Source organism: Pseudomonas sp., from assembly GCF_030147005.1.
In the GTDB taxonomy this organism is placed as follows: Bacteria; Pseudomonadota; Gammaproteobacteria; order Pseudomonadales; family Pseudomonadaceae; genus Aquipseudomonas.
The window spans coordinates 1-56,414 of record NZ_JASLAW010000053.1 but is presented as its reverse complement, the minus strand read 5'-3'; the positions used below and the strand labels follow the sequence as shown (position 1 = coordinate 56,414).

The 56,414-nt window shown below is 60.3% G+C and carries 53 protein-coding genes (1 of these 53 running past the window's edge); 25 read left to right on the top strand and 28 right to left on the bottom strand.

The genetic code is table 11. The features are described 5' to 3' along the window. Both Q1V60_RS04945 and Q1V60_RS04940 read right to left on the bottom strand, forming a co-directional pair. Positions 1-365: the 5' portion of a DedA family protein gene (locus Q1V60_RS04945; protein ID WP_300627979.1), read on the bottom strand. Its footprint begins 292 nt before the window's first position; 365 of the gene's 657 nt are visible here — the first part of the coding sequence; it begins with the start codon at positions 363-365; the stop codon falls past the left edge of the window. Between the two features lie 421 nt (positions 366-786). Beyond that, positions 787-1,713, bottom strand: a complete 927-nt coding sequence (locus tag Q1V60_RS04940; RefSeq protein ID WP_300627977.1) for a carbon-nitrogen hydrolase family protein — start codon at positions 1,711-1,713, stop codon at positions 787-789. An 83-nt stretch (positions 1,714-1,796) separates the two neighbouring features. On the opposite strand from Q1V60_RS04940, the gene Q1V60_RS04935 reads away from it, so the two are divergent. After that, positions 1,797-2,705, top strand: a complete 909-nt coding sequence (locus Q1V60_RS04935) for a LysR family transcriptional regulator (RefSeq protein WP_300627975.1) — start codon at positions 1,797-1,799, stop codon at positions 2,703-2,705. Here Q1V60_RS04935 and Q1V60_RS04930 read toward each other — a convergent pair. After that, positions 2,698-2,952 (bottom strand): hypothetical protein, encoded by a 255-nt coding sequence (locus Q1V60_RS04930; protein WP_003190904.1) that lies wholly within the window; start codon positions 2,950-2,952, stop codon positions 2,698-2,700. The two genes, Q1V60_RS04935 and Q1V60_RS04930, sit on opposite strands and share 8 nt — an antisense overlap. 161 nt (positions 2,953-3,113) lie before the next feature. On the opposite strand from Q1V60_RS04930, the gene Q1V60_RS04925 reads away from it, so the two are divergent. Next, positions 3,114-3,434 (top strand): DUF883 family protein, encoded by a 321-nt coding sequence (locus Q1V60_RS04925; protein ID WP_300627961.1) that lies wholly within the window; start codon positions 3,114-3,116, stop codon positions 3,432-3,434. A gap of 33 nt (positions 3,435-3,467) precedes the next feature. On the opposite strand, the gene Q1V60_RS04920 is transcribed toward Q1V60_RS04925, so the two are convergent. Further along, positions 3,468-4,505 carry an Ldh family oxidoreductase gene (locus Q1V60_RS04920; RefSeq protein ID WP_300627959.1) on the bottom strand — a complete coding sequence of 346 codons (1,038 nt, stop codon included), beginning with the start codon at positions 4,503-4,505 and terminating at the stop codon, positions 3,468-3,470. A gap of 168 nt (positions 4,506-4,673) precedes the next feature. Here Q1V60_RS04920 and Q1V60_RS04915 point away from each other — a divergent pair, with 168 nt between their 5' ends. From Q1V60_RS04915 to Q1V60_RS04880, 8 genes are all read left to right on the top strand, one after another. Next, positions 4,674-9,818 (top strand): DUF6543 domain-containing protein, encoded by a 5,145-nt coding sequence (locus tag Q1V60_RS04915; RefSeq protein WP_300627958.1) that lies wholly within the window; start codon positions 4,674-4,676, stop codon positions 9,816-9,818. Positions 9,819-9,985: 167 nt separating this feature from the next. After that, positions 9,986-10,981: a FecR family protein gene (locus Q1V60_RS04910; protein ID WP_300627955.1), complete on the top strand. Its 996-nt coding sequence runs from the start codon at positions 9,986-9,988 to the stop codon at positions 10,979-10,981. Positions 10,982-11,297: 316 nt separating this feature from the next. After that, on the top strand, positions 11,298-11,750 hold the full coding sequence (locus Q1V60_RS04905; protein WP_300627953.1) for a hypothetical protein: 453 nt from the start codon (positions 11,298-11,300) through the stop codon (positions 11,748-11,750). After that, positions 11,750-12,298, top strand: a complete 549-nt coding sequence (locus Q1V60_RS04900; protein ID WP_300627951.1) for an adhesin — start codon at positions 11,750-11,752, stop codon at positions 12,296-12,298. The genes Q1V60_RS04905 and Q1V60_RS04900 overlap by 1 nt, the downstream gene beginning before the upstream one ends. 68 nt (positions 12,299-12,366) lie before the next feature. After that, positions 12,367-13,104, top strand: a complete 738-nt coding sequence (locus Q1V60_RS04895; protein ID WP_300627950.1) for a hypothetical protein — start codon at positions 12,367-12,369, stop codon at positions 13,102-13,104. A 61-nt stretch (positions 13,105-13,165) separates the two neighbouring features. Continuing rightward, positions 13,166-13,846 (top strand): C39 family peptidase, encoded by a 681-nt coding sequence (locus Q1V60_RS04890; RefSeq protein ID WP_300627948.1) that lies wholly within the window; start codon positions 13,166-13,168, stop codon positions 13,844-13,846. A gap of 37 nt (positions 13,847-13,883) precedes the next feature. Next, complete coding sequence (locus Q1V60_RS04885) at positions 13,884-14,630, top strand: hypothetical protein (RefSeq protein WP_300627947.1); 747 nt, start codon at positions 13,884-13,886, stop codon at positions 14,628-14,630. Positions 14,631-14,674: 44 nt separating this feature from the next. Further along, positions 14,675-15,973 (top strand): hypothetical protein, encoded by a 1,299-nt coding sequence (locus Q1V60_RS04880; protein ID WP_300627946.1) that lies wholly within the window; start codon positions 14,675-14,677, stop codon positions 15,971-15,973. Positions 15,974-15,995: 22 nt separating this feature from the next. Here Q1V60_RS04880 and Q1V60_RS04875 read toward each other — a convergent pair whose 3' ends face one another. Further along, complete coding sequence (locus Q1V60_RS04875; RefSeq protein WP_300627945.1) at positions 15,996-17,321, bottom strand: sigma-54 dependent transcriptional regulator; 1,326 nt, start codon at positions 17,319-17,321, stop codon at positions 15,996-15,998. Positions 17,322-17,654: 333 nt separating this feature from the next. On the opposite strand from Q1V60_RS04875, the gene Q1V60_RS04870 reads away from it, so the two are divergent. Next, positions 17,655-17,915: a hypothetical protein gene (locus tag Q1V60_RS04870; RefSeq protein WP_300627944.1), complete on the top strand. Its 261-nt coding sequence runs from the start codon at positions 17,655-17,657 to the stop codon at positions 17,913-17,915. A gap of 54 nt (positions 17,916-17,969) precedes the next feature. Here the strand turns inward: Q1V60_RS04870 and Q1V60_RS04865 are convergent, their stop codons facing one another. The 3 genes from Q1V60_RS04865 to gnd are packed head-to-tail and all read right to left on the bottom strand — an operon-like array spanning position 17,970 to position 21,294. Beyond that, entirely contained in the window at positions 17,970-18,794 is an 825-nt protein-coding gene (locus Q1V60_RS04865; protein ID WP_300627942.1) for an HAD family hydrolase, read from the bottom strand. Continuing rightward, positions 18,791-20,314 (bottom strand): glucose-6-phosphate dehydrogenase, encoded by a 1,524-nt coding sequence (gene zwf / locus Q1V60_RS04860; protein ID WP_300627940.1) that lies wholly within the window; start codon positions 20,312-20,314, stop codon positions 18,791-18,793. The genes Q1V60_RS04865 and zwf overlap by 4 nt, the downstream gene beginning before the upstream one ends. Next, positions 20,311-21,294, bottom strand: a complete 984-nt coding sequence (gene gnd / locus Q1V60_RS04855) for a phosphogluconate dehydrogenase (NAD(+)-dependent, decarboxylating) (protein ID WP_300627938.1) — start codon at positions 21,292-21,294, stop codon at positions 20,311-20,313. Before gnd ends, zwf begins: the two co-directional genes overlap by 4 nt. Before the next feature lie 258 nt (positions 21,295-21,552). On the opposite strand from gnd, the gene Q1V60_RS04850 reads away from it, so the two are divergent. The 4 genes from Q1V60_RS04850 to Q1V60_RS04835 all read left to right on the top strand — a co-directional run bounded on the left by Q1V60_RS04850 (position 21,553) and on the right by Q1V60_RS04835 (position 26,344). Beyond that, positions 21,553-21,729 (top strand): DUF6026 family protein, encoded by a 177-nt coding sequence (locus Q1V60_RS04850; protein ID WP_300627936.1) that lies wholly within the window; start codon positions 21,553-21,555, stop codon positions 21,727-21,729. Positions 21,730-21,883: 154 nt separating this feature from the next. Continuing rightward, positions 21,884-23,626, top strand: coding sequence for a phosphoethanolamine transferase CptA (locus Q1V60_RS04845; RefSeq protein WP_300627934.1), 1,743 nt, complete (start codon positions 21,884-21,886; stop codon positions 23,624-23,626). Positions 23,627-23,751: 125 nt separating this feature from the next. After that, complete coding sequence (locus tag Q1V60_RS04840) at positions 23,752-25,989, top strand: TonB-dependent siderophore receptor (RefSeq protein ID WP_300627932.1); 2,238 nt, start codon at positions 23,752-23,754, stop codon at positions 25,987-25,989. Between the two features lie 142 nt (positions 25,990-26,131). Continuing rightward, positions 26,132-26,344 (top strand): hypothetical protein, encoded by a 213-nt coding sequence (locus Q1V60_RS04835; protein ID WP_300627931.1) that lies wholly within the window; start codon positions 26,132-26,134, stop codon positions 26,342-26,344. Between the two features lie 101 nt (positions 26,345-26,445). On the opposite strand, the gene Q1V60_RS04830 is transcribed toward Q1V60_RS04835, so the two are convergent. The 3 genes from Q1V60_RS04830 to metE all read right to left on the bottom strand — a co-directional run bounded on the left by Q1V60_RS04830 (position 26,446) and on the right by metE (position 30,551). Continuing rightward, entirely contained in the window at positions 26,446-26,937 is a 492-nt protein-coding gene (locus Q1V60_RS04830; RefSeq protein ID WP_300627928.1) for a GNAT family N-acetyltransferase, read from the bottom strand. 162 nt (positions 26,938-27,099) lie between these two features. Continuing rightward, entirely contained in the window at positions 27,100-28,209 is a 1,110-nt protein-coding gene (gene zapE, locus Q1V60_RS04825; RefSeq protein ID WP_300627927.1) for a cell division protein ZapE, read from the bottom strand. 50 nt (positions 28,210-28,259) lie between these two features. Beyond that, positions 28,260-30,551 carry a 5-methyltetrahydropteroyltriglutamate--homocysteine S-methyltransferase gene (metE, locus tag Q1V60_RS04820; RefSeq protein ID WP_300627926.1) on the bottom strand — a complete coding sequence of 764 codons (2,292 nt, stop codon included), beginning with the start codon at positions 30,549-30,551 and terminating at the stop codon, positions 28,260-28,262. A gap of 277 nt (positions 30,552-30,828) precedes the next feature. Between metE and Q1V60_RS04815 the strand changes: the two genes are divergently transcribed. From Q1V60_RS04815 to Q1V60_RS04800, 4 genes are all read left to right on the top strand, one after another. Beyond that, positions 30,829-31,212 carry a GFA family protein gene (locus Q1V60_RS04815; protein ID WP_300627925.1) on the top strand — a complete coding sequence of 128 codons (384 nt, stop codon included), beginning with the start codon at positions 30,829-30,831 and terminating at the stop codon, positions 31,210-31,212. Further along, positions 31,209-31,688, top strand: coding sequence for a GNAT family N-acetyltransferase (locus Q1V60_RS04810; RefSeq protein ID WP_300627922.1), 480 nt, complete (start codon positions 31,209-31,211; stop codon positions 31,686-31,688). Before Q1V60_RS04815 ends, Q1V60_RS04810 begins: the two co-directional genes overlap by 4 nt. 178 nt (positions 31,689-31,866) lie before the next feature. Beyond that, complete coding sequence (locus Q1V60_RS04805) at positions 31,867-32,964, top strand: carboxynorspermidine decarboxylase (protein WP_078733594.1); 1,098 nt, start codon at positions 31,867-31,869, stop codon at positions 32,962-32,964. Positions 32,965-32,992: 28 nt separating this feature from the next. Then, positions 32,993-34,237 carry a saccharopine dehydrogenase family protein gene (locus Q1V60_RS04800; RefSeq protein ID WP_300627918.1) on the top strand — a complete coding sequence of 415 codons (1,245 nt, stop codon included), beginning with the start codon at positions 32,993-32,995 and terminating at the stop codon, positions 34,235-34,237. 89 nt (positions 34,238-34,326) lie between these two features. Here the strand turns inward: Q1V60_RS04800 and Q1V60_RS04795 are convergent, their stop codons facing one another. Together Q1V60_RS04795 and Q1V60_RS04790 are read right to left on the bottom strand one after the other, a co-directional pair. Then, on the bottom strand, positions 34,327-34,620 hold the full coding sequence (locus tag Q1V60_RS04795; protein ID WP_300627915.1) for a hypothetical protein: 294 nt from the start codon (positions 34,618-34,620) through the stop codon (positions 34,327-34,329). Between the two features lie 30 nt (positions 34,621-34,650). Beyond that, positions 34,651-35,901 carry a hypothetical protein gene (locus Q1V60_RS04790; RefSeq protein WP_300627913.1) on the bottom strand — a complete coding sequence of 417 codons (1,251 nt, stop codon included), beginning with the start codon at positions 35,899-35,901 and terminating at the stop codon, positions 34,651-34,653. Between the two features lie 200 nt (positions 35,902-36,101). Between Q1V60_RS04790 and Q1V60_RS04785 the strand changes: the two genes are divergently transcribed. Next, positions 36,102-36,281: a hypothetical protein gene (locus tag Q1V60_RS04785; RefSeq protein WP_300627911.1), complete on the top strand. Its 180-nt coding sequence runs from the start codon at positions 36,102-36,104 to the stop codon at positions 36,279-36,281. Between the two features lie 134 nt (positions 36,282-36,415). Here the strand turns inward: Q1V60_RS04785 and glsB are convergent, their stop codons facing one another. From glsB to Q1V60_RS04740, 9 genes are all read right to left on the bottom strand, one after another. Then, entirely contained in the window at positions 36,416-37,324 is a 909-nt protein-coding gene (glsB, locus tag Q1V60_RS04780; protein WP_300627909.1) for a glutaminase B, read from the bottom strand. Between the two features lie 54 nt (positions 37,325-37,378). Next, positions 37,379-37,723, bottom strand: coding sequence for a hypothetical protein (locus tag Q1V60_RS04775; RefSeq protein WP_300627907.1), 345 nt, complete (start codon positions 37,721-37,723; stop codon positions 37,379-37,381). A gap of 89 nt (positions 37,724-37,812) precedes the next feature. Next, the gene (gene uvrA, locus Q1V60_RS04770; protein ID WP_300627906.1) at positions 37,813-40,332 is read right to left on the bottom strand and encodes an excinuclease ABC subunit UvrA; all 2,520 of its coding nucleotides are present in this window, start codon (positions 40,330-40,332) and stop codon (positions 37,813-37,815) included. Further along, positions 40,329-42,041, bottom strand: a complete 1,713-nt coding sequence (locus Q1V60_RS04765) for an ATP-binding protein (RefSeq protein WP_300627904.1) — start codon at positions 42,039-42,041, stop codon at positions 40,329-40,331. Before Q1V60_RS04765 ends, uvrA begins: the two co-directional genes overlap by 4 nt. A 100-nt stretch (positions 42,042-42,141) precedes the next feature. Beyond that, entirely contained in the window at positions 42,142-45,234 is a 3,093-nt protein-coding gene (locus Q1V60_RS04760) for an error-prone DNA polymerase (RefSeq protein WP_300627901.1), read from the bottom strand. Beyond that, positions 45,210-46,625, bottom strand: a complete 1,416-nt coding sequence (locus Q1V60_RS04755; RefSeq protein WP_300627898.1) for a DNA polymerase Y family protein — start codon at positions 46,623-46,625, stop codon at positions 45,210-45,212. The genes Q1V60_RS04760 and Q1V60_RS04755 overlap by 25 nt, the downstream gene beginning before the upstream one ends. Before the next feature lie 7 nt (positions 46,626-46,632). Then, complete coding sequence (imuA, locus tag Q1V60_RS04750) at positions 46,633-47,247, bottom strand: translesion DNA synthesis-associated protein ImuA (protein ID WP_300627897.1); 615 nt, start codon at positions 47,245-47,247, stop codon at positions 46,633-46,635. Beyond that, the gene (gene lexA / locus Q1V60_RS04745; RefSeq protein ID WP_300627895.1) at positions 47,247-47,864 is read right to left on the bottom strand and encodes a transcriptional repressor LexA; all 618 of its coding nucleotides are present in this window, start codon (positions 47,862-47,864) and stop codon (positions 47,247-47,249) included. The genes imuA and lexA overlap by 1 nt, the downstream gene beginning before the upstream one ends. 141 nt (positions 47,865-48,005) lie before the next feature. Then, positions 48,006-48,593: an NUDIX domain-containing protein gene (locus Q1V60_RS04740; RefSeq protein WP_300627893.1), complete on the bottom strand. Its 588-nt coding sequence runs from the start codon at positions 48,591-48,593 to the stop codon at positions 48,006-48,008. Between the two features lie 181 nt (positions 48,594-48,774). On the opposite strand from Q1V60_RS04740, the gene Q1V60_RS04735 reads away from it, so the two are divergent. Further along, complete coding sequence (locus tag Q1V60_RS04735) at positions 48,775-49,701, top strand: alpha/beta hydrolase (RefSeq protein ID WP_300627890.1); 927 nt, start codon at positions 48,775-48,777, stop codon at positions 49,699-49,701. Between the two features lie 194 nt (positions 49,702-49,895). Here the strand turns inward: Q1V60_RS04735 and Q1V60_RS04730 are convergent, their stop codons facing one another. Next, entirely contained in the window at positions 49,896-51,053 is a 1,158-nt protein-coding gene (locus tag Q1V60_RS04730) for an alpha-hydroxy acid oxidase (protein ID WP_300627888.1), read from the bottom strand. 120 nt (positions 51,054-51,173) lie between these two features. Here Q1V60_RS04730 and Q1V60_RS04725 point away from each other — a divergent pair, with 120 nt between their 5' ends. Continuing rightward, the gene (locus Q1V60_RS04725) at positions 51,174-51,959 is read left to right on the top strand and encodes a DeoR/GlpR family DNA-binding transcription regulator (protein WP_300627887.1); all 786 of its coding nucleotides are present in this window, start codon (positions 51,174-51,176) and stop codon (positions 51,957-51,959) included. Here the strand turns inward: Q1V60_RS04725 and Q1V60_RS04720 are convergent. Genes Q1V60_RS04720 through Q1V60_RS04710 form a run of 3 tightly spaced genes read right to left on the bottom strand, consistent with a single transcriptional unit; the run spans position 51,924 to position 53,292 of the window. After that, a complete protein-coding gene (locus tag Q1V60_RS04720) occupies positions 51,924-52,652 on the bottom strand; it encodes a DUF72 domain-containing protein (protein WP_300627886.1) in 729 nt (242 codons plus the stop codon). The genes Q1V60_RS04725 and Q1V60_RS04720 overlap by 36 nt on opposite strands. Next, positions 52,649-53,080: a DNA methylase gene (locus Q1V60_RS04715; protein WP_300627885.1), complete on the bottom strand. Its 432-nt coding sequence runs from the start codon at positions 53,078-53,080 to the stop codon at positions 52,649-52,651. Before Q1V60_RS04715 ends, Q1V60_RS04720 begins: the two co-directional genes overlap by 4 nt. A gap of 2 nt (positions 53,081-53,082) precedes the next feature. Further along, positions 53,083-53,292, bottom strand: coding sequence for a hypothetical protein (locus tag Q1V60_RS04710; protein WP_300627884.1), 210 nt, complete (start codon positions 53,290-53,292; stop codon positions 53,083-53,085). 197 nt (positions 53,293-53,489) lie between these two features. Between Q1V60_RS04710 and Q1V60_RS04705 the strand changes: the two genes are divergently transcribed. Then, positions 53,490-53,993: a DUF4142 domain-containing protein gene (locus Q1V60_RS04705; protein ID WP_300627881.1), complete on the top strand. Its 504-nt coding sequence runs from the start codon at positions 53,490-53,492 to the stop codon at positions 53,991-53,993. Between the two features lie 30 nt (positions 53,994-54,023). Further along, positions 54,024-54,584, top strand: a complete 561-nt coding sequence (locus tag Q1V60_RS04700; protein ID WP_300627878.1) for a type 1 glutamine amidotransferase domain-containing protein — start codon at positions 54,024-54,026, stop codon at positions 54,582-54,584. 97 nt (positions 54,585-54,681) lie between these two features. Here the strand turns inward: Q1V60_RS04700 and Q1V60_RS04695 are convergent, their stop codons facing one another. Next, the gene (locus tag Q1V60_RS04695) at positions 54,682-54,930 is read right to left on the bottom strand and encodes a hypothetical protein (RefSeq protein WP_300627875.1); all 249 of its coding nucleotides are present in this window, start codon (positions 54,928-54,930) and stop codon (positions 54,682-54,684) included. 416 nt (positions 54,931-55,346) lie between these two features. Further along, positions 55,347-55,553: a hypothetical protein gene (locus Q1V60_RS04690; RefSeq protein ID WP_300627873.1), complete on the bottom strand. Its 207-nt coding sequence runs from the start codon at positions 55,551-55,553 to the stop codon at positions 55,347-55,349. Between the two features lie 289 nt (positions 55,554-55,842). Here Q1V60_RS04690 and Q1V60_RS04685 point away from each other — a divergent pair, with 289 nt between their 5' ends. Beyond that, positions 55,843-56,319, top strand: a complete 477-nt coding sequence (locus Q1V60_RS04685) for a hemerythrin domain-containing protein (protein WP_300627870.1) — start codon at positions 55,843-55,845, stop codon at positions 56,317-56,319. Positions 56,320-56,414 lie beyond the last annotated feature (95 nt).

The window sequence follows — 56,414 nt, the reverse complement described above, 5'->3', positions numbered from 1 at the left end:
CCGCCGTGTTTGTCGTAGAAGTCGTGGGTTTTTTGCAGGTAGTCGCGACGGAAAATTTTCGAGTTCGGGTTGCTGAACAAGCGTTCGCCCGCCGTTCGGCCTATCACATAGTTGGTGCTGTCGCCGAGGATGGCTGCCAGCATCAGCAGGCCGGCGAGTAACACCGGGTCCATGCCGCCGCCCGCGGCAACCGCGCCGGCGATGAACAGCAGCGAATCACCCGGCAGGAACGGCATGACCACCAGGCCGGTCTCGCAAAAAATCACCAGAAACAGAATGCCGTAGATCCACGGACCGTAATTGGTCACCAGCATGTCGAGGTAAACGTCGAGATGCAGGATAAGGTCAAGCGGGTTGAAATCCATGGATGGCACCTGTGTGAATGGCCCGGCTCAGCAGGCCAGTGCGGGGACGATTGTTAATAAGGCTACAAGCGTATGTCGAGATTCTTACAACCCTGAGAGGTCCGCATTATACGGACTGAGAGCTGAAAAGCGTGTGGCTTTTGTAGCGGGGAGTGTCGCGAAAGTGTGAAGCAATTGGACTTCGAGGCCGTCATGGATCCAAATGTGGGATCGGGCAAGCCCTAATGCCGTCAGTTAAGCGCTAAAGCAGAAAAACCTGCGACCTGTGGCGAGGGAGCTTGCTCCCGTTGGGGCGCGAAGCGGCCCCAAAAATGGGACTGCTACGCAGTCCAGCGGGAGCAAGCTCCCTCGCCACAGAGACCGGTTCTGTCTTAACTGACTGGCATTAGGGCAAGCCCGCTCCCACATTTTTTAACGCTGCTTAGTCAGTGATAGAGCGCACGCCCGGCCTGGCGCGCTCGTCCACCACCAATTCGAAGACATCCGGGCGGGCATAATGCCCCACCACGTCGTAGTCATACCTGGCCCGCACCAACTCATCGGTATCGATGCGCGCGGTCAACAGTCCCGCTTCACCCACCAGCGGCCCGGCAAGTATGTCGCCCATCGGCCCGACGATCACGCTGCCACCGGCAATCAATGCTCGATCCGCCGGCCAGTTGGCAACCTCCACGCCCAACGCCTCGGGCGAGTCCTGTACCTGGCAGGCGCTCACCACAAAGCAGCGCCCTTCATGGGCCACGTGGCGCATGCTCACCTGCCACATCTCGCGCTCGTCCACGGTGGGTGCGCACCACACCTGTACACCCTTGGCGTACATTGCGGTACGCAGCAGCGGCATCATGTTTTCCCAGCACACCGCGCCGCCGATCCGCCCTACCGCGCTGTCGACCACCGCTAACGTGGAGCCGTCGCCCTTGCCCCAGATCAGCCGTTCGGTGCCGGTGGGCATCAGCTTGCGGTGCTTGGCCACCAGCCCGCCCTTGGGCTCGAAATACAACACGGTGCAATACAAGGTACTGCCACTGCGCTCGATCACGCCGAGTACCAGGCTCGCGCCGGTGCGGGTGGATAACCCGGCCAACGCATCGGTTTCGCTACCCGGCACATCGATAGCATTGGCAAAGTAGCGGGCGAAGGCTTCACGCCCTTGCGGCAGGCGGTAACCCAGTTGCGTGCCGAAACCTTCGCCTTTGGGATAGCCCCCCAGCAAGGCTTCGGGCATCACCACCAGTTGCGCGCCGCTCAGCCGGATCTGTGCTTCATACGCCAGTATCTGTTCGAGGGTTTCGGCCTTGCCGCCAGGCGCCGAGCCAATTTGTAAAGCAGCCACGGTAGAAACAGGCATCACGGTCACTCCAAGTCAGTGGGGGTTGCCCATTCTCCGGCCAGGCTTGATCATGAATAAAGCCCACTTCAGTGCTAAATGATATGAGCCAGATAGATATCACCCAGGTCGATTTGAACCTGCTGAAAACCTTCGAAGCCCTGCATGACGAGTCCAGCGCCAGCCGCGCGGCGTTGCGCCTGGGGGTGACGCAGTCGGCAATCAGCGCCGGGTTGCGGCGCTTGCGCGAGCTGTACGGTGATCAGTTATTTGTGCGTACGGGCCGTGGACTGGCACCGACCGTTCGCGCCAATCAATTGAAACCGGTGATCAGCGAGGCGCTGGCCCGCTGTCGGCAAAGCCTGGCGATGGTCAATCCGCAGAGCCCGAACTATCAGGGCCGCTCCGTGGTGTTGGGCCTGTCCGATGACTTCGAGATTGCCTACGGCCGCCGACTGATGGACAGCGTCGCACAGCGCCTGCCGAAACTGCGGGTGATTTTCCGCCAGACCCACAGCCAGATCGTCGCCGATGCCCTGCTCGACCGCAGCCTGGATATGGCGATCACCGCTGGTGGGTTTGCCGAACGGCGCCTGAGTCGGCAAGTGCTCGGCGAAGGTGACTACCGCTGCCTGGTGGACCCGAACAGCCTGGCGCCCGGCCAGCAACACATCGACCTGACGGAGTTCGTCGCGCGCGAACATGTGCTGGTGTCGTCGAGCGGGTTTATCGGCATTACCGATGAGGGCTTGGCGGCGCACGGCTTGAGCCGCCAGGTGTGCGCGTCCACCAGCCACTTTGCCGCGTTGGCGTTTCTGCTCAAGGGCAGCGCGGCGGTGGCGACGATCCCCGGGCATGCCGCCGAGGCCATCGCCTGCCTCACCGGCTTGCGCGTTTTGCCTTGCCCGTTGGCGTTGCCGCGTTACCCGGTGGAGCTGGGCTGGCGCACCCAGGCCCAGCTCGACCCCCTGCTGCTGAAAGTGCGCGAGGCAATCGAGGAGTGCTTTATTTAGCCGCCGCCATCAACTTGTTGACTTCGCTGCGCACCATGTTGGAAAACTCCGGCGGCGACATGCCGTCCAGCTCGGCTCGCACCCATTCAGCCCATTTGCCCTTGCGCTTGGCGCGCTCACCGAACAACCGCGCGGCTTCGCCCTTGGCTTTGCCCAGGTTGGTTTGCCACAGGTCGTAAAGACGGGACTTTTCATCTTCCAGCTCGGCGCGTTCGGCGAGGGTCTTGTTGGCGAGATTGAAGCTCATGTTGAATTACCTGCTGCACAAATAGGTGACATCTTACACTGTAGGCCGAAAGGTCCTGATTCCGATTTTGCCGCAAATGGCCAGCGGGCAAAATAACTGCAACTTTTGCCTCCGCCTGATACTCCATTGTTCACTGCCACATCCACTGCAAGGAGTCACACATGGCCCGCAAAACCGCCGCCCAATCCGTCGAAGATCAAATCAAGGATCAAGCTTTCAGCGAACTGACCACGCTGATTGAAGAATCCGACAAACTGCTCAAGAGCAGCGCATCACTGGTGGGCGAGGAAGGTGAAACCCTGCGCGAGCAGGTCGCCATCAAACTCAAGCAAGCCCTGGACTCAGTGTCCAACGTACGTGAGCGCAGCAAGCCGGTAGTGGATGCCACCGAGACCTATATCGGTGGCCATCCATGGCAGACCGTGGCCATTTCCGCAGGCTTTGGCCTGGTGGTAGGCCTGTTGCTCGGTCGCCGCAACTGATGAGTAAGGGCTGCGCCCTGGGCGCAGCCGCTTTCAACCGGCAGCCAACGCTCGCAACTGCCGCAGTTCCTGCACCTCAAGTTCAATCCCTGTTTCCTGCGACTTCGCCCGTGTGCGATGCCGCCGATCCCCCGGCAACCGCCGTAACCCCGCCGCATGCATCTGCCGCACCAGTTCCTGGCTGCGCGCAGCGAAGCTTTGCCCGGCAGTCTTGCTTGGATCGATGACAATCAGCAACTGGCCCGTCCAGGGCGTACGCGCGCCCGGATGGTCCGCCCAATTGAACTCGAACGAAAAATTACCGCCCGTTAACGCGGCCGCCAGCAACTCGACCATCATCGACAGCGCCGAACCCTTGTGCCCGCCGAACGGCAACAGCGCGCCGCCTTCGAGAATGGCCTTCGGGTCCTGGGTCGGCTGGCCGAGGCTGTCCACGCCCATGCCCGGCGGTAGGCGTTCGCCTTTGCGTGCGGCAATCTGCACGTCGCCATGGGCAATGGCGCTGGTGGCCAGGTCGAACACAATCGGGGCGCCGTCGGCGCGCGGCGCGGCGAACGCGATGGGGTTGGTGCCGAACAGCGGGCGGTCGGCACCGTGGGGCACCACGCAGGTCATGCTGTTGACCACGCTGAGCGCCACCAGCCCTTCTTCAGCGAAAGGTTCGACATCCGGCCACAACGCCGCGAAGTGATGGGAATTATGGATTGCCAGCAAGGCGATACCGGCGCTGCGGGCTTTGTCCACCAGTAACGGGCGAGCCGCCGTCAGGGCCGGTTGGGCGAAGCCGTTGCGGGCATCGACCCGCACGAAGCCTGAAGCCACATCCGTGACCGTCGGCACCGCCGTGCCATCCACCCAGCCACTGGCCAGCGTCGACAGGTAACCGGGAATGCGAAAAATACCGTGGCTGTGGGCACCATCACGCTCGGCGCTGGCGCAGTTGTGCGCGAGGATGGCCGCCACCTCTGGCGACGTGCCGTGGCTGACGAACACCTGTTGGAGCAAGGCCACCAACTCGGTAAAGCCGATCAAGGTTGAAGCGGTGTCGACTGTCGGAGACTGCGCAGGCATTTGAAGCTCCGTTTTTATGATTGGAGGGGCAACGAATGAACGTCCGGGTCCTGCTTAAAAACCACGCGCGGCGTCTGCTGTCAACGTGTGCCGAATCTCATTATTTACCCCAGCTTGCAGATTGCGCGTCCTTACCCTGATGCTCCCCAAGCACGATAGAGACCGGCGATGCTCAGCGTAACCCCCCCGTATTTTTTCGATGAATTCCTGAGGCCCGTCAGCAGGAAAACGCCGAGCGAGCGCGAGCGAGCGCTAGGCCTGAGCGTCAAAGATCTTGAGTGGCTGCATAACCTGTATTACGTAAGCGATACCGACCGTCAGAATACGCGCCTGCTCAGCCATCCCATGCGCGTGGAAAAGCTGCTGATTAACGCTCAGGGCCACATCGCGATACCACTCGCCGGGGCCTTTATGATGAGCCCCACGCCGGACGGTGGCAAAGCCCTGCTTTACACGCCTTATGGCGGCATTCAGGTATTTGCCGACCCTGCCTCACTGCTCGTCGAGGTCGGCGAACAGTTGGCGGACTCGGTGCAACGCGTCGACTTGATGAGTTTCCTCTCGATTACCCAGCGCAACGCATTACCCATCGGCACCGCGCTGACGGTGACCAGCGCGGTGATCGAGGGGGCGGTCAGTGAAGACCAGGAGCAAACCCTCATGGCCTGCCAGCAGGCCAATGTCAATTTGATGCTTGAACATCTGAAAAAGATTCCTACCTTGCCCTGGATGCTCGACACCGTACTGATCATCATGGCGCGCAACTACTTCCCGGGCCTGGATCAACGCCACACACGGGTAAACTTTTTTATACGCCACCCCGCCGACGGTGATCGACGCTGGGTCCAATCCCTGCCGTTAAGCGAAGCATTCCTGCAGTTTTATGTGAAACATGCCTGGCCCACGGAGCAAACCCGTGAATTCTTCAACCCCAAGCATGTCACCACTGCCTTTACCCAGGCCCAGCTGGAAGAGGACAACCAGCGCTGGGAAGCGTTGGTCGAAGAAACCTCCGGCGTTCTCTCCAAACTGTTGGACGGCCTGCTGCAAACTTACTGGAACGAAGACATCGGCGATGGCGCCTCACGCGTGGAGCTTTTCGCGCAAATCATGGGTGAAAAGTTTCGCGTCGATGTGCTGCTCAAGCGCCAGACATCGGTGATCAGCGCCGAAGAAAGCCACATGTTCCAGGCAATGTTCCTGCCTGACGAGAGCGCGCGCAGCGCCCACGCCAGCCAACTGAGCGTGGAAAAAGTGCAGGTCTACGCGCCGTATCAGCACTACGTGGAACTGGCCAGCACCCTGATGATCCACGAAAGCCATGCGTACCTGTATACGCAATCGCATGGAGTGCAGGTGCTCAAAGACATGGATGACCTGAGAGATACGTTATTGACCATGCTCAAGACCGCAGGGCATGAAGACGAGTTACTCAACTTTCTGTCCCTGGATGAGCGCAACACCTTTATTGGCCTGGACCAGGTAAACATCGCGGCCCGCCCCGTCACCGGCAGCGTGTTTACCGGTATTGTCGAAGACATTGCCGTCAAGCAAATCAGTAATATGAACCACGCCCTGGCGACCTATCGGCGCAGTGATGGCCAGGTGAACCTGACTGCCCTGCTCGACTACGCCCTGGATGTACGTGCAATGCTTGATGCTCGCCTGGCGCTACTGGATACCAACGGGCGCTGGACTACCCACCCGATTACCAGCGGCAATGGTCGCCCGTCCACGGTGCGGGCAGAGCGCGCCAAGCAGCAATTGCAGCGCCTGCACGCCGTCGAGCAGGCGCTGGACGCGGATCGCAAAAAGCACCCCACCCTGCGTGGCATCGTCGCTCACGCTTTGAACGCGGAACTGAACATACAGCAACTGGACCTCAAGGCAGAAGACGTCTATATCAACACCTACGAGACCCGCGCCGAAGAGATTGAAGAGCGCCCACCGGTGTCGTCCCTGAATATGGTTGAACACTTCATCGAGCGCCTGAGCCTTGAAGCGTCACCGGTGTCCAGCTCACCGCGCACCTGGTTTTACGTAAAGCGTGACCCCCACGTCGCCCTCCAGCTGCATAACCTGACACTCAGTGCCTTCAACAGCATTATTGAGCGCGTCTTGAAGCTTTTCTCCGATCACGACATGCACGAACTCACCCGCGTGTTTCTCGACAGCAACCGCGACAAACATGCGCACTCGATGCTCTTGGGGTTGCGCAGCGAGGCCGAATTGAGGCTACTGGGTAAACTATTAGATCCCACCAGCCATGGGCTTCTCGACACGGTACTCAATCCCGAGAGCCTCTCGCGCATTACCCGCCATGGCATCAACGGCTTTATGCCGGATGCCTATGGATTGACGCTGGGCCTGGGCTCACTCGATCAACCCACGCCCCTCGCCAACGTATTTGTAATCACTGAGCGCGGCGGTATCGACCCCAAGCTCTCCGGCCAGGCGGTGCTCTGGACTCCTCGCAGCGGTTATGAGGTCTTTATCTCGATCATGGAATTGCACCAAGCGCTGACACAGCGCCTGGAACATCCGATCAAGCGCTTGAGCCTGCTGGAAAACCTGCCGGTTTCCTTGCGCATCCCCCATCAGGTTTATCGATTGGGCCCCCTGAAGCTCATTGACGACAACGTGCTGGATAACCGCCTGAAAACCTATCGCGATTTCGTCATGGACGGCGTTGATCACCTGCTTTCCATGAAATTGCGTGCCCGGTCCCTGCAGAACCGCCTGGACATGAGCCTGGAGCAAGCCCCACCGACCAACCTGGCCAGGGCCGTCGCGGTGGCCACCACCATGATCAATCAACAAGCGCTGCCCGTCTGGCTGGGAATGGCACCGCCACGGGAACAGATCCATCAGGCGGAACTGCTTGAGCAATACCACAACAACGCGCCTCAGGAAGAAGACTACCTGCATGGCATCGTACCGCTGCGCGCGCACACATTCGCAGCACTTGCGAAACTGCTTGATGCGCGTTTCCCAGGCCACGCCCTGAGCCCCGATAACATCCTGATTCCGATTCACCAGGCCTTCGAGATCCATGACTACAGCCTGACCGACTATGCCATGCGGCACTTGCCGAACATGGATACCGCGACCATCCGTCCACGTTCGCGTACCGCCACCCCGCTGCCCGCCACCCTGGATGCCACTGCGGTGATTCAAATGGTGCGGCAATTGGACCTGAAAACCGCCTACCAGACGGTGTTGCAAAACCAGCTGAACGACCAGTCGGCTGAAGCCCTGCAACGCCGACGCCTTTTCTGCCAACAGCTGCCCTGGCAAACCTTGCAGCTGGCCCACGAGCAAATGCTGCAGGAGCGACTCTCAGCGCAGGCGCTGAGTCTTGTCCAGCAGGTTTTCGACATGCCCGACGCCCTGGCACGCGCCTCACTCGCCGGGGCATCGGCGAGGGTTCGGCCCATGGAGTTGATTGCCACCGAAGGCGCCACCGCCGTCAAAGTATTGGGCATGTACCTGATCGACCCCACTCCACCCGCCTCCGGCCCTGTGGTGCTGTACGCGCCCTACAGGGAAAACCATGTGTTCAAGGAATATCGGGACGAACAAGCGCTGCTCGATGAGTTGGACAGGCCGGGAGAACTGCAGGACTGGGTGCTGCTGCACCTTGACGACCCACACCAGGCGACTTATCGCCACTTGATGCAAGAGAACCTTCGTCGCGTCTCCGACATCCATCTCGCTTCGTCCGAAGTGACAGGCAACTTTCTTCACTACCTGTTCAACGACAACACGCTGTTGCTGTCCAAAATGCTCAGTTGTCAATTCGTGGAAGGTGCCAAGGTTCTATGGGAGAAAGTGACCGAACTGCTGGTCGAGGAAATTCCCACGGCGGTGCAATTCATGGCCGGCAAACTCGCGTACCCGCTGGTCGTCTGGCGCAGCTACAAGCTATTCAAACGCTCAGCTGAAGCGCTGCAGCTACACCGATGGAAGTCGGCGCTCAAGGACTTTGTCTTGGGCATCGCACAAATGGCCGCATTGCGTGACGCGCTTGAGGGCCTCGACAGCCCGCCGCCTACCGATGAAGCAGTACCGGCAGCTAAGCCGTCGGACGAAACACTGCCCACAGCCACTACCCTGTCCACCTTGGACATCACCGCGCCATCGCGCACGTCGTTGCAACCTTTCGAGCATCACGACATCGCGTTGGAGGACCTTGAGCGGAACGCCTCTTCCCATGTTTATGAGGACAAGGCGACCTCAAAAACCTACATACCGCTTGCAGGCAAGGTGTATTCAGTCGAGAAAACCGCACGCTACTGGTGCCTGGCCAACGACGAGCAGCAAGGTTCCTATGTTGCCCGCAATTCACAAGGCCATTGGGTGCTGGACCTGCGCAGTCATAACCCACGGTTCGGCGGCCTGCTGGGACACATGAGTGCGCGAAGCGGCGAACGCAGGGAGGTCAATATCGAAGCGAGGGGCATTAGAGAAATTGCCGCCGTGTCCAGCTGGAAAGCTCAAGTCATCAACGAAGCCATGAACGTAGCGACTTTTTACACCGTCACATGCAAGCGCAATATCGCGCTTTTTTCAGTAAATCGTGACCCTTTCAGCCGGGTGGGTTTATTTCTGGGCGAATTGTTCGGCGTCCTTTCCCTGACCCCCGCTCAATTAGAGAGAGTCGAGAAAATAGTCGATCTGATGTTGGATGAGCTGAGTAATCCGACCTTGACCAAACCGGACTCCAGTCGCTTTGTCAGTGGAACCAGCCGCACTAACCGGGCAGCCGACTACGCCCTGACGCTCCCCGATGACACGAACCACACCCTGTATTTGCTTGATCGCTTCTTCGACCCACAAATGGATATGTACCAGAACTGCCTGATCTCACCCTTCGACATATCGGCCCACGCCCGCGCCAGCACGATCATCCACGAAGTGACGCACCTTAAGCTCGATACCGAAGACATCGCTTACCTCCACACCATGTGCCCGTTCCCCGAACTGATTGACCCGAGCAAACCTGGCGCGCAAGCGCTCAAGACCACCCTGGAGGATTTGCACAGCACGGCGTTGTCCACACTGACACCGGCGTCAATGCTGTTTAAGACCTGGGATAAGGTCACCCTCACATGGAAGGACTACAGCAGTAAAACTTCAACCTCCAGCCTTAAACAAAAAATCCTGACGGTCACAGGCGCCAGGGACCTTAATGACGCCCGGCAGATTTTCATGAGCAGCCCTGACAAGCGCATTGACACTATCCTGAGCAACGCCGATTCGGTGACTTACCTGATTACCCATCTGGGCCGCGTCTTGGACCCGGGGGCCTGAGCGGTGCCGGGTAGACGTCAGGCGTTCCAGCCAGGCAGCAAATGTGACTACGCTCGGCCCCACGGAGCTTTCAAACAAGAATAAGTTCCAATTGATATGCAATCGCCATGATGCTGTTCTCGCTGTGAGCTTCAGGGGGTTAGAATGTGAGAAATCAGGATGAGTCAATGAGCGAAAAGTCCCTTTCAGAAGCCGAATACGACGCCATTACCGACGCCGCCGCGCATTGGTGCATGCGCTTGCATGCCGAAGATTGCTCGGCCGCCGACCGTCAGGCGTTTGAACAATGGCACGACGCTCATCCGCTGCACGCCTTCGAGTACGCGGCGATGCTGGAAATCTGGGACGTGGCCGATCATTTGCCGCGCAGCACGCCGGCACCCATCGTGATGCCGTTCAAGCCGCGCCCACGCTGGCACACCTACGCGGTCGCGGCCGCCATTTGCCTGGCCGCGTTACCCTTGGCCGCTTTTACCGGCTGGGAAACCGGCTGGTTGCCAAGCGCCTATAAGCATTTCGAAGCGGTCAACGGCTTACGCACCGTTACCCTAGGCGATGGCAGCCAGGTGGATCTGAACCTGGGCACCGAATTGGTCTACAGCGATTACAAAGACCGCCGTCAGGTGACATTGAAAAAAGGTGAAGCGTTTTTCAACGTCACTCACGACGGTGATCACCCTTTTGTCGTGCAGGCCGGCGATGGGCAGATTCGGGTGACGGGCACCCAGTTCAACGTCTGGAAATATGAAGACCAGGTGCGGGTGATGTTGCTTGAAGGCTCTGTGCAGATCGCCAGCGACCTGGTGCATGGCAGCGTGCCGCTTACCCCGGGAATGCAGGCAAGCTATCACCAGGGCGACGCCACCCCGCAAGTCGCCGCGATCAAGCCCGATGACACAGCGCTTGCCTGGCGTTCGGGCAAACTGGTACTCGACAACCTGGCTTTGGCCGATGCGCTGCCGCTGATCAACCGCTATTTGAGCAAACCGGTGATGCTGGCTGATGCCGGCACCGGGGCAATCCGCATTGGCGGCATCTATAACCTCAGTGATATCAACAACCTCATCCCGTCGCTGCCCAAGGTGCTGCCGGTCTACCTGACCCAGAACCAGGATGGCAATCCCGTCCTCAACGCCATCCCGCGCAAAGCGCCCAAGGGCTGATACCGTCGGCGCCACCGAATCGGCAGTCCGCGCGAAATGTCCATTTTTGAAACAACCATGTGCCCTGAAACGCCCCACCGGCGCGGCTTCATGGTTTTGTCATGGGCACTGTTTCATCGTTGATACAACTGGCGCGCAAGGCCCGGCATAACGCGCCGGGCGGCGACTGTCTCATGCCTGAAACACCGCAACCGTTGCCTCATCCAACGAAAGTCGCAACCGCCTGAACAGGAAGGAGAAATAAAAAGCGGCACGCCTTCTGCTCTGTCCCTGACAACGCTGTTCAGGGTCAGCGTGAATAAAAAGGACTGCCGCCGTGGACACACTCACTCACGCCTCGATAAACGCACTGCTGATCAGTTGCGTGCTCAGCGCCGGCATCAGCCTGCCGAGCCAGGCGGGTGACGGCGTGATCGTCACAGGGCGCACCGTGCAGGGTCATATGTATGGGCGCACCTCCCGTCCCGACCCCTACCCCACCACTGCCAACGCCAACCCCAGCAAAGCGGTCATCAGCGCCACCTCCGGCGAACTCAGTGATGTGGACATTGGCAGCGTCAGCAGCGGTTCGAGCCTTGCCCGTTCCATCCAGCCCAACGGCCATTTGCCTGGCTTGGGCACCACGCAAAACAGTATGTCGACCGTGGGGGCCACTGGCGCAGCCGCCGGCCACGGCGCAGGCAGCGGCATGGGTGGGCAGATCAGCGATTCGATCCAACGCGGCATGGCCCCCTTGAACACTATCGGCGGCATGCTGGGGGGCAAGTAATGGCGCGCTTCGCGTGGCTGTTGGCGCTGTTGGGCAGCGCGTCGGGCATGGCTGACAACAGCGCCCTGATCCGCAGCAGCGGCAAACAGTATGAGGGCGTCTTGTCGATCAACCAGGCGGCCGGTACCCGGCAACAAATGTCCAACAGCCGCGCCATTGTCCTCGGCGGCCAGGCCACCACCCTCAACCTGCAGAAACTCGACGGCAACGTCGACCCGTCCTTGAACGCCAAGGCGGCGATCCTGGGCACCGCCTTTACCAACGGCAACGGCGTACTGGGCATCAACCAGTCGGCCGGGGCCAATAACCAATCGATCAATGCGGTGCGGATCAGTGTCAATCCTGGCCCGCAAAGCATCGATGACAGCGTCCTGTTGCAACAGAACACGACGCAGTTGACCGACTCAGGGCTCACCTCCACCACTGGCAGCCGCCAGGTCGTGACCAGCGACCAGGCCTTCACCGGCAGCCGAGGAGTGATTCAGGTGAACCAGAGTGCCGGGGTGGGGAACCGAGTGGCTAACACCCTGGGCATCACTATCAAGTAGGCGCTTGGTAGCACTGGCTGGACCGTACCAACACTTAACCCAACTCATTAGAAGCAAGGAGAAACACCATGAAACCTCAAATGGCCCTGAAACCAATGGTTTTCGCGCTCGCCGCGCTCATGGCTACCGCCGCTCAAGCAGGGGGCGGCTGGCATCCAACGCCTCAACCTAGCGGTACGGTTGCCGCTGCGGTCACCGATGTACAACAAAGCCAGCACAACAAGTTCGACGACACCAACACCGAAAACAATGCCTCTGCCGACAATTCGGTCACCGGCAACAGCGGTAACGTGGGGGTCAACGTGCAGTCGGGTTCCGGCAACCAGGCGGATAACGCGGGGGCCATCTCCAGTGCCAAAGGCGACTTTGCCACCGTGTTCGCGGTGATCGATCTGGATCAAGGCAGCACCCACAACAATTTCGTCAACAAAGGCACGCAAAACAACGCCTCCCTGGACAACTCGGTCAACGGCAACTCCGGTAACGTGGGTTACAACGGCCAGGCCGGTCAGGGCAACCAGGGTAAAAACAACCTGGCAATCACTACCGCTGACGGCAAGAACATTGCGGCGGCTGCCAATACCGAGCAGAACTCGCTCAATAACAGCTACCTCAATACCGCCGCCAGCAGCCACGGGTATGGCAAACCTCAGTACGTGTCCAATAACGCCAGCCTCGACAATTCGGTTAACCGCAACTCCGGCAACGTGGGTGTGAACCTGCAATCCGGCGCGGGCAACCAGGGCAGCAACAGCCTGTCGATCGGCCAAGGTTGCAGCGTCTGCACCAGCGGCGTGCGCTTCTGATCCAATGGGGCCTTGGCGACGAGGCCCTTTTTTATTCCAGTGTCCACCAGGTCATCCGATCATGCGTCTCGCGTCCCTCACCCTCCTGATGTTGCTGACCGGCACCACCTGGGCAGGCACCATGGCAATCTCCGCCATGCCGGGCGGTGCGGTGATTTTCAAGAAGGTCGAGAGCATCCGTGAACGCCGGTTCGCCAACCTGGTGGAACAGAAAACCGATTTCAGTTGCGGTGCCGCGGCACTCGCCACCCTCCTGCGCCAAGCCTATTGGCTGGACGTCGACGAAGAACACATCATCAAAGGCATGCTGGTCACCGCCGACCAGGAGCTGGTGCGTACCCAGGGTTTTTCCATGCTGGACATGAAGCGCTACCTCGAAAGCATCGGCATGCGCGCCCGGGGCTACAAGATTGCCGCCGACACCCTGAGCACCGTGAAAATCCCGGTGGTGGTGCTGCTGGAAATCCGTGGCTACAAGCACTTTGTGGTGATGCAACGAGCCGACAACGACTGGGTGTACATCGGCGACCCGGTGCTGGGCCATAAGCGCTACTCACGGGATGACTTCGTCAAGGGTTGGAATGGCATCGTGTTCGCCGTGTTGGGTGAAGGCTACGACAAGGCCAACGTTCTGCTCGACCCGCCCACGCCGCTGACCGCCAGGAATCAGCTGAACGCGTTCAAGCCCGTGGGCGACGCCGAGCTGATGGATTTCGGTTTTATCCAGAGCGACTTCTTCTAGAAGCGCAATAAGGAGCAGGACGCTCCAGGAGCAAGAGATGAACACTTCCCGTTGGCTGACGGTTTTGTGTCTGGCAGGCTCGATGCCCGCTTATGCTTCATCGGGTTTCAAACCGATCGAACTCAAGGATTCGGAAATAGCCGAACTGCGCGGCCGCTATGTAATGCCGGGACGAATTATCAGCTTCGGCATTGTGATGAGCAGCACCTGGACCAATGCCGTGGGCGACAGCATCACCGGCAAGGCCAGCATGCAGCTCGACAAGAGCACCGTCACCCCGCAGTTCTATGTGCAAACCACCGGCTCCGTGGGCGCCGCAGGCAACCAGAACACCGGCACCGGCAACGTGGTCGGCGGCGCAGGCCTGGGCAGTGGCCAGGGCGTGATCCAAAGCGTGCGCACTGCCGGCGATGGCAACACCGCCTACAACACCGTGGGCATCAACGTAGCGCAAGACGGCCTGGCCCCTGCCAACACCCAGCAGTCCGGGCAAATCCTGGTGGCCGGTGGCACCGTCACCGGTGAAAGCAAGGCAGGCCATGTCAGCGTGTCGGCCAACAATGGCGGCCTGCAGATGGCGATCCAGGCCAACCACAACCAAGGCAACAGCCTGCAGCAGATCGGCGGTGGGAATGTACTGCAAGGGACGGTTTTGACCGGCAATACCAACGTCGTCAACAACATCACCCAACTCAACGTCGTGATGAATAACAACGGTTTGAACAATGGCGCGTTGAACTGCAATTTGGATCAACTCAAAGGCCTGCGCACGCTCGGTTATTGAAGCTGACCCTCGATACTCACGCATTGGAAAGGACGGCTTATTTCATGCATCGATCGTTATCGCTCCGCGCGGTAGTCTGTTTAAGTACGCTCTTACCTGCATCCGTGTTGTATGCCGCGCCGGATAGCGATATCGAAACCCTCAAGCAGGAGCTTCTGGAACTCAAGCAACGCTACGACGTGCAGCAAAAGGCCCTGGCCGTGCTGGAACAACGTGTGCGCCAAGTGGAGGATCAACCGGCGGTGCCGGCGCCCAAGCGCCTGGCCAAATCCCCCGCCGACTTCAATAAAGCCGCGACCGTCGCCGCCGGCACGGGCGCGGCTGCGGCATCAGGTGGCGCAGGCGGCGGCAGCTCCTACGGCCAGTCACTCAAGGACGACTCCGCCCCTGCGCAAAGCGTGAGCAATCTCTACAACGAGGCCAGCGGCTTTTTCGGCAATGGCAAATTCAGCGTCGAAACCGGCATCACCTATGCCCGTTATGACGCTCGCCAGTTGACCCTCAATGGCTTCCTGGCGCTGGACTCGATCTTCCTCGGCAACATCAACCTGGACCGGATCAAATCCGACAGTTGGACCCTGGACCTGACCGGACGCTACAACCTCGACAATCGCTGGCAGTTCGACCTGAACGTGCCGGTGGTGTACCGCGACTCGACCTATCAGTCCGGCGGCGCCGGCAACGATGCCACGGCCACCTCGGAAGGTTCGGCGACCCGCGACCCCACCCTTGGCGACGTCAACGTCGGCGTGGCGTACAAATTCCACGATGAAACCCCCAGCCTGCCGGATGCGGTGGTGTCGGTACGGGTGAAAGCGCCTACGGGCAAAGAGCCGTTCGGCATCAAGCTGGTCCGGCAGCCCAGCAACGACAACCTCTACCTGCCGGAAAGCCTGCCGACGGGCAACGGTGTCTGGTCGGTCACGCCGGGCATTTCCCTGGTCAAGACCTTCGACCCGACCGTGTTGTTCGGTTCGCTGTCGTACACCCACAACTTCGAAGACTCGTTCGACGACATCAGCAGCGAGGTCAACCAGAAGGTGGGAGGCAAGGTGCGCCTGGGCGACAGCTTCCAGTTCAGTGTCGGCGTGGCGTTTGCCTTGAACGAAAAGATGAGCATGTCGTTCTCGGTGTCAGACCTTGTGCAGCGCAAAAGCAAACTCAAGCCGAGCGGCGGCGACTGGCAGTCGGTGGTTTCCAGCGATGCCAACGCCGGCTACTTCAACGTGGGCATGACGATTGCCGCGTCGGATAACCTGACCATCGTGCCGAACCTGGCGATTGGCATGACCGACGACGCGCCAGACTTTACGTTCAGTCTGAAATTCCCGTACTACTTCTGATCCAGCTTCGGTTTACCCGCCCCTAGCGAATCTGGTGTTTGTGCAGCAACCGATAGAATGTCGGCCGGGAAATGCCCAGCACGCGGGCGGCGACGCTCAGGTTGTCGCTGTGCCGGTTGAGCACATCGCACAACGCCTGGCGTTCGGCGCGGTGTTTGTAATCTTCCAATGTAGCCATCGGTGGCGAAACCTGCGGCTCGCCTTGCAGCCCCAGGTCAACCGCTTCGATCTGGCGCCCTTCGGCCAACACCAGGCCACGGCGTACGCGGTTGGCCAACTCACGCACATTGCCCGGCCACGGGTGTTGCCCCATCGCCACCAGGGCCTCTTGGCTGAAACTGCGCGGGCGGCGGCCGGTTTCCTGGCTATAGAAACGTGAAAAGTGATTGGCCAGCATCGCCACGTCACCATGGCGCTCGCGCAGGGGCGCCGTGACGACTTGCAGGACGTTCAGCCGGTAATACAGGTCTTCGCGAAAAGTGCCCTTTTCGACGGCGGCTTCAAGGTCGACATGGGTGGCCGCCAGCACCCGTACATCCACCGGGATGGGCTGGCTGCCGCCGACGCGCTCGATCTGTTTTTCCTGGAGAAAGCGCAACAGGTTGGCTTGCAGTTCCATCGGCAAATCGCCGATTTCATCGAGGAAAAGCGTGCCTCCGTGGGCGGCCTCGATGCGTCCGACCTTACGCTGATGCGCACCGGTGAAAGCGCCCTTTTCGTGGCCGAAGAGTTCCGACTGGATCAGGTGCTCAGGAATCGCCCCACAGTTGATCGCCACAAACGGCTTGGCGTGCCGCTGGGATTGGCGGTGCAGCGTCTTGGCGACCAGTTCCTTGCCGGTGCCGCTGTCGCCACGAATCAGTACCGGGGATTCGGTGGGCGCCAACTTTGACAACAACTTGCGCAGTTCACGGATGGGGCGGCTATCGCCCAACAACTCATGCTCAGGCCCGCCCACCGGGGTGTAGCCCTTATTGCGCAGGCGCGCCATGCCGAAGGCGCGTCCCAGGGTGACCTGCACGCGCGACACGTCGAACGGCAAGGTGTGAAAGTCAAAAAACCATTCGCAGACGAAATCCCCGACGTTCTGCAGGCGTAATACATCCTGGCTGAGCACCGCGATCCACTCGGTGCCGCTACGGCCAATCAACTCCTTGACCGCTTCGGGGCGTTCCAGATGACAGGGCTGCAACCGCAGCAGGCCCACGTCGCAGGAACGATCGCCCACCGCTGCCAGGGCACAGCTGTCCACTTCCCAGCCGACCGTGCGCAAGCCGGGCAGTAACCCGTGGCAATCGTCACAAGGGTCAACCACCAGCAAACGGCGTTGCGCGGGGGAAACGAGCATGGGAATTCCTTGTCGCCAGAACAATTAACGTTATTAGAAACAACAGTTTGTGATGACTGACAGGCACATTAACAAAATATTGACGCAGCCCTTGTACCCTTTCGCTATAACTGTGGGCGAAAAGCCACCTCTCCATGATTTTTTAAAGTCGGGCGAAACCTTCATTCAACATACAAAACAGCCGCTTACATGACGTTAATCAGGGAACGTTAAAATTTCTCGCTCTAGCATGTGACCCATACCCCACCATCGTGCATCAGTACAAGTAACCCACCGCACGGTCAGCCCAACCGCCGGTACTCACTTGAACGGGCATAGAGAGAGACGACACACATGAACGCTCCGCTGCGCATCAACGAAGCTCTTTTGATTGCAGACCGTGCTTTCCAGCCCTTCCAGTGCGTGGCCTGGCACGATGGCAATGGCGCCCTCAGCCTGAGCGTCATCGACCGCACCAATACCCGTATCGGCCGCAAACAGCTGTCATCGAATACGTATACCGACCCGGCGCAGTTGGAAAACTTGCTGTTGCAGGCGCGTGCCGAGCTCGACAAAAATGGCTACGAGTTGCAGCAGTGGGCAATGCCCAAGTAAGCCGACAGCCTAACTTCCGATCACCGCACTACAGTGATCGGAAGTTGAACTTACTTATCGCGCGGTGAGAATAAATCGCTCGAACGCTTCGGCAGCGCCGTCTTCGATATTACTGCCGGTGACCACGCTGGCCTGGCGCTTGACGGTTTCTTCGGCCTGGCCCATGGCGATCGATAGACCGGCCACTTGAAACATCGCCGGGTCGTTGCCGCCATCACCAATCGCTGCCGTTTGCTCCAGCGCCACTCCAAGGTGCGCCGCCAGGGTCTTCAAGGCCTCGCCCTTGTTGGCCAGCATCGCCGTCACATCCAGGTAAACCGGCTGCGAGCGCGACACCTGGGCCAGGCCCTTTACCTTGGGTTGCAACTGCGCTTCCAGCTCCACCAGCAATTGGGTGTTGTTGCTCGCGGCGACGATCTTGTCGACCCGGTCCAGGTACGGCTCGAAACTCTCCACCACCACCGGCCCATACCCGAGGCCGTCGGCCTCGCGCTGAACCATCGGCCCTGGCGGGTCACGGCGCAGCCAGTCGCCATCGGCGAACACCCACACCTCCACGTCCGGCTCGGCCGAAAACAGCGCCAACGTCACCAATGCCGCTTCCGCCGGCAGATGGTGCGCCACCAGGATGCTGCCATCCGGGTTGATCAACGTCCCGCCATTAAAGCCTGCCACCGGCACGTCGATGCCGAAGGTCTCGATCAGGTGCAACATAGCCTTAGGCGGGCGGCCGCTGGCCAGGCTGAAAAACACCCCGGCCTTACGCAACGCGCGCACCGCATCGGCCGTGCGTTGGCTGAGGCTGTGATCCGGATGCAGCAACGTGCCATCTACATCACTGAGGATAAAGCGGATGGGATGAATCGCTGCATCACTCATCCGAGGCTGTGCCAGGTGCGGCCGTCACGGGCCAGCAACGCATCAGCCGCCGCCGGGCCATCTTCGCCAGCCTTGTAGGCCTGGATGCCGTCATCTTCCTTCCAGGCATCCAGGAACGGCTGCACGGCACGCCAGCCGTTCTCGATGTTGTCGGCGCGCTGGAACAGGGTCTGGTCGCCGATCATGCAGTCGTAGATCAGGGTTTCGTAACCCGTCGACGGCTGCATCTCGAAGAAGTCCTTATAGTCGAACCCCAACTCGATATTGGCCATTTCCAGGGTCGGCCCAGGTTTCTTGGCCAGCAGGTCGAACCACATGCCTTCGTTCGGCTGGATCTGGATCTTAAGGTAGGTGGGCTTGAGCTCATCGACTTCGGTGTCGCGAAATTGCGCGTAAGGCGCCTGCTTGAAGCAGATCACGATCTCGGTGTCGCGGATGCTCATGCGCTTGCCGGTACGCAAGTAGAACGGCACGCCGACCCAGCGCCAGTTGTCGATCATCACCTTCAACGCGACGAACGTCTCGGTGCTGCTGTCGGGCGCGACGTTGGCTTCTTCACGGTAACCCGGCAGTGACTTACCGGCGATTTCACCGGCGGTGTACTGGCCGCGAACCGAGTTGGCCCGCGCATCTTCCACGGACCAGGGGCGGATAGCGCCCACCACCTTGGCCTTCTCACCGCGCACCGCGTCGGCGCCGAACGCCGCCGGCGGTTCCATGGCGACCATGGCCAGCAACTGGAACAGGTGGTTGGGCACCATGTCACGCAAAGTGCCGGTCTTCTCGAAGAAATTACCTCGGGTTTCCACGCCGACCGTTTCCGCGGCGGTGATTTGCACGTGGTCGATGTAATGATTGTTCCAGAACGCTTCGAACAGCACGTTGGAGAAACGGCTGATCAGGATGTTCTGTACCGTTTCCTTGCCCAGGTAATGGTCGATGCGATAGATCTGTTTCTCGCTCATCACCTTGAGCAGGCACGCGTTCAACGCTTCGGCGGTGGCCAGGTCGGAACCGAACGGTTTCTCGATGACCACGCGGCGGAAGCCCTCCGGCGTCTCATCGAGCAATCCGGCACTGCCCAGGCGTTGCACCACGTCACTGAAAAAACGCGGTGCGGTGGCCAGGTAGAACACGGCATTGGCGGTGCCGCTGTCGGCAATTTTCTGCGCGATGTCGGCGTAGGTGCTGTCGTCGAGGAAATCGCCCTCGACGTAGCTGATGCCTTTGGCCAGTTGGGCCCACAAGTGTGGGTCCAGCGCATTGTCGGCATTGCCGCGGACTTTGCCGGCGGCCTCGGTGCGAATGAAATCCTCGAGCTTCTTGGCAAAGTCGGCGTCGCTGATGGCGTTGTGATCAACGCCGACGATGCGCAGTCCATCGCCCAGCAACCCGTCACGGCTCAGGTTGTACAGCGCCGGCATCAGCAGGCGCTTGACCAGGTCGCCGTGGGCGCCAAACAGAAACAAGGTGGTGGGTGGAGCGGTTTCGGCCTTGGGTTTCTTGCCGTTGGCGGTCATTTTTTGGAAGTCTCCACGTGGCCGCCAAAGCCGAAGCGCATGGCCGACAGCATTTTGTCACCGTAAGTGCTCTGCTGGCGCGAACGGAAACGGGCGAACAACGATGTCGACAGCACCGGTACCGGTACCGCTTGTTCCATGGCCGCTTCGATGGTCCAACGGCCTTCGCCGCTGTCAGCCACGGAACCGGAATAGCCATCCAGCTTCGGATCGGTCGCCAGGGCATCGGCGGTCAGGTCCAGCAGCCACGACGACACCACGCTGCCACGGCGCCAGACTTCGGCGATGTCGGCCACGTTCAGGTCAAAACGCTGATCTTCCGGCAGGTTTTCCGAGTTCTTGGTCTTGAGGATGTCAAAACCTTCGGCAAACGCCTGCATCATTCCGTATTCAATGCCGTTGTGGATCATCTTGACGAAGTGACCGGAGCCCGCTGGGCCGGCATGGATGTAACCCTGCTCGGCGCGCGGGTCGGCGCTGGCCGAACGGTCCTTGGTGCGCGGGATGCTGCCGATGCCAGGGGCCAGGCTCTTGAAGATCGGGTCGAGGCGCTGCACGGTTTCCACGTCGCCGCCAATCATCATGCAGTAGCCACGTTCCAGGCCCCAGACACCGCCCGAGGTGCCGACGTCGACGTAGTGCAGGCCCTTTTCCGCCAGGGCCTTGCCGCGACGCACGTCGTCTTTGTAATTGGTGTTGCCGCCGTCGATGATCACGTCACCGCTTTCCAGCAGCCCGCTCAGTTCGTTGATGGTGTCCTCGGTAGGCGCGCCTGCCGGCAACATCACCCACACGGCGCGTGGCTTTTGCAGGCCGGCCACCAGGGCCTCCAAGCCGGCGACGCCGGTGGCGCCCTCCTCGCTCAGGCCTTTGACGAAGGCTTCATTACGGTCATATACAACGGTGGTGTGCCCATTGAGCATCAGGCGCCGCGCAATGTTACCGCCCATGCGGCCTAGTCCGATAATCCCCAGTTGCATGTGCTGATGCTCCTAACTACCAAAAAATGTGTGACATAGTTTATAGCGCAATGAGGCTAATGAGGGTTAGTCCAGAGCGGATCCGTGTAGTTTCATGGTAAAAAAGTCGCCATCATTTCACCATCACTCGCCGAAAAGTCACACGACCACCAAAAATAAAAAAGTTCCATTGATGTGAAAAAGAATTCAAACTTGCTTCCGACTGTTGCCGCGAACCGATTCGGCAGCGCGATCTACCCGCTATTTGCGAGGCAAGCAATGAGCACAGCACAGATGACCCGACCGCCACAGACCCTCTACGTCAACATCCGCCGCGATGAATTGCGCCAGTTGAAGGACGAGCGCGATCAGTTGCAACAGGAAGTCCTGCGTCTGCGCTCATACCTCCAGGCCCAGCTTGAACTGCCTTCCGGTGCCAAGCCCGCGCTCTGCTGAAAGCCGTTGGTGAGTTTGTAAGGCAATACCTACAGAAATCTCACAAAGTTTTCACACACATATCTTGATACTCCCGCCCGCGATGCCGCTCACGTTCTGAGCGGCCCGATGTCGCGCGCCTGTGCGCGACGATCATTTTCTGATGGGGCGCTGGATGGCGATGTTCAAACGCAGCACGACGACTGCGAAAGGCTTTGATTGGGCCGGCCTTGGCTGGTTATTCCTGTTTTTCTGGTACTTCTCTGGGATCACCCAGCTTCTTATCCAACTGACCGGCACCTCCGGCTTCAGCGGTTTCCGCCAGGCGTTCTTCATGAGTGCGCTGTGGCTGGCGCCCATGCTGCTGTTCCCTCGGCAAACACGTCTGCTTGCCGCGTTGATCGGCGTGGTGCTGTGGGCCTGCTCCATGGCCAGCCTGGGTTATTTCTTCATTTACCAGCAGGAATTTTCCCAGAGCGTCATCTTCATCATGTTCGAGTCGAACATTTCTGAAGCGGGCGAATACGCCACCCAGTACTTTGCCTGGTGGATCGTGCTGGCCTTCATTGCCCACACCGCCTTCGCGGTTTTCCTGTGGACGCGCCTGCGTCCGGTCTACTTGCCTCGTGGCCAGTCGATCGTGGCGGCGGTCGCCATCGTATTGGCCGTGGTCGGTTACCCGCTGGTCAAGCAGATCGCCACCAGCGAAACCATGGAATTGGCCATCGACCGCTTCGAAACCCGTATCGAACCGGCTGTGCCTTGGCAGATGATCGTGGCCTACCGCCGCTACACCGAACAGCTGGACAATATGCAAGGCATGCTGACCAGTGCCAGCCAGATCCCGCCGCTGAAGAACCTCAAGGACAGCATGGCCGGCCAGCCGTCCACCCTGGTGCTGGTAATCGGCGAGTCCACCAACCGCCAGCGCATGAGCCTGTACGGTTACCCGCGTAACACCACGCCGGAACTGGACAAGCTGCGCGACCAACTGGCGGTGTTCGACAACGTCATTACGCCGCGCCCCTACACCATTGAAGCGCTGCAGCAGGTACTGACCTTCGCCGATGAAGAAAACCCGGACCTGTACCTCAAGACGCCATCAATCGTCAGCGTGATGAAGCAGGCCGGCTACAAGACCTTCTGGATCACCAACCAGCAAACCATGACCAAGCGCAACACCATGCTCACGACCTTTTCCGAACAGGCCGACGAGCAGGTGTACCTGAACAACAACCGTAACCAGAACGCCCGCCAATACGACGGCGATGTACTGGCACCGTTTTCCAAGGCCATGGCCGATACCGCCGAGCGCAAGTTCATCGTGGTGCACTTGCTGGGCACCCACATGAGCTACCAGTATCGTTACCCGTCGACGTTCGACAAATTCACCGATCGCCAGGGCGTGCCGGCCGGTGTCAGCGATGCACAGTTGCCGACCTACAACAGCTATGACAATGCGGTGCTGTACAACGACTTCGTGGTATCGAGCCTGATCAAGGACTACGCCAAGACCGACCCCAACGGCTTCCTGCTGTACCTGTCGGACCACGGCGAAGACGTGTTCGACTCGGCCGGCCATGACACCCTGGGCCGTAACGAAGGCAAGCCGACCGCGCCGATGTACACCATTCCGTTCATGGCCTATGCCTCGCCCAAGTGGCGTGAAAGCCACGACTGGAGCTTCGCCGGCGACCTGCAACGGCCTTACAGCAGTTCGCAGTTGATCCACACCTGGGCGGACATGGCCGGTTTGAGTTTCGATGAACTGGACCACAGCAAAAGCCTGGTCAGCGACAGCTTCAAGCCGCGCCCCTTGCTGATCGGCAACCCTTACGAAACCAAGCAGAAAGCCTTGATCGACTTCAGTTTGATCAAACCGAAAAAGGTCGACGGCACCAACGTGGTGGCCAAGTAACCGAGGCCTGTAACAGAAAGATAACAATCATTCTTGTTTAAGCCTAAAGTTCCACGCCTCCTTTCGTCTTTGAGCCATACCCCCCTTCCTGGGTGGGTCTCAAAGACGAATAGGAGTTCGCCGCGATGCTCGCGCCTTTTACCCGTTCCATCACCTTTACCCTTGGCCTGTTCAGCCTTGCGCTGAGCCCTGAACTGCTGGCCGAAACCGACCCCGAGCAAGCCCCCGCCAAAGCCCTCGAACTGGGTGCCACCAGCATCACCGCCGAAGGCCTGGGCGCGACCACCGAGCACACCGGCGCCTACACCACCGGTTCCATGAGCACCGCCACGCGGCTGAACCTGTCCGTCAAGGAAACACCGCAATCGATCTCGGTGATCACGCGCCAGCAGATGGATGACTTCAATCTCAACACCCTCACCGAGGTGTTGCGCCAAACCACCGGCATCAACGTCCAGCATAATGACTCGGACCGCGTGTCCTATACCTCCCGTGGCTACGGCATCAACAACTTCCAGATTGACGGGATGCTCAACACCTTCGGCTTCATGAAGAGTGACGCCGATACCATCATCTACGACCGTGTCGAAGTAGTGCGCGGCGCCACCGGCCTCACCACCGGCGCGGGCGACCCCTCGGCCACGGTCAACATGGTACGCAAGCGCCCCACCGCCCAATGGCAGGCGAAAACCGGAATAAGCGGCGCCACTCACGACAACTACTACAGCTACCTCGACGTCGGCGGCCCGCTGGCCTTCGACGGCAAACTGCGCGGGCGCAGCGTACTGGCCTACCGCGACAGTAAATCCTTTCGCGACAACTATGCACTGCAGCGGGCGGTCGGCTACGGCGTTCTCGAGGCCGACCTTACTGACGATACCGTGCTGGCCGTGGGCTTTGATTACCAGGACAAACAAGTACAAGGCACTTCCTGGGGCACCGTGCCCTACTGGAACAGCCAGGGCGGCAAGGCGGGGTTGTCGCGCTCCACCAATATGGCCGCGCACTGGAGTTCCTGGCCTCTGACCGACAAGACCACCTTCGCCACCCTCGATCATCGGCTGGGCGGCGACTGGCACCTGAAGGCCGCCTACACCCATCGCCAGAGCGATACCGACGGCAAGGTGTACTACGGCGGCGCGGGTTTCCCCAATGCCGACCGCAGCGGCATGACAGCCTGGGCCAGCCATATGCGCGGCACATCGAACATGGAAGCCATTGACTTCAACCTGGCCGGCAGCTACGCGCTGCTGGGTCGCGAACACGCGCTGATGATGGGCTACGGCGAGGCGGCGCAACGGGACAGTTCGCCCTTCATGCGCTCCAATCTGTCCAACAGCTACTACACCATCGAGGACTGGGAGCACATGGGCGGTATCGGCAAGTTCACCGATGACGTCACCGACCTCAAGGGTGAGCACAGCAAGAAACAACAGAAGGCCGGCTACCTCGCAACCCGGCTGAGCCTGACCGATCGCCTGCACGCCGTGCTCGGCACCCGCTACGGCAGTTGGGAGCTGGAGAGCGCCAACCCCAAATACAACGCCAACGATCAACTGACCGATGCCGGCAAAACCAGCCAGACCCATAACGATATGTTGACGCCCTACGCCGGGCTGCTTTACGACATCACGCCGCAGTACACCGTCTACGCGAGCTACACCGACATCTTCAAGCCGCAAAGTGCGAAGGACGCCAACAAGAAGTACCTGGAGCCGGTGGTGGGCAGCAACTATGAGATCGGCCTCAAGGGCAGCGTACTCAACGAGCGCCTGAACCTGGCGGCCGCGTATTTCTGGAGCACCCAGGACAACGTCGCCGAGCGGGACGACTCGGTGCCGCCAAACCCGGTCACCGGCGAGGAGTACTACAAGTCCGGCGGCAAGGGCAACAAGGTGCAGGGTTTCGAGCTGGAAGCGGCCGGGGAAATCACACCGGACTGGAACCTCACCGCCGGCTACACCTACACCCACTCGGCGAATGGCGCAGGCAACCGCAACAACACCGGCCAGCCGTTGAACCTATTGAAGGTCTCCAGCGCTTACCGCCTGCCGGGGGCCTGGCGCAACCTGACCGTGGGTGGCGCGGTGACGTGGCAGAGCGACTTTTATGACTTCGGCAACCGGCCCACGGGAGCGCGCGACGACAAGGGCAATCCGATAACGACGCGAGAGAAAATCACGCAACAGGGCTACACCGTGGTCAACCTGATGTCGCGATATCGGTTCGACGAACAGGTTACGGCGTCGATTAACGTCAACAATCTGTTCGACAAAAAATATTACGAACGTGTCGGTTTTTATAACGGCGTGTATTGGGGCGATCCACGTTCAATCACACTGGCGCTGGACTGGAAACTGTAACGCCCTGCCCTGCGAAGTTAACAAACTGTTAACTTCGCAGGCCCATTTCGTTAATTCCCACTTAATAAGGTAACGCCATAGTCGCCCCATGTTCTGATCAGGGAGTGACCGGACACCTCTCACTCTTAATGGGAATACCACCATGAAACTGTCGACATTGATGCTGGCCAGCCTGATGACCTTGACCTCCGCCGCCGCCTTCGCAGAAGGCGGCTCAGAGCGTTCGAAGGAGTTCTACAACAACTTCAGCTTCATTCAGGAAACAACCCACGGCAAGGCGGAACAACAAGTTGCGTCCGCCGATGGCAAATCAGTTAAAGCCGCCACTGACAACTCAGCCCAACCCAACAGTTGATTTAACGCTGAGTTAATCCGTACTACCCTGTGCCATACCGCTCCTTTGGCAAAGGTTTATTGGGCGCCATTGAATGGCGCCCTTTTTTTGCAGTGTGTTTATTACAGCGCCTTGCTCCAGAACAACATACGGCCGTGGGCGGGATCAAATACCGAATCATCAAAGCCGAACTTGCGATACGCCGACTGCGCCAGCGCATTGCCCTCGAGCACTTCCAGAGTGATCTTGCAGCAACCCCGTTGCCGGGCGATTTCCTCGACCTTCTGCAGCATCTTCTGACTGAGCCCCAAGCCACGAAATTGTTGCGCCACGACCACATCGTGGACGTTGACCAAAGGTCTGCAGGCGAACGTCGAGAACCCCTCGAAACAATTGACCAGCCCAGCCGGTACACCACCGACGAACGCCAGCACACTGAACGCATGGGCGCGCTTGGCCAGTTCCGCAGGCAATTGTTGCAACAGATCGGCTGGCAAGGTGTGGCCGCCGCCCATTGCGTCTTCGGCATAGTGGTTGAGCAGCGCGCCGATGGCATCGGCGTGCACGGCGTTGGTGTAGCTGGCTTGCAGCACCAGGATGTCTGGGGTGTCCATTTCCTTCCTCGATAACGACAACCAGGGAACCGATTCCCTTTGAGGGGGTAATTGTAAGCATGGCGTCGGCAGTAGATGAAGGAGATTAACGACAAATGCCTGACAGAAAGCGCGCACGTTGCAGGCATCCAAAACCTCCAGCAAGGTGGCCGCAGGGCTTTCTCAGGCGCCGAAGCGCTGCAGCTGCATTTCCTGCAAGCGGCTCAAGGTGCGACGAAAAGGAAACGCCAGGTAGCCTTCGGTGTAAAGACTCTCCAGCGGCACCTGGGCCTCGATGAACAGCGGCACTTTGCGGTCGTAACATTCATCGACCAGCGCGATAAAGCGTCGCACGCTGTCATCGTGCCTGGACAACGCTGGCAATTGGCGGTCCCCCGCGATGACGCGCTCGGCCCCGTCTTCGGTGCCACGGGCGATGCGCCCAGGGCGCTGTTGTGCGCTGAGGTTGGGCACTTGCGCCAACAGGATGGCCTTGAAGCGATCACACAGCAGCATGAAATCCATCGCGGCAAGCGGTTGTTCGCACAGCTCGGCGTAACGACACCAAAGTACCTCGTCACTGGCTTGCACCGCTGTGATGGTGCGATGCCCCACGCTCACCGCCTTCCCGTGGCTGACGGTTTGCCCATCGCTCAGCTGCTTGAACACCGGCTCCAGGGCATCGGGTTGGTTCACCCAGTAGCGCTGCAGGCCGACACCGGGATGCAAGCGATGATCCTCGCCACCGTCTACCGCCACCACGCGCATATGCCGCTTGATCGCTTCAATACCCGGCAAGAAACGCTCTCGGTTGAAACCGTCGGCGTACAGCTGCTCAGGGGGCTGATTGGACGTACAGACCATCACCACGCCCTCCTCGAACATCACCTGAAACAGACGGCCAAGAATGATCGCGTCGCCGATGTCATTGACGAACAACTCGTCAAAGCACAGCACGCGCACGTCCCGGCTCAGCTCCCGCGCCAAGGTCCGCAGCGGGTCCCTGATACCGGTGAGCTGGAACGAGCGCTGGTGGACCCAGCCCATGAAGTGATGAAAATGCTGACGGCGCGCGGGCACGCGCAAGCTTTGATAAAACTGGTCCATCAACCAGGTCTTGCCGCGGCCCACCGGCCCCCACAGGTAAACGCCGGCAATGGGCGAGCGGCCCTGGTGCAACGCCTGATGACAGGCTTGCAAGGCGTCCACGGCGCGGCGCTGAGCGTCGTCAGGCACGAAACCCTGCTGGGCGATAGCGTGTTGGTAAGCGGCGAGCGGCGAGTCGAAAGTCATGGGCGCCAGTATGACTGACAACGCGAACGCCGGCCGCGCAATCTTCGCCGTCAACCCATTTGCGCACGCAATTGGCGCGCCGCCGCGACCATGTGAATCAGCGCCGCTTGCGTCTCTGGCCAGCCACGGGTTTTCAGGCCGCAATCGGGGTTGACCCACAACCGCTCAGCCGGAATCCGCTTGGCCGCCTTGCGCAGCAAGTCAACCATCTGTGCCACATCCGGCACCCGTGGCGAGTGAATGTCATAGACCCCAGGGCCGATTTCGTTGGGGTATGCGAAAGCTTCGAACGCGTCCAGCAACGCCATGTCCGAGCGTGAGGTTTCGATGGTGATGACGTCGGCATCCATCGTCGCGATGGATTCGATCACATCGTTGAATTCGCTGTAGCACATGTGGGTGTGGATCTGAGTGTCGTCGCGCACGCCGCTGGCGCACAGGCGGAACGCTTCGGTGGCCCAGTCCAGATAGGGCTGCCACTGCGCCCGACGCAATGGCAAGCCTTCGCGGAACGCGGCCTCGTCGATCTGCACGATCCTGATGCCGGCGGCTTCCAGGTCCAGGACTTCATCACGGATCGCCAGGGCCAGTTGCCGGGCCTGCACTTCGCGGCTCACGTCTTCGCGTGGGAACGACCACATCAGCAGGGTCACCGGGCCGGTCAGCATGCCTTTGAGTACCTTGTGCGTAAGGCCCTGGGCATAGCGAATCCATTCCACCGTCATCGCTTTCGGCCGACTCAGGTCGCCATAGATCAGCGCCGGTTTCACACAGCGCGAACCGTAGCTCTGCACCCAGCCGAAACGGGTGAACGCGTACCCGTCCAATTGCTCGGCGAAGTACTCGACCATGTCGTTACGCTCGGCTTCACCGTGTACCAGTACATCCAGGCCGAGGTGTTCCTGCACTTCGACCGCGTGCTTGATCTCGCTGTGCATCGCTTGGACGTATTCGGCTTCGCTCAACTTGCCGGCCTTGTAGGACTGGCGCGCCAAACGGATCGACACGGTTTGCGGGAACGAACCGATGGTGGTGGTCGGAAACAACGGCAGGTTGAGGCCGGCCCGTTGTTTCTCGATACGCTGGGCAAAGGGCGATTGGCGCTGGCTGTCGCGTGCGCTGATAGCGGCCACGCGCGCTTGCACCGCAGGCTTGTGAATACGCGGCGAAGCGGCACGCGCAGCCTGTACCGCGCGGCTTTCAGCCAGCGCCGCCAGCACCTCTGGCGCCTCGGGTTGGTCCACAGCCTGGGCCAGCACAGCGACTTCCGCGCACTTTTGCAAGGCAAAGGCCAGCCAACTTTTCAATTCAGCGTCCAACTGGTCTTCACGCGCAAGGTCCACCGGGCAATGCAGCAGTGAACAGGACGGCGCCACCCACAAGCGATCACCCAATTTTTCCTGGGCATGGCGCAACGTCGCCAGGGCTTTTTCCAGGTCGCAGCGCCATACGTTACGGCCATTGACCACCCCCAGGGACAGCACCTTGTAAGCGGGCAGGCGATCAAGAATGGTCGGGTATTGCTCCGGCGCCCGCACCAGATCGATGTGCAGGCCGTCGACCGGCAGGTTGGCGGCCAGGCCGAGGTTTTCTTCCAGCCCGCCGAAGTAAGTGGCGACCAGCTTTTTCAGCGGGTCACGCTGGATCAGGTTGTAGGCACGCTCGAACGCGTTCTTCCATGCCTGCGGCAGGTCGAGCGCCAGGATCGGCTCGTCGATCTGCACCCATTCCACGCCCAGCTCGGCCAGGCGCTGGAAGATCTGGCCGTACAGCGGCAGCAGGCGCTCGAGCAGGTCGAGCTTGTCGAAGTCAGCGCCCTTGGCCTTGCCCAGCCACAGGTACGTGAGCGGGCCAATGACGACCGGCTTGACCGTGTGCCCAAGGTCGCGCGCTTCCTGGACTTCTTCGAACAGCTGGTCCCAGCCCAGATGGAAGTGCTGGTCGACGCTGAACTCCGGCACCAGATAGTGATAGTTGGTGTCGAACCACTTGGTCATCTCCTGGGCGTGAGCACCGCTGCAGCACGTGTCGCTGCTGACGCCACGCGCCATGCCGAACAGCGTCTGCAACGTGGCCCGGCCATCGGCCGGGCGGAAACGCTCAGGGATCACGCCAAACATCAGCGAATGGGTCAGCACCTGGTCGTACCAGGCGAAATCACCCACCGGCAGCAGCTCAATGCCGGCCTGTTTTTGCAGCGCCCAGTGGGTCTTGCGCAAGTCACGGCCCACGGCGCGCAGGCCGGCCTCATCGAGTTCGCCCTTCCAAAACGCTTCCTGCGCTTTTTTCAGTTCACGATCGCGTCCAATGCGCGGAAATCCGAGGGAATGAGCGACTGCCATGACTTGCAACTCCGAGGTCGATAGGTAGGGCAGCTATTGTCGGCAGAGCGCCAGAGTGAGACAAACTCATATTATTCCGGATCGTCACAAGAACCGCTCATGTTCAGTCTTGTACCCGTGGCGAGGGAGCTTGCTCCCGCTGGGTCGCGAAGCGGCCACAAATCGGTCATATTGGCCCACACCTCGGTTGCAGCCGCTGGGGCTGTTACGCAGCCCGGCGGGAGCAAGCTCCCTCGCAACGGGTTTGGTGCTCGACGACAATTGGGATTGAACAGAGATGGTAAAAAACAGCCGAGGCAGCTGCCTGTGCGGCGCGATTCGCTATGAGGTCTTCAAACCTCTCAAGGCCGCCACCCACTGCCACTGCAAAAAATGCCAGAAGGGCCACGGCGCAGCGTTCGCCAGCTACGCCAGCGCGCCCAAGACAGCGCTGAACATCCACGCGACCGCAAATGCGCTGCGAAGCTACGAGTCCTCGCCGGGCATCACCCGTCAATTCTGTTCGCAGTGCGGATCGTCACTGTTTTGGTCGGATGCCAATGGTGCTTATCCGGACTGGATTTCGATTGCGCTGGGCACATTGGACACGCCTTTGAGTACTCCTGAGCAACTGCATAGCTGTATTGAATCCAAAGTGGCCTGGTCTAGTGAATCACCATGACCCATGCCATCAACGAAGTTTCGATACGTGAGCTCAACGAACTGCCTGAGCACATCCATGTGCTGCAAGCGCAAGCTATGGCCGAAGGGTTCAGGTTTCTGACTCGGCTTATTGTCGAATGGGAAAGTCAGTTCAACCGATTCGAACAATATGGTGAATGCCTTCTAGGTGTTTTCTGCAAGGGGCAGTTGGTGGGCATTGGTGGCGTTTCTCGCGATCCGCAGGGCGACCCGAACATGGCTCGACTGCGCCGGCTATACGTTACGCCTGCAATGCGTGGGCGCGGCATAGGCAAGCAGTTGGTCGAACAATTGCTGGCGCGAGCTGCTGCGCAATTTTCGACGGTACGCCTCTCGACTGACACGCTCGAAGGGCAGCGTTTTTATTTATGCTGCGGCTTCCACGCTATCGACGATGCCAGCGCGACCCATGAAAAGTCGCTCAGAAAGAGCTCGGCGCCCTCCCCGTCTGACTGACAATAAGGGTGACGCTATAAGCGCCAGCCGGATCAAGAGCCCTGTCGATAGACCGTCACACCCAGGGCCTATGCTTAAACGCAAGCGCGCAAATTCCGCCCGCTAACCTTTCGATCTGTTCCAAGTGCGGGCACAATGCGTGTCCTTTTTTGGCAGGCACCGCCGCAGGCTCTCAAAAATGATCAAAACGCCGTATTACCTCATCGACAAACAGAAGCTTCTGGTCAACATGCAGAAGATTGCCTACGTGCGCGAACAGTCCGGCGCCAAGGCTCTGCTGGCGCTCAAGTGCTTTGCCACCTGGTCGGTGTTCGACCTGATGCAGCAATACATGGACGGCACCACCTCGTCGTCGCTGTACGAGTTGAAGCTCGGTCGCCAGAAGTTCGAAGGTGAGGCGCACGCCTACAGCGTGGCCTGGGCCGACGATGAAATTGAAGAGATGCTGGATAACTGCGACAAGATCATCTTCAACTCCATCAGCCAGCTGCAACGCTTCGCCGAGCGCTCCGAGGGCAAGACCCGCGGCCTGCGCGTCAACCCGCAGGTGAGCAGTTCCGATTACCTGCTGGCCGACCCGGCGCGTCCGTTCAGCCGTCTGGGCGAGTGGGACCCGGTGAAGATCGAAGGCGTGATCGAGCAGATCTCCGGCTTCATGTTCCACAACAATTGCGAGAACGGCGACTTCAGCCTGTTCGACAAGATGCTCGGCACTATTGAAGAACGTTTCGGCGCGCTGCTGCACAAGGTCAAGTGGGTCAGCCTCGGCGGCGGCATCCACTTTACCGGTGAAGGCTATGCGTTGGACGCGTTTTGCGCGCGCTTGAAGGCGTTCTCCGAGAAGTACGGCGTGCAGGTGTACCTGGAACCCGGCGAAGCGGCGATCACCAACAGCGCCTCCCTGGAAGTCACCGTGCTCGACACCCTCTACAACGGCAAAAACCTGGCCGTGGTCGACAGCTCCATCGAAGCTCACCTGCTGGACCTGCTGATCTATCGCCTCAACGCCAAGCTGGCGCCAAGCGAGGGCGAACACACCGTGATGGTGTGCGGCAAATCCTGCCTGGCCGGGGACATCTTCGGCGAGTATCAATTTGATCGTCCGCTGGCCATCGGCGATCGGCTGTCGTTCATCGACACCGCAGGCTACACCATGGTCAAGAAAAATTGGTTCAACGGCCTGAAAATGCCGTCCATCGTAGTGAAACAACTCGACGGTACAGTCGAGGTGGTTCGTGAATTTGGTTACGACGACTACCTGTCCAGCCTTTCGTAAGCTGGCGGATATAGGAGAAATAAAGCAATTGAAAAAGAACGTTCTTATCATTGGTGCAGGAGGTGTCGCCAAGGTGGTGGCCCACAAGTGCGCGCAGCACAACGACGAACTCGGTCGTATTGCTATCGCGTCGCGCAACATCTCCAAATGCCAGGCCATCATCGACAGCGTCAAGGCCAAGGGTAGCCTCAAGGTTCCCGCCGACATCCAGGCCTTCGCGCTGAACGCCCTGGACGTGGAAGCGACCAAGGCCCTGATCCGCGAGACCGAATCGCAGATCGTCATCAACGTGGGTTCCGCGTTTCTCAACATGTCGGTGCTGCGTGCCTGCATCGATACGGGCGTGGCTTACCTCGACACCGCCATCCACGAAGAGCCGGGCAAGGTCTGCGAGACCCCGCCGTGGTACGGCAATTACGAATGGAACCACCTGGAAGAATGCAAACAGAAGAACATCACCGCCATCCTAGGCGTGGGCTTCGACCCGGGTGTCGTCAACGCATACGCCGCGCTGGCGCAGCAACAGCATTTCGACCGCATTGATTCGATCGACATTCTCGACGTCAATGCCGGCTCCCATGGCAAATACTTCGCCACCAATTTCGACCCGGAAATCAACTTCCGCGAGTTCACCGGGCAGGTGTGGAGCTGGCAGAACAGCCAGTGGACCAGCAACACCATGTTCGAAGTCAAACGCACCGACGACCTGCCGGTAGTCGGCTCGCAGAACCTCTACCTTACCGGCCACGATGAAGTGCACTCGCTGTCGAAAAACCTCGACGTGCCCAACGTGCGTTTCTGGATGAGCTTCGGCGAACACTACATCAACGTGTTCACCGTGCTGAAAAACCTCGGCCTGCTCTCCGAACAGCCGGTCAAAACCGCCGAAGGCCTGGAAGTGGTGCCGTTGAAAGTGGTCAAGGCCGTACTGCCCGACCCGTCATCGCTCGCTCCGGGCTACACCGGCAAGACCTGCATCGGTGACCTGGTCAAAGGCACCAGGGACGGCCAGCCGCACGAAATGTTCATCTACAACGTGGCCGATCACGAAGACGCCTTCGCCGAGACCGACAGCCAGGGCATCTCCTACACCGCGGGCGTTCCTCCGGTGGCCGCTGCGCTGCTGGTGGCACGTGGCGAGTGGGATGTGAAGCACATGGCCAACGTCGAGGAACTGCCGGCTGAGCCGTTCCTCAAAGCGCTGGATGTGATGGGGTTGCCAACTCGAATCAAAGACGAGAAAGGTGATCGGGCTTGGGATGCGATTGCCTGACAGGCGATAGCTGACCGAACAAAAAAATGCGCCCTCAGGGGCGCATTTTTTTGGCTGAGCGTTCATGGCGAAGTCATGACCCTACAGCCTCAACACTTCTCCCACTGGAATCTATTCACCCTACGATTTCCCCACCCATCACAAGAATAGACACCAGGCGCATTAGCCTCTTTGACGGAGGTACCTTGCACCGGGGGATAGATCTTTTTACGGCCGAAAACTTCATGCGCCCACTGAGCGACTGGGGATCCGTCTTCGGATGACAGTACGCCCCCACCACCCTCATATTTCCTGTTGAAACCGCTGTAAGCCTGAGCGGAATGCAGAATTGCAGCCACGAACAAGGAACTGATCAGCAGGCTCGCGGTGGCGTTAAGTTTCATGGTGTTCTCCTTTTGCCAGTTAACTGAAAGTCAAGGCAGTACCACTGCCACCGCATTGTCGTTCTGTTCGACGTCGTTACTGACACCAACTGCATAACCACCACTTTGCGAAATAGCCAAGAGGTTGTTCTTTTTCCCGAGACCGATGGGAGTCAAACACTGCATGGACCTCTCAGGATGCCAAGTACAACCTGTTGCATACTGATCACCATTGGTACTGTTAAGCACGACCGTATTATCGTCCGCAAGCTCCACAGCGAGAGTCGTTACGGCATCAACAGGAGGGACGATCGGCCGAACACCGAAACTCCCAGTAGCGGGGTCCCAATAGAGTGACTGGCTGATGCCACTGCTGTCGCCCCTGGCAGCTAGAACCTTGCCTGCGTTGTTGAGGTCCATCGCCCAGTTAGCGGCATTTTGCGGCAGGGTCAACAGCTGCGGTGCGCTGGTTGGGGAGGGCCAAAAGGCCGTCTTGGGTACGTTGGTGCTGGAGTTCGGAAAAAGACAGGTACCCAGCACTTGAGATTGGTCGTTGATGGCTTTGACTGTACATAGACTTGCTTCAGGCGGTATCTGCAACGTCTGTTTCGTATACCCAGTACTACCACGTATGGCGATTGTTCCGCTGAGCGTACCTGCACTGTTCGGGCAGTTCATAGCTATGCTCGGGTAGGTGTTGATCAGCGTGTAATTGACCGAGTTGGCAACACAGTCGTCTCCAAAGTCGGAGACCCTCTGGGCAGTGCCATTGCCCGTCGCAGCATAAATCACCACGGTACCTCGGCCTTGAGCGCTGAAACTGGAGCCGACAATCCCGCCTCTTTCATTCATTGCGGTAGGCGTTGTTGAGACATCTGCGGGCCGCAAGAGCGGATTAAGTATCGTGGAAGGAAGTGGGCTGAGTCGCTTCGGAGCGGCCGTTGGTGTGGCTGCCTGCCAGGACACCGCAAAGTTGACGTTGTTCTCATCCAAGCATTGACCGGAAATCGTCCCACTGTTGGCAACTCCCATTGCTGTGCAGATTTGCCCAGGAGCGAGCGCTGATAACCCTTGCTGTGCGGTTGAACCGTTGACATTGGCAACGAAGGATTGAGCCACGGCCGAAGCACTGCCGAGTGAGCAGTTACCCACTGCTGTGCCTGAATCATTTACCGCGAGAGCCATGCATTGAGCACCCACAGCGGGCGCCAGGTTTACATAATTTGCTGCGCGCACGGTCAAACTCGACGCACCAGTCACAACAGCAATGGAAATTGCAACTCGTATAACTGACGAATTCATAATTGTTCTTCCCTGAAAAGTGCAACCGCTTAAGGCCCGTGACATCCTGCTCCGGGCTGTTAACAGGACGTTAACCCGCAAACTTTCGAGTGCGCAACTGTCAGTTCTCACAGGTTATTGACCGCGCATATTGCGTTAACCTCACCAGAATTTAATCATCGACAGGCTCAGCCACTCACCCTGTGCGAAAGGACTCGTGCATGAACCCGCGAAGCAAACTCTTCACTGTACTGCCTGCCTCCATCATTGATATTGCCGCTCACCTGGCCTTCGAAGTCGATGGCGCTCAACGTAATGTCGCACTCGGCATCTGTCGCATGCTCGAAGGCGTACAACTGTTGGCGGGGAAGGTACTGGACGAAGCCCATCCAGGCACTTGAGCCCGATCGTTCCCACGCTCTGAACTGCCCCCCAAAGGTTGGACACAACCTTACTCAGGCCGCTCAGGCATAGATTGTCCAACTTTGTGGGGTCAGTTCACTCTGCACGGGAACGATCAAAACCGGTTACACACTCAAAACACCGACCACCCAATCCGCTCACTCAACAATTCCAGCGCCTTCATCCCCGCCAGCGAGTTCCCCGCCGCGTTCAATTCCGGCGACCATACGCACACGGTAAACTGCCCCGGCACTACCGCGACGATCCCGCCGCCTACTCCGCTCTTGCCCGGCAACCCCACTCGATAAGCAAAATTGCCCGCCTCGTCATACAGCCCGCTGGTGGCCATGATTGAGTTCACCTGTTTGGTCTGGCGCGGGGTCAGGATCTGCTCGCCGCTGTGGGCACTCACGCCTTCGTTGGCCAGGAAGCTGAATGCCCTGGCCAGGTCCAGGCAGCTCATTTGCAGCGCGCAGTAGTTGAAGTAACTGTGCAGCACCGCGTCCACATCGTTGTGGAAGTTGCCGAAGGATTTCATCAGGTAGGCCATGGCCGCGTTGCGCGCGCCGTGCTGCGCTTCGGAGTCGGCGACGACGCTGTTGACCAGGATCTGCGGGTTGCCCGACAGGCGTCGCACGAAATCGCGCATCGACAGGATCGGCACGGCGAAGCGCGATTGGTTGATGTCGCAGATCACCAGCGCGCCGGCGTTGATAAAAGGATTGCGCGGCCGGCCGCGTTCGAATTCCAGTTGCACCATGGAGTTGAACGGTTGCCCCGAAGGCTCGTGGCCCAGGCGTTCCCAGATGCTTTCGCCGCCGTGGTCGATGGCCTGCACCAGGCTGAACACCTTGGAGATGCTCTGCACCGAGAACAGCGTATCGGCATCGCCGGCGCAGTAGGCCGCGCCATCGTTGCCGTATACCGCAATGCCCAGTTGGTTGGCGGGCACGTCGGCCAGGGCGGGGATGTAGTCGGCGACTTTGCCGAGGCCGATCAGAGGGCGCACTTCGTCAAGGATCGACTCCAACAGCGCCTGCATGTCTTGTCCTGTCATCTTCTTTGGATCGGTGGTGAACGAGCCGCGCAGAATACGTCACTGGGCGCGAAAGCCCCACACAATCTCTACCACCCGCTCGGCGACCACCAGGTACATCAGGACCAGCAACAGTTGCAGCGCCACGTGATAACGCAACTTGGCCAGGCGGCGAATGCCGTCGCTGACGTTCAACAGCATCAACAAGGTCGACAGCACAATCAGCCCCCAGCCGGCGACGTTGGATGCGAATACGCCAATGAACAACGCTCGCTGGCCCACCAGCGTATTGGTTCCAGCCGCGAACAACAGTGCGCACACCAGCAGGTTTTTCACGTTGTCGAAAATCTGTGTGCTCAGGTCGTTTTCCAGCAACGCCAGATACCGCGTCCATAAGGTGCGCATGCTTGAGTACCGAGTGAGAAGGCTCGTCAATCAAGTTAGTTCAAATGGGGAAGCTGTCGAGCGCCGAGTGGGTGGGCCAGGCACGCAAGCTAGGTGAGCTCGCGTGCAAGGAAGGCTGCCGTGCGGCTGGTTTTGCTCTTGGCGACGGCCTGCGGCGTGCCACTGGCAACCACCTTCCCACCCTCATTCCCGGCTCCGGGGCCGATATCGATCACCCAGTCACTCTGCGCTACTACACGCATTTCATGCTCGACCACCACCACCGTATGCCCCGCCTCCACCAATTGGTTGAGCTGGCTGAGCAAGCGGTCGACATCCTTGGGGTGCAGCCCGGTGGTCGGCTCGTCCAGCACGTATAACGTGGCGCCCCGCGCATTGCGTTGCAGTTCGGTGGCCAGCTTGATGCGCTGCGCTTCTCCGCCCGACAACTCGGTGGCGGGCTGGCCCAGGCGCAGATAGCCCAGGCCGATATCCCGCAGTACCTGCAGCGCGCGCAGCACGCCGGGTTGTTCGGCAAACACGTCGACGGCCTGTTCCACCGTCAACCCCAGCACTTGGGCGATGGTCAGGCCTTGCCATTTGACCGCCAGGGTTTCGGGGTTGTATCGCGCACCGTGGCAGGTCGGGCATGGCGCATACACGCTGGGCATGAACAGCAATTCGACGCTGACAAACCCCTCGCCTTCGCAGTTCGGGCAACGGCCCTTGGCGACGTTGAAGGAGAACTGCCCGGCATCGTAGCCGCGCTTCTTCGCAGCCGGCGTGGCGGCGAACAGTTTGCGCACGTTGTCGAACAGCCCGGTATAGGTCGCCAGGTTGGAACGCGGCGTACGGCCGATGGGTTTCTGGTCCACCTGCACCAGACGGCGGATATATTCGAGCCCGGCGCTGATGCGGCCCTCGCTGGGGGCAGGCGCTGCGTCTTCCAGGCTCGGCTCGTCGACGCTTTCCAACACGCGCCCGAGGCCGCTGCTGACCAGCTCCAACAATGCCTGGCTGACCAGGCTGGACTTTCCCGAGCCGGAAATTCCGGTCACCGCCGTGAAGCAGCCCAGCGGGAAATCCACCGTCAGGTCCTTCAGGTTATTACGCGTCACGCCCTGCAGCTTCAGCCAGCCGCTGGGTTCCCGCCGCGCCGGGTTCGCCGGGCGCGGTTCGGCAAACAGGTATTCACGGGTCTGCGACGCGGCGACCTCCGCCAAGCCTGCGGGCGGGCCGCTGTACAGGACATGCCCGCCGTGCTCGCCAGCGGCCGGGCCGACATCGATCAGCCAGTCGGCGCGGCGCATGGTTTCTAGGTCATGCTCGACCACAAACAGCGAATTGCCGGCCGCTTTCAAACGCGCCAGTGCGCTGAACAAGGCTTCGCCATCGGCCGGATGCAGGCCCGCGGAAGGCTCGTCCAACACGTAGATCACCCCGAACAGTTGCGAGCCCAACTGCGTGGCCAGGCGCAAGCGCTGCAACTCACCGGACGACAGCGTCGGCGTGCTGCGCTCCAGGGACAGATAGCCCAGCCCGAGGTCGATCAAGGTACTCACGCGTTCGAGCAAATCCTGGGCGATACGTTGGGCCGCCAGGCGTTTTTCCACCGACAATTTCATCTTGTCCTGCCCCGCCGCCGCCGGCCGCAGCAAGTCGGCCAGGTGGGTCAGGGATAGTTGCGACAGCTCACCGATATCCACCCCGGCAAACTTCACCGACAGCGCCGCTTTGGTCAGCCGTTTGCCCTCGCACAGCGGGCAGGCACTGCCTTGCATGAACTGCGACACGCGCTTTTTCATCAGCGCGCTTTGGGTGTGGGCGAAGGTGTGCAGGATGTAGCGCCGCGCGCCGCTGAAGGTGCCCTGGTAACTGGGCTCCAGCTTGCGTTTCAAAGCGTCGCGGATCTGCGCCGGGGTAAAGCCCGCATACACCGGCACGGTGGGGGTTTCTTCGGTGAACAAAATCCAGTCGCGCTGTTTTTTTGGCAGCTCGCGCCATGGGGTATCCACGTCGTAGCCCAGGGTGACGAGAATGTCGCGCAGGTTCTGGCCCTGCCACGCCAACGGCCAGGAGGCCACCGCGCGCTGGCGAATGGTCAGGGACGGATCGGGCACCATCAGCGCTTCGGTCACTTCATACACGCGGCCCAGGCCGTGGCATTGCGGGCACGCACCCTGGGGCAAGTTCGGCGAAAAGTCCTCGGCGTACAGCATCGCCTGCCCCGGCGGGTAGCTGCCGGCGCGCGAGTACAGCATGCGGATCAGGCTCGACAAGGTGGTCACACTGCCCACCGATGAACGCGCACTCGGTGTGCCGCGCTGCTGTTGCAGGGCCACGGCGGGCGGCAAGCCTTCGATACTGTCGACATCCGGCACGCCGACCTGATCGATCAAGCGTCGCGCATAAGGCGCCACCGATTCGAAATAGCGGCGCTGGGCCTCGGCGTAAACGGTGGAAAACGCCAGGGACGACTTGCCGGAACCGGACACGCCGGTAAATACCACCAGGGCATCCCGGGGAATATCCACATCGACGTTACGCAAGTTGTGTTCGCGGGCGCCGCGCACCCGGACGAAGCCGGTGTGTTGGGCGGTCGGTGAGGGGATGTCGCGCTGTGAAGTCATGAACAACCTTGTCTGGCGGTGAGCACGCTGCGCACCCGTTGCGTCAGGGCGTCGGGGCTGTAGGGTTTGCTCAGCAGGTGAATATCGGCGCTCAGCAGATGATTGGAAGAAAGAATGTCGCGGGTGTGGCCGGAGGTGAACAGCACCGGGATCGGCGGCACCTGCTCACGCGCCCAGTTGGCCAGGTCGATGCTCTTGATGCGGCCGGGCATCACCACATCGGTAAAAATCAATTCCGGTTGCAGGCCGGACTGCAGTTTGGCCATGGCTTGGTCGCCGTCCTCCGCCGTCTGCACCGTGTAGCCCGACTGTTGCAGCAATTCCACCACGGTCAGGCGCACGCCTTCATTGTCCTCCACCACCAGAATGGTTTCCTGGCCGGTGCCGGGGTACTGCTCGTCGCTGTCCAGTTCGAGATGTTCCGGTTCCAGGCTACGCGGGAAATACATCTGCACCACCGAGCCTTTGTTCTCCTCGCTCCAGATGTCGACATGCCCGCCGCTTTGGCGGACGAAGCCAAACACCATGCTCAGCCCCAGGCCCGTGCCCTGCCCTTCGCGCTTGGTGGTGAAGAAGGGTTCGAACGCACGCTTGAGCACAGTCGACGGCATGCCAACGCCGGTGTCGGTGACCGCCAGGCGCACGTACTCGCCGGGCTTGATGCTTTTGCCTGCGCATTCGGCCGGGTTGAGGATGATGTTCTCGCCGGTGATACGAATCACGCCCTCGCCGTGCATGGCATCGCGGGCATTGATCGCCAGGTTGAGCAGCGCGTTTTCCAGCTGGTTGCGGTCGACGTTGATGCACCAGGAATCCTGCGGCAACTGCACGTCGATATGAATGGTTTCGCCGAGGGCGCGTTGCAGCAGTTCACCGAGGCCGGCGTAGATACGTTGCGGGTTGTACACCGCCGGCGACAAGGGTTGACGCCGGGCAAACGCGAGCAGTTGCGAGGACAATGTGGCACCGCGTTCCACCGCCGCAATCGCGGCAGAGACACGCCGTTGCACCTGCGCGTTGTCCGGTTCATGCCGAGCCAACAGGTGCAGGTTACCGGCGATCACTTGCAGCAGGTTGTTGAAGTCATGGGCCACGCCGCCGGTCAGGCCGCCAATCGCTTCCAGCTTCTGCGACTGGCGCAACTGCTCCTCGGCAGCGGAACGCGCCTGCACTTCGGCCGCCACGCGCTGCTCCAGATTGTGGGTCAGCTCCTGACGCACCCGCTCGGACTTCACCAGTTCAGTGGTTTCTACCACGATCGCCAGCACCCCGGCCGGTTGCTGATTGTCACCTGCCACGGGGCTGTAGTAGAGGTCCAGCCACAAGGTTTCCGGTTTGCCGTTGCGCGACAACACCAGCTCCTTGTTGTTGAACGACAAGGTGCCGCCGGCCAGGCACGTGTCCACCACATGCCGGTTGAAATCGGCCACTTCCGGCCAACCCAGTTCCACCGGTGCACCCAGCAAATACGGATGGCGACCGCCGGCGAACACCGAGTAGTTGTCGTTGTAGATCATGTAACCCGCCCGCCCCCACAGCATCACCATGGGAACGGGTGAGGCGAGCATCATTTGCACAGTGCAGGCCAGGCTGGTGGACCAGCGATCAATCGGGCCAAGGTCGGTGGTCGACCAGTCAAACGCGCGAATCCGCTGGGCCATTTCACCGGCCCAGCCTTCACAGCCGTGTGGGTTGGATAAAAATTGCATGATCGAGCTCTGGGCAAAGAGAAGGCAGTTGCAAGTTTTGGAGCGCGGCGGCGGTAGATGGTTTCATCTTGTCGAATTTAGGCCGAATAAACTACCGGACTCAGTGGAAATCCCGGCTGCGCACCACAATGCCATCGAGCAGCGGCGTCAAGTCGGTCAGGCGCCCGGCGATCAAATGCCGCACCTCGCCCACCGCCTCCCAGCGCCCGTCCACCTTGAGCAGACGCGAGCCGACCAATGCCTTGCGCTGACGTTCGGCCAGGTCACGCCAGACCACCACATTGAGGTTGCCGAATTCGTCTTCCAGGGTGACGAAGGTCACGCCGCTGGCGGTACCGGGGCGTTGGCGCCCGGTGACCAGCCCGGCGACGCTCACATTGCGCCCATGTTCCACGGCCAGCAGTTCCTGGGAACTGCGGCAGCGCAGCTTGCGCAACTGCGCGCGCAGCAGCGCCAGCGGGTGCGGGCCAAGGGTGGTGCCGAGCGTGGCGTAATCGGCGTGCAAGTCCTCGCCCACCGTGGGTTGCGGCAACGCCACCAGCGCTTCATCGGGGCTCGGCAGGCCGGCAAACAGGCCCAGTTGCTTGTGCACACCGGCCACATCCCAGCGCGCCTGGTGCCGGTTACCGGCTAATGCGCGCAAGGCGCCGGCATCCGCCAGCAACGCTTGAGCCCGCGCATCCAGGCCGGCGCGGGCGTCGAGGTCGGCAATGTCGCTGAATGCGCGGTGCTGGCGCACGGCCTCGATGCGCCGCCCATCCTCTTCGCAAAACCCCGAGATCATGCGCAGGCCCAGGCGGATCGCCGGTTGTTGGCCGTCGATGGGTTCCAGGCTGCAATCCCAGTCGCTGGCCTGCACATCCACCGGGCGGATCTGCAGGCGATGACGGCGCGCGTCCTGGAGGATTTGGTCCGGGCTGTAGAAACCCATCGGCCAGCTGTTGATCAGCGCGCAGGCAAAGGCCGCCGGCTCATGGCATTTGAGCCAGCAGCTGGCATACGTGAGCAAGGCAAAACTGGCCGCGTGGGACTCGGGAAAACCATAGCTGCCAAAGCCTTTGATCTGCTCGAAAATCTGCGCGGCAAAGGCTTCGGTGTAGCCGTTTTTCAACATGCCGTCGCGCAGGCGCTGCTGATGCGGTTCGAGGCCGCCGTGGCGTTTCCAGGCGGCCATGGAGCGGCGTAACTGGTCGGCCTCGCCGGGGCTGTAGTCGGCGGCGACCATGGCGATCTGCATCACCTGTTCCTGGAACAACGGGATGCCCAGGGTGCGCTCCAGCACCACTTTCAATGCCGGCGACGGGTAGGTTTCCTCTTCCTCTTTATTCCTGCGACGCAAATACGGATGCACCATGCCGCCCTGAATCGGCCCCGGCCGCACGATGGCGACCTCGATCACCAGGTCATAGAAAGTTTTCGGCTTGAGCCTGGGCAACATCGACATCTGCGCCCGCGACTCGATCTGGAACACGCCGATGGTGTCGGCCTTGCTGATCATGGCGTAGGTGGCCGGGTCTTCCTTGGGAATGCTTGCCAGGCTCAGGTCCTGGTGGCGATGGCGGCGCAGCAAATCGAAACAGCGACGGATCGCGCTGAGCATGCCCAGGGCGAGGATATCCACCTTGAGCAGGCCGACGGCGTCGAGATCGTCCTTGTCCCACTGGATGATGGTGCGCTCGGCCATGGCGGCGTTCTCCACCGGCACCAGCGTGTCCAGCGGGTATTCGGAAATCACGAAGCCGCCCGGATGCTGGGACAAATGCCGGGGAAAGCCGATCAATTGCCGGGTCAGGGTCAATACCCGGCGCAGCAGCGGGCTGTCCGGGTCGAAGCCGCTTTCGCGCAGGCGCTCCAACGGCGGCGCGTCGTCACTCCAGCGCCCGCAGCATTCGGCCAACGCGTTGACCTGGTCGGCCGGCAACCCGAGGGCCTTGGCCACATCGCGCACCGCGCCGGTCGCGTGGTAAGTGCTGACCACCGCCGTCAACGCCGCACGCGTACGGCCATAACGCTGGAACACGTATTGCAGCACTTCTTCGCGGCGCTCGTGTTCAAAATCCACATCGATATCCGGCGGCTCGTTGCGCTCCTTGGACAGGAAACGCTCGAACAGCAAGTTGCTCAGGCTCGGGTTGATCTCGGTGATGCCCAGGGCAAAACACACCGCCGAGTTGGCCGCCGAACCGCGCCCCTGGCACAGGATCGAACGGCTGCGGGCAAAGCGCACAATGTCGTGCACGGTGAGGAAGTAACTTTCGTAGCCCAGTTCGCTGATCAACTCCAGTTCATGGTTGATCTGCTGCAAGGTCTTGGGGTCGATGCCTTCGGGCCAGCGCTGGGCAATGCCTTCTTTGGTAAGGGTGCGCAGCCAGGATTCGGCGTCATGGCCTGCGGGCACCAGCTCGCGTGGGTAGTGGTAGCGCAACTGGCCGAGGTCGAAGGTGCAGCGCTGCGCGATGGCGAGGGTTTCGTCGAGTAGGGCCTGGGGGTACAGCGCGGCCAGGGCGTCGAGACTGCGCAGGTGCCGCTCGCCATTGGGATGCAAATGCATGCCGGCTTCGGCCACCGGTACGTGATGACGGATGGCGGTCATGGTGTCTTGCAGGGCGCGGCGGCCACGCGCATGCATGTGCACATCGCCGCAGGCGACGGCCGGGATGTGCAGGCTTGCCGCCAGTTGCAGGCGCTGCTCCAGATGACGCGCATCGTCTTGCCCGCAATGCAAGTGCACCGCCAGCCACAAGCGTTCAGCGAAGACATTGCGCAACCACTGGATGCTGGCCAGGGTGTCACTGTCTTGTGCCACCCACAGCGCCAGCAGGCCGGGCAGCGGTTGCTCGAAGTCTTCATGCAGCAGGCGATAGCGGCCCTTTTCGGCGCGGCGTCGGGCCAGGGTAATCAACCGGCACAGGTGCTGGTAACCGGTCAGGTTCTCCACCAGCAGCACCAGTTTGGGCCCGTTCTCGATGCGCACCTCACTGCCGATAATCAGCGGCAGCTCCAGCGCCTTTGCCGCCTGCCAGGCGCGCACGATGCCCGACAGCGTGCATTCATCGGTAATCGCCAGGGCGCTGTAGCCTTGGCGTTTGGCACGCTCGAAGAGTTCCAGCGCACTGGAGGCGCCGCGCTGGAAACTGAAGTTGGACAGGCAATGCAGCTCGGCGTAACTCATGCAAACCAGCCTTGCAGCCACAATCCGTCCTGTTGCCCCACCGTGCGGTAAGCCCAGCCTTGCTGCCCGGCGCGGGTCTGGATGAGGTAATAGTCGCGGCGGATATCGGCGCCATCCCACCAGCCGGATTCGATGCGTTCCGGGCCCATCAGGATCTGCACGCCCTGCTCGGCCAGCAAGGTCGGTTGGTTCAACAGCCAGCCAGGGCGGCGCACCTTGTTCAAGGTCGGGCATGGGTGGCTGTCGACAGCGGTTTGCCAGGCGCATTCCGGGCGATGGTCGGCGTGAAAGCGCAGGCCCTGCACCGCTTCATCGCCCAGGCGCGCGCGCAGGCGTTCGCGCAATTGCTCCCAGGGCAGGGTCTGTTGCGGGCGGTCGTCGAACAGGTCCTGGCGCTGCGGCACGAACACCGGCAAGTCCTGGGCTACCAGGCGAAACCCGCGCACAGGCGCCGTGACTTGCACTTGCTCCAATCGCCCCCGGGCCAGTTCGAACAGCATCGATGGCTCGCGCTCGGCGCTCAGCAGGCCGACCTTGATCACGCTGTCCGGTGCCAGGGCATGTTCCAGGTGCAGGTCGAAACGCTGTACGCCGCTGTCACGCCCGCACAGGAAGGCGGACAAGTCAGCGGTCAAGCGGCGCAAGGGAAACAGCAGCGCCTGGTGGGATTGCACATCGAAATTCAACTCGATGCGCACATCGAACTGGTCCGGCGGCTGATAGAAACCCAGGGCCAATGGCCTGTGCCCGGTCAGGGCGTCAAGGTGCTTGAGCAGGCTGGCATCAAAGCGGCGCGCCAGCGTATGCCGGGGCAGCGCCTGCACGTGAGCCAACGTGCGCAGGCCCATGCGCGACAAGGCGGTGGCGGCCTGCGGATCCATGCCGGCGCGGTCGATCGGCAGTGGCGCCAGGGCCTGCATCAAGGCGCTGTCGTCGGCCACCGCCAAGCCATCGTAACGATTGGCCAACACCCGCGCCGCCGCCGGGTTGGGCGCGGCGACGATGCGGTGCCGAAAGCCCAGTTCGGTCAACTCCTTGCGCAAGCGCGCTTCGAACTGCGGCCAGGGCCCGAACAGGCCCAGGCTCGACTCGATCTCGAACAGCAAGGCGCGCGGGTAATACACGCTGACCTGGGAACTGAAGCGGTAGGCCCAGGCGGCGAGAAACTGCTGCCAGCGCTCGATTTCCAGCGGGTCGTATTCAGCACAGGCAAAGGTCTTGGTCAGCGCATGCGCGGCCGTCAGCGATTGGCCGGGGCGTAACCCCAGGGCGCGCGCGGCGGCATTGACGGTTTGCAGCACGCGCCGCTGCGGCGTACCGGCCAGCAGTGCCAGCGGTTGATCGGGCTCGGGATGGGCGCGCAGCACCCCGTCCAGCGCCAATTGCGGGAAGACGATACAGACCCAGCGCATGGCAACCTCAGTGCCCCGCCAGGGCAATCGGCGCCGGGTGGGCCAAGCCGCCCCGGCATTTGAGCACACGCACTTGGGCGGGCCTTGACTCGACCGTCAGGCGCAAGGCGGCCGGCGATGGGTTGATCGCTTCACTCAAGGAGCGCCAGGCAAACGCCAGGGTCTGGCCGGTTTCCGCCGCCACCTGCAAACGGCGCAAGGCGCGGTCATCGGCCTTGTGCGGCCAACACAACACCGCGCCGCAACTGCCGGAGCGCAGGCATTGTTCCACCGCCCACAGCGCATCGCGCTCCTGGGCCTGGATCACCGCAAGCTGGCGCACGTCCACCCCGGCGTTCTGCCAGGCGTGGGGGTACGGCGTATAGGGCGGCGCCACCAGCACAATGCGTTCACCCATCGCCGACAAGCGCGCCAGGGTCGGCAGCACCAGTTGCAGTTCGCCCACGCCGTCCTTGGCCATCAGGATTTCACTCAAGGCCGCCTCCGGCCAGCCACCGCTGGGCAGCACCGCATCCAGCGCCGCCAGCCCGGTGGGGTGCACACTGGCCGGTGGCGCGGCGGGCCGACCCTTCCAGACTCGCCCGCCATTGAACAGCGAGTCCAGGGCAACCACGGCGCCCATCAGCCTTGCCTCACCAGGCCGCAGAACACCCCTTCGATGGCCAGGTCCTGGTCGGCCCCGACCACGATAGGCTGGTACGCCGGGTTGCGGGGCAGCAGGCGCACCTTGTCGCCATTGCGTTCGAAACGCTTGATGGTGACTTCACCGTCCAGGCGCGCCACCACAATCTGCCCGTTCAAGGCTTCGGCACTGCGCCGCACGCCCACCAGGTCGCCATCGAGAATGCCGTCTTCGATCATCGAATCGCCCTGCACGCGCAGCAGGTAGTCGGGGGTTTTGGCGAAGGTGGCGGGGTCCAGTTGCAGGCGATTGTGCACTTCGGCATCCGCGCCGATGGGCAGGCCCGCGGCCACACGGCCGAGCACCGGAATGTCCAGCCATTCGGGGCGCGGCGGTTGGTTGAGCAAACGAATACCGCGAGCCTGGTTGGGGTTGACCTCGATAAAGCCGGCTTCGGTCAAGGCCACCACATGCTTGCGGGCAACGCTGCGCGAGGCAAAGCCGAACGCCTCGGCGATCTCGGCGAGGCTGGGAGGCTGGCCTTGCTGCGCGATACGGTCGCGGATGAAGGTCAGGATGGCGGTACGGCGGGGGGTCAGGTTTGTCATGGAGTACATTTGTACTCCTGTGGGAAATTTCCGACAATAGCCGTCAGTCGGGATGGCATCTGCCGGGTGAAAAGCTATTCAACGGGCCTGATGGGATTCAGTGTGGGAGCAAGCCCCCTCCCACCTTTTGATCGCCCTACTCGATCCGGCTCACCAGCGCTCTTTCAGCATCCGCAACTCCAGATGCTGCAACAACATGATGGTCTTGCCATCCACAATCTCCCCACTGGCCACCATCCCCAGCGCCTGCTCGAATCCCAGTTCCAGCACTTCGATATCCTCGCCCTCTTCCGCCAGGCCGCCGCCGGCGCCGACCCGGTCGCCCGCTTGGTACTCGCCGGTAAAGAAGTGAATGCGCTCGGTCACCGACCCCGGGCTCATGAAGGCCGCATAGATTTTCTCCACATGCCCCACGCGGTAGCCGGTTTCTTCCTCGGCTTCCAGGCGGATGCGCTCTTCGGGGCTGGCGTTGTCGAGCAGCCCGGCCGCCGCTTCGATCAGGTAGCCTTCGTGATCGTTGACGAACGTCGGCATGCGGAACTGGCGGATCAGCAGCACCGTGCGCTGCTCGCGGTTGTACAACAGGATGGTCGCACCGTTGCCTCGGTCGTACACCTCGCGGGTCTGGGCTTGCCAGCTGCCGTCGCGAAGGCGCAGGTCGAAGCTGTATTTCTTCAAAAGGTACCAGTTGTCCGAAAGGGTTTCTTCGGCGGTGATGCGCACAGGGCTGTTGTCCATGGTCGGGCCTTTGCTTCAAAAAGCGGAGCATCTCGTGCAGGCCATGCAGCGTCAAGCAGGTCGCTCGCTTGCATCGCTGCAACACTTTGCAAGCAATCCTGGGTCACGGCCGTCGCATTAATTTCTCGCCCCGCCGGGCCATCTGGTACAACCCGTGTTTCGTCTTTGCCCTGGAACCTTCATGTCATTTCGTTCTATGCCCCGCCGGGGCCTGCGTCGGCTTGTGCTGCTGTGCATGGCCGTGTTGATCGTCGGTCTGCCGGTCGGCTGCGCCGTGCTGCAACACAAGGAGCGCGAACTGGTGTTTCGCATCGAGCCCGGCACCGCAGGCTGGTACACCGGCCTGCCCAACGCCGTGCAAGAGTTCGATATCAAGCCCGCCGCATTCAAATCCGGCCAGAACATCCATGGCTGGTGGTACCCGGCCGCGAAGCAAGACGCACCCGCCATCCTGTATTTGCACGGCGTGCGCTGGAACCTCACCGGCCAACTGTTTCGCATCGAACAATTGCATGCGCTGGGCTATTCGGTATTGGCCATCGACTATCGCGGTTTCGGTAAAAGCCAGGGCGACCTGCCTTCGGAAGCCACGGTGTATGAAGACGCGCGCATCGCCTGGGAGCGCTTCCAGATCTTGCAACCAGACCCCGGCAAACGCCTGATCTACGGGCACTCCCTGGGGGGTGCGGTGGCCATCGACCTCGCCGCGCAATTGAGCAAGCAGGTACCGCTGCCGGTGCGCGGGCTGGTGATCGAATCCACGTTCACCTCCTTGGGGGACGTCGCCACGGCCGTTGCCAACACCTCATTGCCGGTGCGCTGGTTGCTGTCGCAAAAATTCGATTCCATCGACAAGATGGCCGATATCCACATGCCTCTGCTGGTGGTGCATGGCCTCGATGACCGCTACGTGCCACCGCGTTTCAGCCAGCAATTATTTGACGCCGCCCGGGAACCCAAGCGGCTGTTACTGGTGCCGGGTGCCAGCCATAACAACAGCATGAGCCTGGCCGGTCGCAGTTATGGCCTGGCGCTGGACAAGCTGATGAAAACGCCAATGCCATCACCGGTGGCCACGCACTCCACAGGCCGTGTGAGCGACTCATAAATGCGCTTTTCGGCACTGGGTCCGCTCAGGCCTGTCAAGCGCAAACCCTGCCCATATTGGCCCGCGCCGAAAGTTGATCAAATATTGACCGCAGCCCAAATCACCAACGCTGCCGGGCCCTTGCAAAGTTATCCACAGAGATACCCACGGTTTTCGTGGACAACTCTTTTTACTTTCCAAGGTTTTTTTGCGCATTAAACGCCGTTCGGAAACGTACCGGGCAGCAAGATCTCGCGATTCACATCGCGTATATCGTTATAGCCACACAGCGCCATCGACACATCCAGCTCACGGGCGATGATCTCGAGCGCTTTAGTCACGCCCGCTTCGCCCATCGCCCCCAAGCCATACAAATGCGGGCGTCCGATCATGGTGCCCTTGGCGCCCAGTGCCATGGCCTTGAGAACATCCTGGCCGGAGCGAATACCGCCATCGAGCCACACTTCAATCTGATTGCCCACCGCTTCGACAATCGCCGGCAATTGGCTGATGCTCGACGGCGCACCATCAAGCTGGCGGCCGCCGTGGTTGCTCACCACCAACGCATCGGCGCCGGCATTGGCTGCCAGGCGAGCATCCTCCACATCGAGGATGCCCTTGATAATCAGCTTGCCGCCCCAGCATTTTTTGATCCATTCCACATCGTCCCAGCTCAGGCGCGGGTCGAACTGCTGGGCAGTCCACGCCGACAGCGAACTCATGTCGGCCACGCCCGTCACATGCCCGACGATATTGCCGAAACCACGTCGCTGGGTGCCCAGCATGCCCATTACCCAGCGCGGCTTGGTCAGCATGTTGAGGATGTTCGGCAGGGTCAGCTTGGGCGGCGCGGACAAGCCGTTGATCAAGTCCTTGTGACGCTGCCCGAGGATCTGCAAGTCCAGCGTCAACACCAATGCGTCAACGCCCGCCGCCTTGGCACGCTCGATCAAGCGCTCGATAAACCCACGGTCGCGCATCACATACAACTGGAACCAAAAGGGCTGGCCGACGTGCTCGGCGATGTCCTCCAGCGAACAGATGCTCATGGTCGACAAGGTATAGCGCAGGCCAAAAGCGGCGGCGGCGCGCGCGGTAAGAATCTCGCCATCGGCATGCTGCATGCCCGCCAGGCCCGTAGGCGCCAGGGCCACCGGCATCGCCATGTCCTGGCCAATCATGCTGGCGCGAATCGAACGCTCATCGATATTGCGCGCCACGCGCTGACGGAACTTGATACGGGCAAAGTCGCTTTCATTGGCGCGGTAGGTGCTCTCAGTCCAGGAGCCGGAATCGGCGTAGTCGTAGAACATCCGGGGTACGCGCTTTTGCGCAAGCTTGCGTAAATCTTCGATGGTTGTGATCAATGACATCGGGGCACCTCTGCCTGAACTGAACACAGAGAGTAACTGGCGAACGCACAGGCAACCAGCCGTTGCGTTTATGGCGGCCGGGGCTTAATCTTGCAAAAACCCGCAACAAAGCGCACAAACATGCAAAACACTCATCACGCCATCGACCTGCCCTCCCTGCGCAAACAAAAGATTCTGCTGCTGCTGGAGCGTGACGGTAAGGTCACGGCATCGGAATTGGTCGAGCATTTCGCCGTATCCCAGGACACTATTCGCCGCGATCTCGGCGAACTCGCCGCCGCCGGCCTGCTGCAACGCGTACACGGCGGCGCCCTGCCCCGGCCAAAAGACACCGGCAAGGATTTTTTCACCCGTGTCGGCGAAACCAATGAGGCCAAGCGCCGCCTGGCACAGTTGGCTGCCGAACACGTGGAGGACGGCCAGATCGTGCTGTTCGATTCCGGTTCCACCACCCTGCAGATCGCCCGGTCATTGCCGCACTCCATCCACCTGACCGTGGTCAGCCCATCGCCGATGATCGCCATCGCCCTGGCGGACCACCCGCATGTGACCATGATCCTGGCGGGCGGCCAACTCAACCCCGCGACCCTTTCTACCGGTGGCCATGAAGCGGTGCGCCTGATCCAGAGCATCAAGGCCGACCTGTTGTTCACCGGCGTTTGCGCGCTGCACCCGCAAGTGGGCATAACGTCCCTGCATTTCTCTGAAGTGGCGGTCAAGCAAGCCTTGCTCGACAGCGCATCCCATGTGGTGGCCGTAACCACTTCAGACAAACTCGGCGCGGTGGAGCCATTCGTGGTGGCGCCGTGCAGCCGTATCCATACGCTGATTACCGAGTGGGATGCGCCGAGTGTCGAGGCCTACGCGCAATTAGGCCTGGAGGTGCGACGGGTGGAGGTCGAGTAGGTCCAGAGCATCGGCGACCGCGTGGCCGCTGGCGGTGTTGTCGAAAATGCACCAGGTGGGAATGCCCTCTTCAACCGACTCGCGCAACAATCGCGCATACGCCTGCACCCGTTCGTGCCCATAGGCGCTGTGATAAATCCGCGGCGAGCCATGCAGGCGCCAATAACGCACGCCGTGCCAGGCATCGCCCTCAGCAATGACGGCGGGGTCGGCGGTGACCCAAGCGATCTCGAAGGCTTGCAACAAGCTCCCGGCGGCGAGCCAACTGGCGTGGCGCGGCTCCAGCACCACCGCACCGGCAAACCGTTGGCGCAGCGCCTCGAAAAAAGCGCGGGCAACCAGCGGCTCATAATTCAGGGACGGAGGCAGCTGCACCAACAAGCAACCCAGCGTCTCATCCAGTTGCAGGCATTGCGCAAGAAACTCGTCCAAGGCGGTTTCGCACTGCTGCAGGCGCAGTTCGTGGGTGATCCGCTTTGGCACCTTGACTGAAAAACGAAACCCCGCAGGCACCGACTCGCGCCAACGCTCATAGGTTTTCGGCAAGTGGGGTCGATAAAACGAGCTGTTGATTTCCACCGCGTTGAAACGCGAGGCGTAGCGCTGCAAATGCGTGCCCTGCTCGGCGAAGGCCGGCCAGTGTTCACGGGGCAGGCTCCAGCCGGCGCAGCCCACATACAGCGGTGCTGTCAAAACAGCACCGTGGCGGCATCGCGCATAAAAATCTCGATGGTCTTGGGGCCGACGCCATCGAACTCACCCAGACGCTTTTCGAACGCTTGACGGCTATCGCTGGCCTGGAGAATCCGGGTGATCTTGCCGCTGTAGTCGGCATTGAGCTTGGCGCTCAGGTCCAACAGGCGCTGGGCAGTGGTTTCGTCGTAGCGTACGTAATGCGCCCGCCCCAACATCGCGACCAGCTCCCGCGACGTGCAGTGCTGCAATTTTTGCGCGGTGTCGCGGCCCTCCTGTTCAACGATCACCTTGTAGGCTTGCGCGGCAATGGGCGCCTGAATGCGCTTGCCCATCAGAAAGCTGGCGATAAACCACTTGAACAGGCTGCTGTCATCGCAAGGCTTGAGCTCAATGCCCAATTCGGCCGCGCTGATGGAACGGGCCATGCTTACTGCCCCTTGTTGAGCTGCTCGTTGATCGCATCTGTCTGGCGCTCGATGTCCTTGATCGAGGTCGGCGTCACCACTTTGTCGATGGTTTCAGTTTTGGGATTGGGACGCTCCAGGGTCTGCCCTTTAGCGCCGTCGGCATTACCCTTTTGCGCGTCTTCAGAACTGATCGGGGCTGGGGTTTTATCGGCGGGCTTGTGATCGGTCACGGTGCATTCTCCTGAAAATAACAGGCCACCCACAGCGGCGGCCCTATGCAGCAGAACCCTGGGAATTTGGATTAGTTCAAGGAAATTGCCCCATCTGGCCGTTGGGTCAATACGTGCAAAAAAATTTAAACCTTTTGCGCGCGCCTCGGTTCAATAGTCAGGTAACGGCATCACGCCATTTCCCAAGGAGAGACACCATGACGACTCGACTGATGAAACAAATGGGCATGACCTTCGCGCTGGTTGCAGGCTCGATTTCCACCGCGATGGCCGCCACCTCCAACGACTTTGTCGACAATGCCGCCCAGGGCGGTATCACCGAAGTGGAAGCCGGCAAGCTGGCGCTGGAAAAAAGCAGCTCGGCAGACGTGAAAACCTTCGCGCAACATATGATTACTGACCATACCAAGGCCAATCAGGAACTGATGGCACTGGCGAAAAAGCTCGATATCGAAGTGCCGGATGACGCCGCCCTGACCGACAAGGCGAAGAAAGCCATCCTGGAAATGCGCGATGAATCGTTCGACAAGGCCTACGCCAACAACCAAGTCGCGGCCCATGAAAAGACCGTCGAACTGTTCAAGAAAGAATCGACTTCCTCGGACAACGCCGAGCTGAAGGCTTTCGCCACCAAGACCCTGCCAACCCTTGAAGCTCACCTGCAAAAGGCCAAGGAGCTGCAAAGCAAATACGCCAAGTAATCCACTCACCCACACAGGAGATATCCGCTTATGAGTGCGCAACTCAACGGTAAGAAAATCCTGATCATCACGTCCAACACCGGTATCGAGCGCGATGAGCTGCTCAAGCCACTGGAGGCCCTGCGTGGCTATGGCGCAACGGTCACGCACGCCTCCAGCAAAGGCGGCATCACCCAGACATTCGTGGGCGATACGGAAAAGGACCAGACCGTGGAATCCGACGTGCAACTGTCGGATGTGGTCGGCGGCGATTTCGATGCGCTGGTCATCCCCGGCGGCACGGTAAATGCCGACACCCTGCGCCAGGATACCGCCGCGCTGCGCTTGATCAATGAGTTCGCCCAGGCCGGCAAAACCATTGCTGCGATCTGCCACGGCCCGTGGACGCTGATCGACGCTGGCGTGATCAAAGGCAAGACCCTGACGGCGTACAAAAGCGTGCGTATCGACCTGGAAAACGCCGGCGCCGCCAGCGTGGTCGATGCTCAGGTGCAGGAATGCAACGCCAATGGCTGGACTTTGATTACCTCGCGCACGCCGGACGATTTGCCGGCGTTCAATGAGGCGATTGCCAAGGCTGTCGCTGGCTGAGGTTGCTCCAATGTAAACAGGCGCCCCATGGGCGCCTGTTTGCTGGCTGCAAGAGCGTTTATATTGATATGCAAACGTTTTCAAACAGCTATCGTGGCTACACAACGCCGCTTGACTCCACGAACTCTATCGCCTGTCGCACGGTATTGATCTCTGCGCCTTGCTCCTCGTCAATTTCAAAGTCATACACGGTTTCCAAAAACTGGAGAACTTCAATCTTGTACTCAGCCTCGTCCCCAAAGTCGTCAAACGAGGCGTCAAGATCAAGCGTATTCTTATCAACTCCCAGTATGCTTGAGAGATTTTCAATAAGGTACTTTTTAACATTTCTTCTATCAACTTCCATTTGAGCGTCCTCTTAAATGAATGGAATTTTACTGCCAATGAGCACACTGCTTACTTTATTAAACTGCGGCCGCAAGGGCTTTCGTTGCTGGAAAACACACTACTGTCTGCAACAGATTAACGACCGCTTGCGGAACTCTCACGTCTTTGTGGCACGCGCTCACCGAGTGTAATGTTGGTTTTTCATCAATCTGGCCAGCATGCACTTTTTAGTCCTGACTTGGCTCTGATCACTCTCGCGGCGGAAACTGCAAACAGTTTCAAATATACGTACGCACCCGCATTTTGATACTGTCAACCTTGACAGGTTTTATATATTCGTCCGCAATAAATTTTCATTTCGTATGGGTATAAAAAAATGCTCCGGTCTTTCGACACGGAGCATTATTTGATGCGTTGCTACGTTGCGCTTGCGCTTCACCCTTTACGGTGTTCAGCCATCTCACGCTTGGGCCCGAACATCGCCCAGGCAATCAGCCCCAGCAGCGGTACGAAGATCAGCACCACCACCCACAACCCCTTGGTCTCCCAGCCCCCGGTGCTACGCAATACGACGTTAATCGCCCACAGTTCCAAGAGCAGCAGAATCACCGCCAACACAATCCAGATATATTCAATTTGCATGCTTCACCTCCTGAAGTCTAAGGGTTAGGTCAAGCAAATGCGCCAAGGGTTCCATTGGATTGTTCAGGCGCCCACTGCAACAGCGGCTGCGGTTGTGCGTTGTGTATGCGTTGTGCAATCCCTGCACGAGCCGATCATGCAAGCTGCACGACAACGAACCGGGCATCCGCCGCTATCTATTTGATTTTGAAGATTATTTTTTAGACGCATAAGTTGGTACGGGTGATGCAATACCTCAGGTACGAGGCGTGCGTTTCGACATGCCCGACTACTACCCGTGAGGTTCCACATGAATGCCATCGACCTTCTCAAAGCCGACCATGAACGCGTCAAGACCCTGCTGACCCAACTGAGCGAATCCACCGAACGCGGGGTGAAAAAACGCACCGAGTTACTGGCCAAGCTGGAGATGGAAATCACCCTGCATACAAAGCTGGAAGAAGAAATTCTCTACCCTGCTTTCAGGAAAGCCGGCGGCAAGGAACAAGACATCATGTACCACGAAGCCAAGGAAGAGCACCGCACCGTGGACTCGCTGGTGCTGCCTGATCTGAAGCAAACCGATCCGTCCTCCACCGAGTTTTCGGGTCGCGTCAAAGTGGTCAAAGAGTTGCTGGAACACCACATCGAAGAAGAAGAAACCGAGATGTTCCCCCAAGCCAGGAAACTGCTGGGCAAAGCGATGCTGGACGATCTCGGGGCTGAGATGGAAGCCATGAAAGCGGCTCATAAAAAATCCATGACGAGCAAGCCATTGGCCGCGTGAGGGCGATTCGTCGCTTGATTTCACCCTGCCCATTTGCTGTAGCGCGACAGGCCTGATCACAGGCCTGTCGCGTTATTCATTGCACCAGCACTAAG

What these genes read in the sequence shown, in the direction of transcription:
- gnd (WP_300627938.1), bottom strand. Translation starts at nt 21,294, where the DNA reads ATGCAACTGGGGATTATCGGACTAGGCCGCATGGGCGGTAACATTGCG.
- Q1V60_RS04815 (WP_300627925.1), top strand. Translation starts at nt 30,829, where the DNA reads ATGGTAAAAAACAGCCGAGGCAGCTGCCTGTGCGGCGCGATTCGCTAT.
- Q1V60_RS04895 (WP_300627950.1), top strand. Translation starts at nt 12,367, where the DNA reads ATGAAACCTCAAATGGCCCTGAAACCAATGGTTTTCGCGCTCGCCGCG.
- Q1V60_RS04700 (WP_300627878.1), top strand. Translation starts at nt 54,024, where the DNA reads ATGAGTGCGCAACTCAACGGTAAGAAAATCCTGATCATCACGTCCAAC.
- Q1V60_RS04890 (WP_300627948.1), top strand. Translation starts at nt 13,166, where the DNA reads ATGCGTCTCGCGTCCCTCACCCTCCTGATGTTGCTGACCGGCACCACC.
- Q1V60_RS04685 (WP_300627870.1), top strand. Translation starts at nt 55,843, where the DNA reads ATGAATGCCATCGACCTTCTCAAAGCCGACCATGAACGCGTCAAGACC.
- Q1V60_RS04805 (WP_078733594.1), top strand. Translation starts at nt 31,867, where the DNA reads ATGATCAAAACGCCGTATTACCTCATCGACAAACAGAAGCTTCTGGTC.
- Q1V60_RS04935 (WP_300627975.1), top strand. Translation starts at nt 1,797, where the DNA reads ATGAGCCAGATAGATATCACCCAGGTCGATTTGAACCTGCTGAAAACC.
- Q1V60_RS04695 (WP_300627875.1), bottom strand. Translation starts at nt 54,930, where the DNA reads ATGGAAGTTGATAGAAGAAATGTTAAAAAGTACCTTATTGAAAATCTC.
- Q1V60_RS04705 (WP_300627881.1), top strand. Translation starts at nt 53,490, where the DNA reads ATGACGACTCGACTGATGAAACAAATGGGCATGACCTTCGCGCTGGTT.
- Q1V60_RS04785 (WP_300627911.1), top strand. Translation starts at nt 36,102, where the DNA reads ATGAACCCGCGAAGCAAACTCTTCACTGTACTGCCTGCCTCCATCATT.
- Q1V60_RS04715 (WP_300627885.1), bottom strand. Translation starts at nt 53,080, where the DNA reads ATGGCCCGTTCCATCAGCGCGGCCGAATTGGGCATTGAGCTCAAGCCT.
- Q1V60_RS04735 (WP_300627890.1), top strand. Translation starts at nt 48,775, where the DNA reads ATGTCATTTCGTTCTATGCCCCGCCGGGGCCTGCGTCGGCTTGTGCTG.
- Q1V60_RS04900 (WP_300627951.1), top strand. Translation starts at nt 11,750, where the DNA reads ATGGCGCGCTTCGCGTGGCTGTTGGCGCTGTTGGGCAGCGCGTCGGGC.
- Q1V60_RS04915 (WP_300627958.1), top strand. Translation starts at nt 4,674, where the DNA reads ATGCTCAGCGTAACCCCCCCGTATTTTTTCGATGAATTCCTGAGGCCC.
- Q1V60_RS04810 (WP_300627922.1), top strand. Translation starts at nt 31,209, where the DNA reads ATGACCCATGCCATCAACGAAGTTTCGATACGTGAGCTCAACGAACTG.
- metE (WP_300627926.1), bottom strand. Translation starts at nt 30,551, where the DNA reads ATGGCAGTCGCTCATTCCCTCGGATTTCCGCGCATTGGACGCGATCGT.
- lexA (WP_300627895.1), bottom strand. Translation starts at nt 47,864, where the DNA reads ATGTACTCCATGACAAACCTGACCCCCCGCCGTACCGCCATCCTGACC.
- Q1V60_RS04870 (WP_300627944.1), top strand. Translation starts at nt 17,655, where the DNA reads ATGAACGCTCCGCTGCGCATCAACGAAGCTCTTTTGATTGCAGACCGT.
- Q1V60_RS04790 (WP_300627913.1), bottom strand. Translation starts at nt 35,901, where the DNA reads ATGAATTCGTCAGTTATACGAGTTGCAATTTCCATTGCTGTTGTGACT.
- Q1V60_RS04920 (WP_300627959.1), bottom strand. Translation starts at nt 4,505, where the DNA reads ATGCCTGCGCAGTCTCCGACAGTCGACACCGCTTCAACCTTGATCGGC.
- Q1V60_RS04910 (WP_300627955.1), top strand. Translation starts at nt 9,986, where the DNA reads ATGAGCGAAAAGTCCCTTTCAGAAGCCGAATACGACGCCATTACCGAC.
- Q1V60_RS04845 (WP_300627934.1), top strand. Translation starts at nt 21,884, where the DNA reads ATGGCGATGTTCAAACGCAGCACGACGACTGCGAAAGGCTTTGATTGG.
- uvrA (WP_300627906.1), bottom strand. Translation starts at nt 40,332, where the DNA reads ATGACTTCACAGCGCGACATCCCCTCACCGACCGCCCAACACACCGGC.
- Q1V60_RS04690 (WP_300627873.1), bottom strand. Translation starts at nt 55,553, where the DNA reads ATGCAAATTGAATATATCTGGATTGTGTTGGCGGTGATTCTGCTGCTC.
- Q1V60_RS04840 (WP_300627932.1), top strand. Translation starts at nt 23,752, where the DNA reads ATGCTCGCGCCTTTTACCCGTTCCATCACCTTTACCCTTGGCCTGTTC.
- zapE (WP_300627927.1), bottom strand. Translation starts at nt 28,209, where the DNA reads ATGACTTTCGACTCGCCGCTCGCCGCTTACCAACACGCTATCGCCCAG.
- Q1V60_RS04865 (WP_300627942.1), bottom strand. Translation starts at nt 18,794, where the DNA reads ATGAGTGATGCAGCGATTCATCCCATCCGCTTTATCCTCAGTGATGTA.
- Q1V60_RS04850 (WP_300627936.1), top strand. Translation starts at nt 21,553, where the DNA reads ATGAGCACAGCACAGATGACCCGACCGCCACAGACCCTCTACGTCAAC.
- Q1V60_RS04730 (WP_300627888.1), bottom strand. Translation starts at nt 51,053, where the DNA reads ATGTCATTGATCACAACCATCGAAGATTTACGCAAGCTTGCGCAAAAG.
- Q1V60_RS04830 (WP_300627928.1), bottom strand. Translation starts at nt 26,937, where the DNA reads ATGGACACCCCAGACATCCTGGTGCTGCAAGCCAGCTACACCAACGCC.
- Q1V60_RS04765 (WP_300627904.1), bottom strand. Translation starts at nt 42,041, where the DNA reads ATGCAATTTTTATCCAACCCACACGGCTGTGAAGGCTGGGCCGGTGAA.
- imuA (WP_300627897.1), bottom strand. Translation starts at nt 47,247, where the DNA reads ATGGGCGCCGTGGTTGCCCTGGACTCGCTGTTCAATGGCGGGCGAGTC.
- Q1V60_RS04725 (WP_300627887.1), top strand. Translation starts at nt 51,174, where the DNA reads ATGCAAAACACTCATCACGCCATCGACCTGCCCTCCCTGCGCAAACAA.
- Q1V60_RS04740 (WP_300627893.1), bottom strand. Translation starts at nt 48,593, where the DNA reads ATGGACAACAGCCCTGTGCGCATCACCGCCGAAGAAACCCTTTCGGAC.
- Q1V60_RS04835 (WP_300627931.1), top strand. Translation starts at nt 26,132, where the DNA reads ATGAAACTGTCGACATTGATGCTGGCCAGCCTGATGACCTTGACCTCC.
- glsB (WP_300627909.1), bottom strand. Translation starts at nt 37,324, where the DNA reads ATGCAGGCGCTGTTGGAGTCGATCCTTGACGAAGTGCGCCCTCTGATC.
- Q1V60_RS04795 (WP_300627915.1), bottom strand. Translation starts at nt 34,620, where the DNA reads ATGAAACTTAACGCCACCGCGAGCCTGCTGATCAGTTCCTTGTTCGTG.
- Q1V60_RS04885 (WP_300627947.1), top strand. Translation starts at nt 13,884, where the DNA reads ATGAACACTTCCCGTTGGCTGACGGTTTTGTGTCTGGCAGGCTCGATG.
- Q1V60_RS04880 (WP_300627946.1), top strand. Translation starts at nt 14,675, where the DNA reads ATGCATCGATCGTTATCGCTCCGCGCGGTAGTCTGTTTAAGTACGCTC.
- Q1V60_RS04755 (WP_300627898.1), bottom strand. Translation starts at nt 46,625, where the DNA reads ATGCGCTGGGTCTGTATCGTCTTCCCGCAATTGGCGCTGGACGGGGTG.
- Q1V60_RS04925 (WP_300627961.1), top strand. Translation starts at nt 3,114, where the DNA reads ATGGCCCGCAAAACCGCCGCCCAATCCGTCGAAGATCAAATCAAGGAT.
- Q1V60_RS04875 (WP_300627945.1), bottom strand. Translation starts at nt 17,321, where the DNA reads ATGCTCGTTTCCCCCGCGCAACGCCGTTTGCTGGTGGTTGACCCTTGT.
- zwf (WP_300627940.1), bottom strand. Translation starts at nt 20,314, where the DNA reads ATGACCGCCAACGGCAAGAAACCCAAGGCCGAAACCGCTCCACCCACC.
- Q1V60_RS04930 (WP_003190904.1), bottom strand. Translation starts at nt 2,952, where the DNA reads ATGAGCTTCAATCTCGCCAACAAGACCCTCGCCGAACGCGCCGAGCTG.
- Q1V60_RS04775 (WP_300627907.1), bottom strand. Translation starts at nt 37,723, where the DNA reads ATGCGCACCTTATGGACGCGGTATCTGGCGTTGCTGGAAAACGACCTG.
- Q1V60_RS04940 (WP_300627977.1), bottom strand. Translation starts at nt 1,713, where the DNA reads ATGCCTGTTTCTACCGTGGCTGCTTTACAAATTGGCTCGGCGCCTGGC.